Origin of the sequence: Palleronia pelagia (assembly GCF_900110115.1) — a bacterium.
Lineage (GTDB): Bacteria > Pseudomonadota > Alphaproteobacteria > Rhodobacterales > Rhodobacteraceae > Palleronia > Palleronia pelagia.
The window spans coordinates 109861-166028 of record NZ_FOCM01000005.1; the positions used below are offsets into that span (position 1 = coordinate 109861).

56 protein-coding genes and 2 tRNA genes (2 of these 58 only partly in view) are annotated in these 56168 nt (G+C 67.9%); 26 read left to right on the top strand and 32 right to left on the bottom strand.

The genetic code is table 11. From position 1 onward, the window contains the following. Positions 1–51, bottom strand: partial view of a trigger factor gene (gene tig, locus BMX96_RS12050; RefSeq protein WP_073125390.1) — the start only. It extends 1287 nt beyond the left edge of the window; the window shows 51 of its 1338 coding nt (coding positions 1–51); the start codon lies at positions 49–51; the stop codon falls past the left edge of the window. A 26-nt stretch (positions 52–77) separates the two neighbouring features. Next, a tRNA-Leu gene (locus tag BMX96_RS12055) sits at positions 78–162 on the bottom strand. 165 nt (positions 163–327) lie between these two features. On the opposite strand from BMX96_RS12055, the gene BMX96_RS12060 reads away from it, so the two are divergent. Continuing rightward, on the top strand, positions 328–822 hold the full coding sequence (locus tag BMX96_RS12060) for a Hint domain-containing protein (RefSeq protein WP_091845733.1): 495 nt from the start codon (positions 328–330) through the stop codon (positions 820–822). Between the two features lie 84 nt (positions 823–906). On the opposite strand, the gene BMX96_RS12065 is transcribed toward BMX96_RS12060, so the two are convergent. Then, entirely contained in the window at positions 907–2037 is a 1131-nt protein-coding gene (locus tag BMX96_RS12065) for an anhydro-N-acetylmuramic acid kinase (RefSeq protein WP_091845734.1), read from the bottom strand. Positions 2038–2101: 64 nt separating this feature from the next. Here BMX96_RS12065 and tyrS point away from each other — a divergent pair, with 64 nt between their 5' ends. The 5 genes from tyrS to lexA all read left to right on the top strand — a co-directional run bounded on the left by tyrS (position 2102) and on the right by lexA (position 6699). Further along, a complete protein-coding gene (gene tyrS, locus BMX96_RS12070) occupies positions 2102–3355 on the top strand; it encodes a tyrosine--tRNA ligase (protein ID WP_091845873.1) in 1254 nt (417 codons plus the stop codon). A gap of 93 nt (positions 3356–3448) precedes the next feature. Then, entirely contained in the window at positions 3449–4258 is an 810-nt protein-coding gene (trpC, locus tag BMX96_RS12075) for an indole-3-glycerol phosphate synthase TrpC (protein WP_091845735.1), read from the top strand. Further along, positions 4255–4734 (top strand): cyclic pyranopterin monophosphate synthase MoaC, encoded by a 480-nt coding sequence (gene moaC / locus BMX96_RS12080; RefSeq protein ID WP_091845736.1) that lies wholly within the window; start codon positions 4255–4257, stop codon positions 4732–4734. The genes trpC and moaC overlap by 4 nt, the downstream gene beginning before the upstream one ends. Next, positions 4731–5903, top strand: a complete 1173-nt coding sequence (locus tag BMX96_RS12085; protein ID WP_091845737.1) for a molybdopterin molybdotransferase MoeA — start codon at positions 4731–4733, stop codon at positions 5901–5903. Before moaC ends, BMX96_RS12085 begins: the two co-directional genes overlap by 4 nt. A gap of 85 nt (positions 5904–5988) precedes the next feature. Beyond that, on the top strand, positions 5989–6699 hold the full coding sequence (gene lexA / locus BMX96_RS12090) for a transcriptional repressor LexA (RefSeq protein WP_091845738.1): 711 nt from the start codon (positions 5989–5991) through the stop codon (positions 6697–6699). Positions 6700–6762: 63 nt separating this feature from the next. Here the strand turns inward: lexA and BMX96_RS12095 are convergent, their stop codons facing one another. Next, positions 6763–8871 carry a ComEC/Rec2 family competence protein gene (locus tag BMX96_RS12095; protein WP_330220642.1) on the bottom strand — a complete coding sequence of 703 codons (2109 nt, stop codon included), beginning with the start codon at positions 8869–8871 and terminating at the stop codon, positions 6763–6765. A 62-nt stretch (positions 8872–8933) separates the two neighbouring features. On the opposite strand from BMX96_RS12095, the gene gltX reads away from it, so the two are divergent. The 3 genes from gltX to BMX96_RS12110 all read left to right on the top strand — a co-directional run bounded on the left by gltX (position 8934) and on the right by BMX96_RS12110 (position 12686). Beyond that, positions 8934–10382, top strand: coding sequence for a glutamate--tRNA ligase (gltX, locus tag BMX96_RS12100; RefSeq protein ID WP_091845739.1), 1449 nt, complete (start codon positions 8934–8936; stop codon positions 10380–10382). A gap of 52 nt (positions 10383–10434) precedes the next feature. Then, positions 10435–11730 carry a citrate synthase gene (gene gltA, locus BMX96_RS12105; RefSeq protein WP_091845740.1) on the top strand — a complete coding sequence of 432 codons (1296 nt, stop codon included), beginning with the start codon at positions 10435–10437 and terminating at the stop codon, positions 11728–11730. Between the two features lie 104 nt (positions 11731–11834). Further along, positions 11835–12686 carry a hypothetical protein gene (locus tag BMX96_RS12110; RefSeq protein WP_139210082.1) on the top strand — a complete coding sequence of 284 codons (852 nt, stop codon included), beginning with the start codon at positions 11835–11837 and terminating at the stop codon, positions 12684–12686. A 74-nt stretch (positions 12687–12760) separates the two neighbouring features. Here the strand turns inward: BMX96_RS12110 and BMX96_RS12115 are convergent, their stop codons facing one another. Then, complete coding sequence (locus BMX96_RS12115) at positions 12761–13882, bottom strand: alkene reductase (protein ID WP_091845875.1); 1122 nt, start codon at positions 13880–13882, stop codon at positions 12761–12763. A gap of 136 nt (positions 13883–14018) precedes the next feature. Between BMX96_RS12115 and BMX96_RS12120 the strand changes: the two genes are divergently transcribed. Then, positions 14019–14795 carry a transglutaminase-like domain-containing protein gene (locus BMX96_RS12120; protein ID WP_091845742.1) on the top strand — a complete coding sequence of 259 codons (777 nt, stop codon included), beginning with the start codon at positions 14019–14021 and terminating at the stop codon, positions 14793–14795. Here BMX96_RS12120 and BMX96_RS12125 read toward each other — a convergent pair. The 12 genes from BMX96_RS12125 to BMX96_RS12180 form a co-directional block, all read right to left on the bottom strand. After that, entirely contained in the window at positions 14792–15568 is a 777-nt protein-coding gene (locus BMX96_RS12125; RefSeq protein ID WP_091845743.1) for an enoyl-CoA hydratase-related protein, read from the bottom strand. The genes BMX96_RS12120 and BMX96_RS12125 overlap by 4 nt on opposite strands. Before the next feature lie 70 nt (positions 15569–15638). Further along, positions 15639–16112 (bottom strand): cytochrome c-type biogenesis protein, encoded by a 474-nt coding sequence (locus BMX96_RS12130; RefSeq protein ID WP_091845744.1) that lies wholly within the window; start codon positions 16110–16112, stop codon positions 15639–15641. After that, the gene (locus BMX96_RS12135; RefSeq protein ID WP_091845745.1) at positions 16109–18085 is read right to left on the bottom strand and encodes a heme lyase CcmF/NrfE family subunit; all 1977 of its coding nucleotides are present in this window, start codon (positions 18083–18085) and stop codon (positions 16109–16111) included. Before BMX96_RS12135 ends, BMX96_RS12130 begins: the two co-directional genes overlap by 4 nt. 57 nt (positions 18086–18142) lie before the next feature. Continuing rightward, positions 18143–18565: a hypothetical protein gene (locus BMX96_RS12140; RefSeq protein WP_091845746.1), complete on the bottom strand. Its 423-nt coding sequence runs from the start codon at positions 18563–18565 to the stop codon at positions 18143–18145. 112 nt (positions 18566–18677) lie between these two features. Then, positions 18678–18854, bottom strand: a complete 177-nt coding sequence (locus BMX96_RS12145; protein ID WP_236737046.1) for a hypothetical protein — start codon at positions 18852–18854, stop codon at positions 18678–18680. Between the two features lie 4 nt (positions 18855–18858). Then, complete coding sequence (locus BMX96_RS12150; RefSeq protein ID WP_091845747.1) at positions 18859–19341, bottom strand: holin family protein; 483 nt, start codon at positions 19339–19341, stop codon at positions 18859–18861. Continuing rightward, on the bottom strand, positions 19332–19943 hold the full coding sequence (locus BMX96_RS12155; protein ID WP_091845748.1) for a holin-associated N-acetylmuramidase: 612 nt from the start codon (positions 19941–19943) through the stop codon (positions 19332–19334). The genes BMX96_RS12150 and BMX96_RS12155 overlap by 10 nt, the downstream gene beginning before the upstream one ends. 45 nt (positions 19944–19988) lie before the next feature. Beyond that, positions 19989–20453 (bottom strand): cytochrome c maturation protein CcmE, encoded by a 465-nt coding sequence (ccmE, locus tag BMX96_RS12160; RefSeq protein ID WP_091845749.1) that lies wholly within the window; start codon positions 20451–20453, stop codon positions 19989–19991. A 102-nt stretch (positions 20454–20555) separates the two neighbouring features. Then, positions 20556–21584 (bottom strand): N-acetyl-gamma-glutamyl-phosphate reductase, encoded by a 1029-nt coding sequence (gene argC, locus BMX96_RS12165; RefSeq protein ID WP_091845750.1) that lies wholly within the window; start codon positions 21582–21584, stop codon positions 20556–20558. A gap of 63 nt (positions 21585–21647) precedes the next feature. Beyond that, entirely contained in the window at positions 21648–22457 is an 810-nt protein-coding gene (locus tag BMX96_RS12170; protein ID WP_091845751.1) for a glutamate racemase, read from the bottom strand. Then, positions 22435–23355, bottom strand: coding sequence for a lysophospholipid acyltransferase family protein (locus tag BMX96_RS12175; protein WP_175481728.1), 921 nt, complete (start codon positions 23353–23355; stop codon positions 22435–22437). The genes BMX96_RS12170 and BMX96_RS12175 overlap by 23 nt, the downstream gene beginning before the upstream one ends. Positions 23356–23384: 29 nt before the next feature. Further along, complete coding sequence (locus tag BMX96_RS12180) at positions 23385–26801, bottom strand: indolepyruvate ferredoxin oxidoreductase family protein (protein WP_091845753.1); 3417 nt, start codon at positions 26799–26801, stop codon at positions 23385–23387. A 151-nt stretch (positions 26802–26952) separates the two neighbouring features. Between BMX96_RS12180 and BMX96_RS12185 the strand changes: the two genes are divergently transcribed. The 6 genes from BMX96_RS12185 (at position 26953) to grxD (ending at position 31909) form a co-directional block, all read left to right on the top strand. Then, entirely contained in the window at positions 26953–27861 is a 909-nt protein-coding gene (locus BMX96_RS12185; RefSeq protein WP_073126457.1) for a LysR family transcriptional regulator, read from the top strand. A gap of 253 nt (positions 27862–28114) precedes the next feature. After that, the gene (locus BMX96_RS12190; RefSeq protein ID WP_091845754.1) at positions 28115–28720 is read left to right on the top strand and encodes a hypothetical protein; all 606 of its coding nucleotides are present in this window, start codon (positions 28115–28117) and stop codon (positions 28718–28720) included. A 99-nt stretch (positions 28721–28819) separates the two neighbouring features. After that, a complete protein-coding gene (gene purL, locus BMX96_RS12195; protein WP_091845755.1) occupies positions 28820–30982 on the top strand; it encodes a phosphoribosylformylglycinamidine synthase subunit PurL in 2163 nt (720 codons plus the stop codon). A gap of 66 nt (positions 30983–31048) precedes the next feature. Then, positions 31049–31282 (top strand): BolA family protein, encoded by a 234-nt coding sequence (locus BMX96_RS12200; RefSeq protein ID WP_091845756.1) that lies wholly within the window; start codon positions 31049–31051, stop codon positions 31280–31282. Then, positions 31279–31548 carry a hypothetical protein gene (locus BMX96_RS12205; RefSeq protein WP_236737047.1) on the top strand — a complete coding sequence of 90 codons (270 nt, stop codon included), beginning with the start codon at positions 31279–31281 and terminating at the stop codon, positions 31546–31548. The genes BMX96_RS12200 and BMX96_RS12205 overlap by 4 nt, the downstream gene beginning before the upstream one ends. 1 nt (position 31549) lies before the next feature. After that, positions 31550–31909, top strand: coding sequence for a Grx4 family monothiol glutaredoxin (grxD, locus tag BMX96_RS12210; RefSeq protein WP_091845757.1), 360 nt, complete (start codon positions 31550–31552; stop codon positions 31907–31909). Between the two features lie 94 nt (positions 31910–32003). On the opposite strand, the gene BMX96_RS12215 is transcribed toward grxD, so the two are convergent. Together BMX96_RS12215 and BMX96_RS12220 are read right to left on the bottom strand one after the other, a co-directional pair. Further along, the gene (locus BMX96_RS12215; protein WP_091845758.1) at positions 32004–32405 is read right to left on the bottom strand and encodes a cell division protein ZapA; all 402 of its coding nucleotides are present in this window, start codon (positions 32403–32405) and stop codon (positions 32004–32006) included. Next, positions 32398–32919 (bottom strand): hypothetical protein, encoded by a 522-nt coding sequence (locus tag BMX96_RS12220; RefSeq protein WP_091845759.1) that lies wholly within the window; start codon positions 32917–32919, stop codon positions 32398–32400. Before BMX96_RS12220 ends, BMX96_RS12215 begins: the two co-directional genes overlap by 8 nt. A gap of 197 nt (positions 32920–33116) precedes the next feature. Between BMX96_RS12220 and tkt the strand changes: the two genes are divergently transcribed. Both tkt and BMX96_RS12230 read left to right on the top strand, forming a co-directional pair. Further along, positions 33117–35132, top strand: a complete 2016-nt coding sequence (gene tkt / locus BMX96_RS12225; protein ID WP_091845760.1) for a transketolase — start codon at positions 33117–33119, stop codon at positions 35130–35132. Positions 35133–35390: 258 nt separating this feature from the next. Continuing rightward, complete coding sequence (locus BMX96_RS12230; protein WP_091845761.1) at positions 35391–36032, top strand: DUF3047 domain-containing protein; 642 nt, start codon at positions 35391–35393, stop codon at positions 36030–36032. 111 nt (positions 36033–36143) lie between these two features. Here the strand turns inward: BMX96_RS12230 and pgi are convergent, their stop codons facing one another. From pgi to BMX96_RS12255, 5 genes are all read right to left on the bottom strand, one after another. Continuing rightward, positions 36144–37742, bottom strand: a complete 1599-nt coding sequence (gene pgi / locus BMX96_RS12235) for a glucose-6-phosphate isomerase (RefSeq protein WP_091845877.1) — start codon at positions 37740–37742, stop codon at positions 36144–36146. 14 nt (positions 37743–37756) lie between these two features. Further along, a complete protein-coding gene (gene pgl / locus BMX96_RS12240) occupies positions 37757–38422 on the bottom strand; it encodes a 6-phosphogluconolactonase (RefSeq protein WP_091845762.1) in 666 nt (221 codons plus the stop codon). A gap of 276 nt (positions 38423–38698) precedes the next feature. Continuing rightward, the gene (zwf, locus tag BMX96_RS12245) at positions 38699–40153 is read right to left on the bottom strand and encodes a glucose-6-phosphate dehydrogenase (protein WP_091845763.1); all 1455 of its coding nucleotides are present in this window, start codon (positions 40151–40153) and stop codon (positions 38699–38701) included. Between the two features lie 125 nt (positions 40154–40278). Continuing rightward, positions 40279–40863 carry an HNH endonuclease gene (locus BMX96_RS12250; RefSeq protein WP_073125290.1) on the bottom strand — a complete coding sequence of 195 codons (585 nt, stop codon included), beginning with the start codon at positions 40861–40863 and terminating at the stop codon, positions 40279–40281. Between the two features lie 177 nt (positions 40864–41040). Next, complete coding sequence (locus BMX96_RS12255; RefSeq protein ID WP_091845764.1) at positions 41041–41694, bottom strand: fumarylacetoacetate hydrolase family protein; 654 nt, start codon at positions 41692–41694, stop codon at positions 41041–41043. Between the two features lie 227 nt (positions 41695–41921). Here BMX96_RS12255 and rpmF point away from each other — a divergent pair, with 227 nt between their 5' ends. From rpmF to BMX96_RS12290, 7 genes are all read left to right on the top strand, one after another. After that, complete coding sequence (rpmF, locus tag BMX96_RS12260) at positions 41922–42128, top strand: 50S ribosomal protein L32 (RefSeq protein WP_073125284.1); 207 nt, start codon at positions 41922–41924, stop codon at positions 42126–42128. A gap of 88 nt (positions 42129–42216) precedes the next feature. Continuing rightward, positions 42217–43245, top strand: coding sequence for a phosphate acyltransferase PlsX (gene plsX / locus BMX96_RS12265; RefSeq protein WP_236737065.1), 1029 nt, complete (start codon positions 42217–42219; stop codon positions 43243–43245). Positions 43246–43247: 2 nt separating this feature from the next. After that, a complete protein-coding gene (locus BMX96_RS12270) occupies positions 43248–44216 on the top strand; it encodes a beta-ketoacyl-ACP synthase III (protein ID WP_091845878.1) in 969 nt (322 codons plus the stop codon). A gap of 91 nt (positions 44217–44307) precedes the next feature. Next, the gene (gene ihfA / locus BMX96_RS12275) at positions 44308–44610 is read left to right on the top strand and encodes an integration host factor subunit alpha (protein ID WP_073125277.1); all 303 of its coding nucleotides are present in this window, start codon (positions 44308–44310) and stop codon (positions 44608–44610) included. 4 nt (positions 44611–44614) lie between these two features. After that, positions 44615–45496 (top strand): MerR family transcriptional regulator, encoded by an 882-nt coding sequence (locus tag BMX96_RS19935; protein ID WP_236737048.1) that lies wholly within the window; start codon positions 44615–44617, stop codon positions 45494–45496. 66 nt (positions 45497–45562) lie between these two features. Continuing rightward, a tRNA-Pro gene (locus BMX96_RS12285) sits at positions 45563–45639 on the top strand. Between the two features lie 43 nt (positions 45640–45682). Next, positions 45683–46753 carry a 2'-deoxycytidine 5'-triphosphate deaminase gene (locus BMX96_RS12290; protein ID WP_091845766.1) on the top strand — a complete coding sequence of 357 codons (1071 nt, stop codon included), beginning with the start codon at positions 45683–45685 and terminating at the stop codon, positions 46751–46753. Positions 46754–46762: 9 nt separating this feature from the next. Here the strand turns inward: BMX96_RS12290 and BMX96_RS12295 are convergent, their stop codons facing one another. The 8 genes from BMX96_RS12295 to BMX96_RS12325 form a co-directional block, all read right to left on the bottom strand. After that, positions 46763–47440: a nitroreductase family protein gene (locus tag BMX96_RS12295; RefSeq protein ID WP_091845767.1), complete on the bottom strand. Its 678-nt coding sequence runs from the start codon at positions 47438–47440 to the stop codon at positions 46763–46765. Continuing rightward, positions 47437–47643, bottom strand: a complete 207-nt coding sequence (locus tag BMX96_RS12300; RefSeq protein ID WP_139210084.1) for a hypothetical protein — start codon at positions 47641–47643, stop codon at positions 47437–47439. The genes BMX96_RS12295 and BMX96_RS12300 overlap by 4 nt, the downstream gene beginning before the upstream one ends. Next, the gene (scpB, locus tag BMX96_RS12305) at positions 47640–48305 is read right to left on the bottom strand and encodes an SMC-Scp complex subunit ScpB (protein ID WP_091845769.1); all 666 of its coding nucleotides are present in this window, start codon (positions 48303–48305) and stop codon (positions 47640–47642) included. Before scpB ends, BMX96_RS12300 begins: the two co-directional genes overlap by 4 nt. After that, positions 48298–49080: a segregation and condensation protein A gene (locus BMX96_RS12310; protein WP_073125258.1), complete on the bottom strand. Its 783-nt coding sequence runs from the start codon at positions 49078–49080 to the stop codon at positions 48298–48300. The genes scpB and BMX96_RS12310 overlap by 8 nt, the downstream gene beginning before the upstream one ends. Next, complete coding sequence (locus tag BMX96_RS12315; RefSeq protein ID WP_236737049.1) at positions 49073–50068, bottom strand: glycoside hydrolase family 3 N-terminal domain-containing protein; 996 nt, start codon at positions 50066–50068, stop codon at positions 49073–49075. The genes BMX96_RS12310 and BMX96_RS12315 overlap by 8 nt, the downstream gene beginning before the upstream one ends. Beyond that, positions 50065–51105 (bottom strand): SPOR domain-containing protein, encoded by a 1041-nt coding sequence (locus BMX96_RS19940; RefSeq protein ID WP_236737050.1) that lies wholly within the window; start codon positions 51103–51105, stop codon positions 50065–50067. Before BMX96_RS19940 ends, BMX96_RS12315 begins: the two co-directional genes overlap by 4 nt. A 198-nt stretch (positions 51106–51303) precedes the next feature. Further along, positions 51304–53022, bottom strand: coding sequence for an arginine--tRNA ligase (gene argS, locus BMX96_RS12320; RefSeq protein WP_091845771.1), 1719 nt, complete (start codon positions 53020–53022; stop codon positions 51304–51306). 79 nt (positions 53023–53101) lie between these two features. Further along, on the bottom strand, positions 53102–54931 hold the full coding sequence (locus tag BMX96_RS12325) for a cation:proton antiporter (protein WP_091845772.1): 1830 nt from the start codon (positions 54929–54931) through the stop codon (positions 53102–53104). Positions 54932–55066: 135 nt separating this feature from the next. On the opposite strand from BMX96_RS12325, the gene BMX96_RS12330 reads away from it, so the two are divergent. Then, positions 55067–56168, top strand: partial view of an alpha-amylase family glycosyl hydrolase gene (locus BMX96_RS12330; protein WP_091845773.1) — the 5' portion only. The gene runs 464 nt beyond the window's last position; only the first 1102 of its 1566 coding nucleotides appear in the window; it begins with the start codon at positions 55067–55069; its stop codon lies beyond the right edge, outside the window.

Below are 56168 nucleotides of genomic sequence, written 5' to 3' on the forward strand. Positions count from 1 at the left end.
GATGTGGTAGCCGCGCTTGAGGCCCTCGTTCAACGTCTCGTTGACCTGCATTGTGCCTTTTTCCTCTTCCATGCTTCTGGTGCGGGTGAAGGGACTCGAACCCCCACGCCTTGCGGCGCTTGGACCTAAACCAAGTGCGTCTACCAGTTCCGCCACACCCGCAAAACAAGGGGGCAGCCGACACGGCGCCCCGCAAAATTCGCGTCTCTCTAGCAAAGGCGGTTTGCGGATGCGAGCGGAAAAAACGTACCGAAAAAGGGCCGCTCAACGAATTTTTGACACATTTGCGCGCAAGAGAGGGATCGAGGCAAGACAAAGGACAGTGACATGGCACACGAGATCCCAGGAAAAGCGGCCGGCAAACAGGCCCGGGCGGGATCCACGCAAGCCGGTCTGGCGGCAGGCACGCGCGTGATGACGTTGGACGGGATGATCCCCGTGGAATTCTTGACACCGGGCGACCGCGTCGTGACGCGCGATGGCGGCGTCAGCGTGCTGCGCGGCGTGAAGGTGACCGTGCACACGGATGTGCGCCCGGTGACGATCTCGGCGTCGGTGCTGGGCCATGACCGCCCCGAGCGTGACATGACCGTCGCCCCCGATCAGCCGCTGCTGATCCGCGGCTGGAAGTCCCGCGCTCTCTACGCCGCCGACAGCGCGCTGGTCCCCGCGGCCCGCATGGCCGACGGCCAGTACATCACCGTCGCCGACGCACCGCAGACCCTGCGCAGCTTCCAGCTGGTCTTCGATGCCGAGCACATCATCTACGCCGAAGGCGTCGAGCTGGCGATGACCACCACCGTGGCCGACATCGCCGCCTGATCGGCGACCACGCTCCCGCTTGATCCAACCCCGGCGCGCCGCCGGGGCTTTTGCCGTGATGAGCCCTACGGCGCGTCGACGCTCTCAGCCCCCGGCCCCCAGCGCCACGGCCAGGTCCGACGGCATGGACAAGGTCCCGCCTCCCACGGGCGCGGGCACCCCCGTGGTGCCCGGCGCCGAGGTGGGCCATCCGCGCACCACCCGCACGCCCAGATAGGCGAAGGCCTGCGCCTCGAGCATGTCGCCGTCCAGCCCCACCGCCTCGACCGGCGCGACGGGGCAGTCGCACCCCGCCTCCAGCATCCGCATGAGCGTCGCGTTGTGCCGGCCGCCGCCGGTGACCAGCAACCGCGCGGGCGGGCTGGGACAGTGTTCGAGCCCCAGGGCGACCGACGCCGCGGCCGCGGCCGTCAGGGTCGCCGCCGCATCGGCATCGTCCAACGCGGCGACCGCGTCGCCCAGCCAGGCGAAATCGTTCCGGTCCAGCGATTTCGGCGGCACCTTGCGGAACCACCCGTGCGCCGCCAGCCGGTCCAGCACGCCCGCATCGGCGGTGCCCTGCGCGGCCAGGGCGCCGTCCTCGTCCAGGTCGACACCGCGGCGCGCCTGCATCAGGTCGTTCAGCGGGGCGTTGGCCGGCCCGGTATCGAACGCCAGGCATGCGCCCGGGGCCGACGGGTTCTCGATCGACGGGTCGACCCAGCTCAGGTTGCCGACGCCGCCCAGGTTGACGAAGGCGAGCGGTGCCTCGGCCTTGGCCCATCGCGCGCAGGCGTGATGAAAGAACGGGGCCAGCGGCGCACCCTGCCCGCCCATCTCGACATCCGCGCTGCGGAAATCCCACACCACCGGGCAGTCCAGCACATGGGCCAGCAGCCGCCCGTCGCCGATCTGGCAGGTCCCACGCCCGCCGGGATCATGGGCCGTGGTCTGGCCGTGATAGGCCACCAGCTGCGCCCCGGTCACCTGCGACAGAAGCTCGGCGTGGGCGGTCTCGACGATGGCCGCGGCGTCGTCCAGCCCGTCCCACCGCCCCATGGCGGCGCGCAACACCGCGCGCTCTTCGGTGTCGTAGGGGCGGTAATCGCTGTCGCCGAACTGGAAAATCCGTGCGCCGTCGGTCAGCACCATGGCCGCGTCCACGCCGTCCAGCGAAGTGCCCGACATCGCCCCCAGCGCCCAGACCGGCCCCTGCTTCAACGCCGACTTCAACATGGGTTTTCCTTCCGCAAGAGCCCCGATATACGAAGCCGTGCCGCCAAGGATGGAGCGATTTTTCATGACCTACCAGCCGAAATCCGACTTTCTGCAGGTGATGATTGCCCGCGGCTTCCTGGCCGATTGCACCGATTACGAAGGCCTGGACGACGCCCTGACGGCCGGCATCGTGCCCGCCTATATCGGCTATGACGCGACCGCCAAGTCGCTGCATGTCGGCCACCTGCTGAACATCATGATGCTGCGCTGGTTGCAGAAGACCGGCCACAAGCCCCTGACGCTCATGGGCGGCGGCACGACGAAGGTGGGCGACCCCAGCTTCCGCGCGGACGAACGCCCGCTGCTGGGCCCCGACCAGATCGACGCCAATATCGAGGGCATGAAGGGCGTCTTCGCCAAGTACCTCCAGTACGGCGACGGTCCGTCGGACGCGCTGATGCTCAACAACGCCGAATGGCTCGACGATCTCAATTACCTGGAATTCCTGCGCGACATCGGCCGCCATTTCAGCGTGAACCGCATGCTCAGCTTCGAAAGCGTGAAATCGCGGCTCGACCGGGAACAAAGCCTGTCCTTCCTGGAATTCAACTACATGATCCTGCAGGCCTACGACTTCCTGGAACTCAACCGCCGCTACGGCTGCCTGCTGCAGATGGGCGGCAGCGACCAGTGGGGCAACATCGTGAACGGCATCGACCTGACCCGCCGGGTCAGCGACGCGCATATCTTCGGCCTGACCTCGCCGCTGCTGACCACGTCGGACGGCCGCAAGATGGGCAAAAGCCAGGGCGGCGCGGTCTGGCTCAACGCCGACATGCTCTCGCCCTACGAATTCTGGCAGTTCTGGCGCAACACCACCGACGCCGACGTGGGCCGCTTCGCCAAGCTCTATACCGAGCTGCCGGTCGAGGAATGCGACCGCCTGGGCGCGCTGCAGGGCTCCGAGATCAACGAGGCCAAGGTCATCCTGGCCAACGAGGTCACCGCGCTCTGCCACGGGCGCGAGGCCGCAGAGGCCGCCCACGCCACCGCCCGCGAGGTATTCGAGCGGGGCGGCGTCGGCGACGACCTGCCCACTCTCGCCCTGCCCCGCGCCGAGGCCGATGGCGGGATTTCGGTGGTGCAGCTGATCGTGCGGGCCGGGCTCGCCAAGTCCGGCAAGGACGCCAAGCGCCTGATCGCCGAGGGCGGCGCACGCATGGACGACGCGCCGCTCAGCGACGCGGGCCTCGTGCTCGACAGCGCCACGCTCGCCCGGCCCGTGAAACTCAGCGCCGGCAAGAAGCGCCACGCGCTCGTGACCATCGCGCCGTGACCGGCTTCATCTTTCCCCAAATACCTCCCAGGGGGGCGGCCGCAGGCCGCGGGGGGCAGGCAGCCCCCCTCCACCAGACCAGAAAGCGCTGAGATGCCCACCGTCCTCGACAAGATCAAAGCCTACAAGCTCGACGAGATCGCCGCCCGCAAGGCCGAGCGGGACCAGACCGCCATCGAGGACGAGGCCCGCTCCGCACCGCCCGTGCGCCCCTTCGCCCAAGCGCTCGGCGCGGCCACGCGCGAGGGCTACGGCCTCATCGCCGAGGTCAAGAAGGCCAGCCCCTCCAAGGGCCTGATCCGTCCCGATTTCGACCCGGCGGCCATCGCTGCCGCCTATGCCGAGGGCGGCGCGACCTGCCTGTCGGTCCTGACGGACGCCCCCAGCTTCCAGGGCCACGAGGACTTTCTGATCGAGGCGCGCAAGGCCTGCGAGCTGCCGGTGCTGCGCAAGGATTTCCTCTACGATCCGTGGCAGGTGGCCGAGGCCCGCGCCATGGGGGCCGACTGCATCCTGATCATCCTGGCCAGCGTCGATGACGGCCAGGCGGCCGAGCTCGAGGCGGCGGCGCAGGACTGGAACATGTCGGTCCTGATCGAGGTGCATGACCGCGCGGAGCTCGACCGCGCGCACAACTTGTCCTCGCCCCTCATCGGGATCAACAACCGCAACCTGCACACCTTCGAGACGACGCTCGACACCACGCGGGACCTGGCGCGGCGCGTGGACGCCGACCGGTTGATCGTATCCGAGTCCGGCCTCTTCACCGCGCAGGACCTGTCGGACATGGCCGAATACGGCGCCCGCGCCTTCCTGATCGGCGAGGCGCTCATGCGGCAGGACGACGTGGCGGCGGCGACGCGCGCGCTGCTCGCCGATCCGCTGACGGCGGGCACCCACTGATGGCGCTCACCCATTTCGACGGCGACGGCAACGCCCACATGGTCGACGTGTCCGACAAGCCCGCCACGGCACGCGAGGCCCGCGCGACCGGCTGGGTCAGGATGACCCCCGAAACGCTGGACATGATCACCGACGGCCGCGCCAAGAAAGGCGATGCGCTGGGCGTCGCGCGGCTGGCCGGCATCATGGGCGCCAAGCGGACGTCCGACCTTATCCCGCTCTGCCATCCGCTGCCGGTGACCAAGGTCGCGCTCGACCTGGCACCCGATCCGGAACTGCCGGGCATCCGCGTCACCGCCACGGTCAAGACGAGCGGCCAGACCGGGGTCGAAATGGAGGCGCTGACGGCCGTGTCGACCGCCTGCCTCACCATCTATGACATGGTGAAAGCGGTGCAGAAGGACATGGAGATCGGCGGCATCCACCTGACCTTCAAGGACGGCGGCAAGTCGGGGCGGTTCGAGGCCCAACCGTGATCAGCGTTTCCGAGGCGCTCGACCACGTCTTCTCCCTCGTCGCGCCTCTGCCGTCCGAGACCGTGGCCCTGCGCGATGCGCTCGGCCGCGTATTGGCAGCGCCGCTCACCGCACGCCTGACCCAGCCGCCGTTCCCCTCCGCCGCCATGGATGGCTACGCCATCGCGGCCAGGACCGCCGCGCCCGGCGCAACGTATCGCGTCATAGGCGAATCCGCCGCTGGACACGGCTTCTGGGAATTTGTCGGCGCGGGGGACGGCGTGCGCATCTTCACCGGCGCGCCACTGCCCGACGGAACCGACCGCGTCATCATCCAGGAAGACGTCACCCGTGACGGCGATCGCATCACGCTGGGCGACCGGCTGGACACCGGCGACCATGTCCGCGCCGCCGGCCAAGACTTCCGCCAAGGCGACGCGTTCCAGCCGCGCGGGCCCCTGCGCCCCATCGACCTGGCCTTGATCGCCGCCATGGGCCACGGCGAGGTCTCCGTGACCCGCCGCCCCGAGGTCGCGATCATCGCCACCGGGGACGAGCTCGTGGCCCCCGGCGAGACGCCGGGTCCGGACCAGATCGTGGCGTCGAACAACCTTGGCCTCGCCGCCATGATCGACCGCGCAGGCGGCCGGGCGCGGCTCCTTCCCATCGCGCGCGACACGACCGCCTCGCTCGACACCGCGTTCGATCTGGCGCGCGGCGCCGACATGGTGGTGACCATCGGCGGCGCCTCGGTGGGCGACCACGATCTCGTGGCGCAGGTGGCCGAGGGTCGTGGAATGGAGCAATCGTTCTACAAGGTCGCCATGCGGCCCGGCAAGCCGCTCATGGCCGGCCGGCTCGACGGCGCGCCGATGCTGGGTCTGCCGGGAAACCCGGTGTCGGCCCTGGTCTGCGGCCAGGTCTTCGTCCTGCCCGCGCTGCGGGTGCTCATGGGCCTGCCCGCGGCGCCCGCACCCCGGCAAACGGTCCCGCTGGGCACCGACCTGCCGGCGAACGGCCCGCGCGAACACTACATGCGCGCCTCCTTGCAGGACGGACGCGCCCACGTGGCCGACCGGCAGGACAGCGCCCTTCTTTCGGTGCTGGCCGGGGCCGACGCGCTGGTGATCCGTCCGCCGGACGATCCGCCACGCGGCGCGGGCGACACGGTCGAGGTCATCGCGCTCTGACCGTGCGCCCAAACGTTGACACAAAGCGGGAACAGCATTAGAACTTTGGGGGAACAGGAAATTCACCCCAAGGATGCGCCCCGCCATGCTAACCCGCAAGCAACTGGAATTGCTCGATTTCATCAACAAGCGGGTGCAGCGCGACGGGGTGCCGCCATCCTTCGATGAAATGAAGGACGCGCTGGACCTGCGGTCGAAATCCGGCATCCATCGCCTGATCACCGCGCTGGAAGAACGCGGCTTCATCCGCCGCCTCGCCCACCGCGCCCGCGCGATCGAGATCGTCAAGCTGCCCGAGGCCTTGGAACAGTCTGGCGCGAAGGCGGAAGACCCCGGTTTCCAGCCCCGCGTCATCGACGGCGACCGCCCCGACAGCCCGCCGCCCGCCCGCGCCCAATCGGTCAGCGCCGCGGCGACCGAGCTGCCCGTCATGGGCCAGATCGCCGCCGGTGTCCCGATCGAGGCGATTTCCCACGCGTCCCACAACGTCGCCGTGCCCGGCCACATGCTGTCGGGCCGCGGCCAGCACTACGCGCTCGAAGTGCGCGGCGACTCGATGATCGAAGCCGGGATCAACGACGGCGACGTGGTGGTGATCCGCGAAACCGCGACGGCCGACAACGGCGACATCGTGGTCGCGCTGATCGAGGATGAAGAGGCGACGCTCAAGCGCTTCCGTCGCAGCTCGGGCCGCGTCGCGCTCGAGGCCGCGAACCCGGCCTACGAGACGCGGTTTTTCACCGAGGACCGCGTGCGCGTGCAAGGCAAGCTGGTGGGCCTGATCCGCACTTATTGAGCCGTTTTCGCCTCGATCCAAGCGATTTGCCCATCACGCGCGACGACAAGCTGACCGGCGGCCTCATGGCGTGATCTGCGCCTGGAGAGAACCTTCGTGTGCCGGACGCCCCAGTTCAGGAAGATCCTCCAACCACGCTCCACCACGGTTCCAGGGCCGCCGTCCGGTCACGTGTCGGGCCGCGACCAGTTGCGCGCCGCCCGCGTCCAGCCAGATCGCAAGCGCGCCGGTGCGGCGTAACAGCTCCTCGTCGATCACCCGGCAGGGTCCAGCCAGGTCCGGCAAGGCGCGGCGCAGGACAACTACCTCGTCACGCGCGCAGGCGGCGCGGGCCCGCGGGGGCGCATTGCGCCCCATGATCTGGGTGACCGCGAAGCCACCGCGCCGGAACGTCACCGTGTCCGACGCGTCCCACAGGGCCGCGGCCTCCTGATCGGGAACCATGCCGTCATTCTCCAGCCAGTTCCGCGCGGCGAAGCCGTCGCCGCGCGGCTTGGACAGGATCCGCCCGTCCTCCTGCCAGGCCCCGATCAGCCCGCCCGTTGGCGCGATCAGGAAATCCGGACGCTCGGCGCCCGTCCAAAGGACCATGGCCGCGACAGCAGGGACAAGGCCCGCGAAGCGCGCGCGGCCCTGCCACAGCACCAAGAACAGCATCCCGAGGCTCAGCAAGGGCAGCACCGCGCCCGGCGGCGCGATCACCCGCGACACGGCATGCGGCCAGTCCGAGACCGTCTGCGCGACCCACAGGATCCAGCCGATCGCCGGCCCCATGACCTCCAGCCCGATCCACGACAGCCCGAACGGCGCCAGGACCCCTGCCAGCAGGGCCGCAGGCATCACCACCGCTCCCATGAGCGGCACGGTCAGCACGTTCGCGACAAGCCCGTAATGGGGCACCATGTTGAAATGGCTCGCGGCATAGGGCGCGGTGGCCAGCCCCGCCACGCCCGAGGACAGCACCACCGCCACGGCGGCCTTGATCCACCGCCCCCCGCCGGACGGACCGTGGTCCCGCCACGCGCGGAAAGCCGCGACTAGCGCCGTTGTGGCGGCGAAGGACATCTGGAAGCCGGGCCGCGTCAGCGCCTCGGGGCGGAGGACGAGGATGATGGTCGCCGCGACGGCCACCGCGCCCAAAGTGATCGCGCGCCGGTCGAGGCACACGGCCAGCAGCATCACCGCCGCCATGACGAAGGCGCGTTGCGTGGCGACGTTTCCGCCCGACAGCGCCAGGTAGAACGCGCCGACGACCAGCGCCCCGACGGCGGCGTATTTCTTGATCGGCCGGCGCAGGGCAAGGCCCGGCACGGCGGCGAGCAGCCCTCGGATCGCCGAGAAGGCGACGCCGGTCATCAGCCCCATGTGCAGCCCCGAGATCGCCAGCAGATGCGCCAGGTTGGCCTTGCGCAGGGCTTCCAGCGTGTCGGGCGGGATCGCGGCGCGGTCGCCCGTGGTGATGGTCGCGGCGAAGGCCCCCCGCGCCCCCGGCAAGATCGCGCGGACATGTTCGGCGATCGCGTGACGCAGGCGCCCGACGGGCCGGTCACGCGCCGTGTCGTCCCAGAGCAAGGCGGGCGTGCGCGCGTAGCCCACGGCGCCAAGCCGCTCGAACCAGGCCATGCGCTGGAAATCGAACCCGCCGGGTTCGACCGGGCCCTGAGGCGGGCCCAGGTGGGCGGTGACGAGCAGGACCTGCCCCGGCAGCGGATCGATCCAGCCCTGCTGCCCATGCAGCGAGACGCGCACCCGGCGCGGCGTGTCCGCGGGCGCCACGCGCTCCAGCACGACCCGGTCCAGCGTCAGGCGCGGCTTGTCGGAGGCCGAGCGATCGATCTCGACGATCCGCCCCTGCACCGGCCCGTAATAGCGCCAGTCGAGCACCGGCGCGGCGACCGTGGCGCTGCGCAAGCCCGCAAGGCAAAGGCCAGCCAGGACCAGCGAGACCGCGGCGACCCATGGAAATCGCCAGCCGCCGCGCCAGATGATCAACAGACACAACGCCAGCGCACTTGCAAGACAGGCCCATCCTGTCGCGCTCGGCTCGACCGGGAGGACGAAGTAGATCCCGACACCAATCCCAAGGAAAACGGGCACCCAGGGCGTGAGCGCGCCGCGCTGGCCGTCCAGCCGAAGCACCGCCCGCAGCCGATCTGTCGGGCCCGGCGCCACACTTGCCTCCAAATCTGCGATTGACTACACCGCCGCCAATGTCCCCCTAAAATGGTTTACCAATGGTTAACGCGTCACCGTCGACTGGTCCCGTGGTCACCCGCTTCGCCCCGTCGCCCACCGGATTCCTGCATATCGGCGGCGGGCGGACGGCGCTGTTCAACTGGCTTTTCGCCCGGGGCCGCGGGGGCAAGTTCCTGCTGCGCATCGAGGATACCGACCGCGCAAGGTCGTCGGCCGAGGCGACCGAGGCGATCTATGCCGGGCTGCGCTGGCTGGGGCTCGACTGGGATGGCGAGCCGGTCAGCCAGGCGTCGCGCGCCGACCGCCACGCCGAGGTGGCGCAGGCGATGCTGGACAAGGGCAGCGCCTACAAGTGCTTCTCGACGCAGGAAGAGATCGAGGCATCCCGCGAGCAGGCCCGCGCCGAGGGGCGCAGCACCCTGTTCCGGTCGCCCTGGCGCGATGCCGATCCCGCGACCCATCCCGACAAACCCTACGCCGTGCGCGTGAAAGCCCCGCTCGAGGGCGAAACGGTGATCGAGGACCGGGTGCAGGGCAATGTGACCATCCGCAACGACCAGCTTGATGACATGATTTGTTTACGTTCCGATGGCACGCCGACCTACATGCTGGCCGTCGTGGTCGACGATCACGACATGGGCGTCAGCCATGTCATCCGCGGGGACGATCACCTGAACAACACCGCCAGGCAGATGCTGGTCTACCGCGCCATGGGATGGGACCTGCCCACCTTCGCCCACATCCCGCTGATCCACGGCGAGGACGGCAAGAAGCTGTCGAAGCGCCACGGCGCCCTGGGGGTCGAGGAATACGCGGCCATGGGCTATCCCGCCGCGGCCATGCGCAATTACCTGGCGCGGCTGGGCTGGAGCCACGGCGACGACGAGGTCTTCACGACCGCGCAGGCGACCGAGTGGTTCGACCTTGGCGGCATCGGCAAGTCGCCCGCGCGGCTCGACTTCAAGAAGCTCGGCCACATCTCGGGGCAGCACATGGCGATGCTGGAGGACGACGAGATCCTGCAAGGCGTGCGCGATTACCTGGCGGCCGCCGGGGAGCCGCCGCTGGACGACGACGCCATGGCCGACCTGGCCCGCGCCCTGCCCCTGACCAAGGGCAGCGCCAAGACCTTCCCCGAACTGCTGGAAAAATCGGCGTTTTCCATGATCCACCGTCCCATCGTGCCCGAGCCGAAGGCCGCGAAGGCGCTGGACACGGTATCCCTTGGCATACTGGCCGAATTGACGCCGCACCTGCAAACTGCTAGCTGGGAACGCGACACGCTCGAGGCGGTCGCCACCCGGATCGCGGAAGCGCACGGCGTGGGTCTGGGCAAGGTAGCCGGGCCCCTGCGCGCCTCACTGGCCGGTCGGACGGCCACCCCCAGCGTCTTTGACATGATGGTCGTGCTGGGCCGCGACGAAACGCTGGCCCGCCTGGACGAGGCCATCCAAAACGGACCGCAAGGTCCGGAAAAGAACGGTTGAACGGCCGGCCCCGGTGGCCGGTCCGCTCAATACAACAAAGGGAGTTCTGGCATTGGCAGACGAACAGAAAACCGCGAAGCTGACCTTGGGCGACACGACGCTGGACCTGCCGGTGCTCAGCCCCACGGCGGGACCCGACGTGATCGATATCCGCAAGCTGTATGCGCAGGCGGGCGTGTTCACCTACGACCCCGGTTTCACCTCGACGGCCTCGTGCAGCAGCACCATCACCTTCATCGACGGTGACAAGGGCGAATTGCTGCACCGCGGCTATCCCATCGACCAGTTGGCCGGAAAATCCCATTTCCTCGAGGTCTGCTACCTCCTGCTTTACGGCGAACTGCCCTCGGCCCCGCAGCTCGAGGATTTCGAGCATCGCGTGACGCAGCACACCATGCTGCACGAGCAGATGATGAACTTCTTCCGAGGCTTCCGCCGCGACGCGCATCCCATGGCGATCATGGTGGGCGTGGTCGGCGCCATGTCGGCCTTCTACCACGACAGCACCGATATCGGCGATCCGTGGCAGCGCGAGGTTGCGTCGATCCGGTTGATCGCCAAGATGCCCACCATCGCGGCCTGGGCCTACAAGTACTCCATCGGCCAGCCCTTCGTGTATCCGCGCAACGACCTGGACTATGCGTCGAACTTCCTGCGCATGTGCTTCAGCGTGCCGGCCGAAGATTACGTGGTGAACCCGATCCTCAGCCGCGCGATGGACCGGATCTTCACGCTGCACGCCGACCACGAGCAGAACGCCTCGACCTCGACGGTCCGCCTGGCGTCGAGCTCGGGCGCGAACCCCTTCGCCTGCATCGCCGCCGGCATCGCCTGTCTCTGGGGCCCGGCCCACGGCGGCGCCAACCAGGCCTGCCTGGAAATGCTGCGCGAGATCGGCACCCCCGACCAGATCCCGGAATACATCGCGCGGGCCAAGGACAAGAACGATCCGTTCCGCCTGATGGGCTTCGGCCACCGCGTCTACAAGAACTTCGACCCGCGTGCGCGTGTGATGAAGGAATCGGCGGACGAGGTGCTGGACCTGCTGGGCATCGAGGACAATCCGACGCTTCAGGTCGCCAAGGAGCTTGAGAGGGTCGCGCTGGAAGACCCGTATTTCGCCGACAAGAAGCTCTACCCGAACGTGGACTTCTACTCGGGGATCATCCTCGACGCGATGGGCTTTCCCACCGCGATGTTCACTCCGATCTTCGCCTTGGCGCGGACCGTGGGCTGGATCTCCCAGTGGAAAGAGCAGATCAGCGATCCGCAGCTCAAGATCGGCCGCCCGCGGCAGCTGTATCTGGGCGAAACGGCGCGCGACTACACCAACGTCGAAAACCGCTGAGCCCGCGCCTTTGGGCGCCTGATCGGGGCATTGTCGCCGAACCGGCGACCTTGCCGCGAAATCGCTGCTTATGATCCGATGGGCGCCTTCGCGGCGCCCATTTCATGACTGTTTTTGTCGTCAGCGTGCCCGCAGTCCAACAATCTGCGGAGCCAGCAATGACCGATACCTCCAGAAGCATGACGTTCACTATCGAGGGTGAAGTCCCCGTCCAGATAACGATCCACGAGGACGGAACTGGCGGACTGGTATTTACCCTTTTGGTCGACGAAAGCGGCGGCACGATTGGAGACCTGAACGGTCTTTTCTTCGATTTCGGTGATCCGGCTCTGGTCGATGGGCTTCTGGCCGATGGCGCAGAGGTGACCAATACCGATTTTGAATACGATGGCGTCGACAATCTGGGCGGCGGCGTGAACATCAAGGGCGATCTGGTCAACGACACAGATCTGTTCGACGCGGGCGTTCGCCTTGGCACCTCAGGCATGGCGAAGGATGACCTTCAGACTGCCACCTTTACCCTGACTCACGAGACCGAAGATCTGACACTGGAAGATGTGGCGTTGATGGACTTTGCCGTGCGCCTGACCTCGACGGGCGAAATCGACGGAAGCCGCGACGGTTCGCTGAAGCTGGGCGGCACCTCGCCCGAGGCGCCGGCGGATGACAGCGGCGTCGGTGACGGCGGCGGGGACTACGGCGGCGACGATACGCTGCCCGACGATCCCGATACCTTCCCCGACTTCCCCGATGACGGCGGCGATCTCGGCGCCGGTGACGAGTTCCTCTATGACGATGGCGGCGTTCTCGATGCTGGCGATCCGCTGCTCGATGGCCCCGGCGACGACGGATTGCTCCAACCGCCCAGCGACGATCCGCTTCTGTCCGATCCAGCGCTGTCGGACCCGCCGCTCGATGATGGCGGGACGTATTTCGAGGATATCTCGATCCTCTGAACCAGAAAACCGGCCCCAATCGGGGCCGGTTTCCATTTGCGGTATCGCGCCATAAGGCCGCGCGATGAGACCGGTCAGGCGGCCTTGTCCTGCGCGTCGATATCGGTGCCGTCTGGCAGGAACGGATAGTCGATATAGCCCCGCTCGTCCCCGCCGTAGAAGGTATCGGGATCCTGCGCGTTCAGCTCGGCGCCCACGCGGAACCGTTCGGGCAGGTCGGGATTGGCGATGAAGTCGCGCCCGAAGGTCACGGCGTCGCAATGGCCCGACGCGATTTGCGCGACGGCACTGTCCTTGTCGTAGCCGCCATTCGCGATATAGAACCCGTCCCACAGCGTGCGCAGGCGCTTCAGCGCTTCGAACGTCTCGTCGGCGACATCGGCCCCCGGAAACTGCTCGACCACGTGGATATAGGCCAGGCGCTTGTCGTTCACCATCTTGTAGACGGGGGTGAAATGCGCCTCGGGGTCGCTGTCGGACAGGTCGTTGGTCTTGCCGAAGGGCGACAGGCGGATACCGATACGGTCGCGCGGCCAGACGGTGGCCACCGCGTCGATGACTTCCGACACGAAGCGCATCCGCTTCTCGGGGCTGCCGCCGTAATCGTCGTCGCGATCGTTGATCCCGTCTTTCAGGAACTGGTCCAGCAGGTACCCGTTCGCGGCGTGGATCTCGACGCCGTCGAATCCGGCCTCTTTCGCCCGCTCGGCTCCGTCGCGGAACTGCTCGACCGTCTCGCGGATCTGCTCGATGGTCATGGCCTGCGGCTCGGAGCAATCCTCGAACCCATTCTCGGTGAAGGTCTGCTGCTGGGCGCGGACAGCCGACGGGGCCAGTGGCTTGGCGTTGTCCGGCAGAAGCGAGCTGTGGCTGATCCGGCCCACGTGCCAAAGCTGCAGGAAGATGCGTCCGCCCTGGGCGTGCACGGCGTCGGTGATCTTGCGCCACTCGCGCACGTGGGCGTCGGTGTGGATACCGGGCGTGTCCTTGTACCCCTTGCCCATGGCCGAGACCTGCGTCGCCTCGGCCAGGATCAACCCGGCGCTGGCACGCTGCTTGTAATAGGTCTGGGCCCACGCATTCGGGGTGCCGTCGGCCTGGCTGCGGTTGCGGGTCAGCGGCGCCATCAGCACCCGGTTGGGCAGCTCGATCGCACCCATGGTGGCGGGATCGAACAAGGTTCGTGTTTCGGCCATGGTCATCGGTCCTTTCGATGATTAGAAAAGCTTCACGCAAGGAACGTCGGCTACCGCGTGCCGTTCCCAACAGACCGACCGCACTGACCGCGCAAGCGATCTGCGAAAATCCACATATATCTTCGAAAGGGCCACGATGCGCCTGAACGTCAACGCCCATCTGGACTATGGCATAGACACGCCCGCCGACCTGCTGGTCCAGATCGAGGCGGCGAACCTGCCCGGCCAGTCGGTCATCGATCCGGTCTTCGATCCGGGCGAGACGGGCCACCTCCACCGCATCGCCGCCGAGGACGATATCGGCACGCGTGTCTGGCTGCATTGCCGCCAGCGGCTGCGCTGCCAATACACCGCCACGGTCGAGATCGACCGCGCCATTCCCGACCTGCCGTCGCTGCAACAGGACCCCGTCCACACCCTCCCGCACGAGGCCGTGCGCTATCTCATGTCGTCGCGGTTCTGCCCTTCAGACGAGTTCCAGAGCTACGCCGCCGACACGTTCGGCCACCTGCAGGGCGGCGCGGCCATCGCGGCCATGTCCGCCTGGATCCAGGAAAAGTTCATCTACACGCCCGGGGCGTCATCGGCGTCGACCACCGCGGTTGACACGTTCGTGCAGCGCCGCGGCATCTGCCGCGACTACGCCCACGTGCTGGTCGCGCTGGCCCGAGCGGCGGCCATCCCCGCCCGAATGGTCAGCTGTTACGGGCTGAACGTGACGCCCCCCGATTTCCACGCCACGGTCGAGGTCTGGCTGGACGGCGGCTGGCACCTGGTGGACCCGACGGGCATGTGCCGCCCCGACGAGATCGCCATCATCGGAGTGGGCCGCGATGCCGCCGACATCGCGTTCCTCACCAGCTACGGCTGGGTCAACCTGATCTCGCAGGGCGTGTCCGTGACGACGGCCTAGCGGCCCTCGTAATCCGGTGCGCGCTTTTCCAGGAAGGCCATCACGCCCTCCTGGAAATCGCGGGTCACGCCGCATTCACCCTGCAGCGATGCCTCGAGGTCCAGTTGCTCGGCCAGGCCGTTGTCGTATGTGGCGCGCAGGGCCTTCTTCACGTTGCGATAGGCCACGGTCGGCCCGCTGGCCAGGTGCGCGGCACGGCCCCACCAGTGGTCGCGGAACCCTTCGTCCGGGATCGCTTCCCAGATCATGCCCCAGTCGGCCGCCTGCCGCGCGCCGATCGGCTCGGCGAACAGGGCCGCGCCCATGGCCTTGGCGAACCCCATCTGGCGCGGCAGCCAATAGGTGCCGCCCGCGTCCGGGATCAGCCCGATCCGGGTGAAGGCCTGCAGGAAAACCGCCGAGTCCGCGGCGATGACCACGTCCGCCGCCAGCGCGAGGTTCGCCCCCGCGCCCGCCGCAGGACCGTTCACCGCGCTGATCGTTGGCAGCGGGCAGTCGTAGATGGCCTTGAGCATCGGCTCGTACTCGTCTCGCAGCACGCGCTCCAGGTCGGCCTGGTTCAGGTTCACCCGGTCGCCCAGGTCCTGACCCGAGCAGAAGGCCCGACCCTGTCCCGTCATGACGATCGCCCGCGCATCTTCGCCCGGGTTGCGGAAGGCGTGCAAAAGCTCGGCCCGCATCTGGGTGTTCAGCGCGTTCATCTTGTCGGGACGGTTCAGCGTGATGACGGCGACGCCGTCGCGCAGGGACAGGCGGATGGTCTGGTAGTTCATGGCGGCTCCCCTCGGGCGTGTCGCGTCCTTGATGGCACGGCGCGTCAAAGGGGGGAAGTGTGACGCCCGGTCAGAGCCTGCGGTTGTCCCCCATGAGCGCGTCCAGCCGCGCCTGTTCCTCGGGGCTCAGCGCCTCGGGGGGCGCGGCATCCTCGGGGCGGCGCCGGCGCAGGTAGCTCACGGCGATCAGTCCGCCGCCCAGCACCATCACCGGCCCGGCGAGCCACAGCACGAGGTTCGCGCCCCGGAAGGTCGGCTTCAGCAGGACGTACTCGCCGTAGCGGGTCACGAGGTAGTCGATGACCTCTTCATCGCTGTCGCCGGCCACCAGCCGTTCGCGCACGGCGATGCGCAGGTCCCGGGCCAGATCGGCGTTGGATTCGTCGATATTCTCGTTGCGGCAGACGAGACAGCGCAGCCCCTTGGACAGCTCGCGCGCCCGCGCCTCAAGCGCGGGAGTCTCCAGCACCTCGTCGGGCTGCACGGCCAACGCGGGCAGAGGTGGCAGCAATGCCAGCCAGACCAGAACGACCAGACGCTTCATTCCGCGGGAAGCCCGGCAGCGGGCGTCCGGGCGGCCCCCGCAGCGACACGGTGGCGCCGGTCCGACAGGCTCAGGCAGCCGCCCAGGGCCATGATGATGCAGCCCGCCCAGATCCAGTTGGCGAAGGGCTTGATATACGTGCGCACGGCCCAGCCGCCGCCCTCCTGCGGATCGCCGATCACGACGTAGATGTCACGAAGGATGCCGTTATCGATGGCGGCCTCGGTCGTCGGCATCTGCGCCACGGGATAGAACCGCTTCTCGGGTTGCAACGTCGCGATGGTGCGATCCCCGCGCGAGACCTCGATGGACGCCATCGTGGTCTGGTAATTCGGGCCGCGCCCGCCCCGGACCTCGTCCAGCGCGATGGTGTAACCGGCAACGTCGAAGGTGTCGCCCACGTCGGCCACGCGGATATCCTCGACCTGCCACGCGGTCAGCGCGCAGATCCCGAACAGCGTCACGCCAAAGCCCGCATGGGCCACCGACTTGCCCCAGTCGGCGCGCGGCAGTCCCTTCAGACGGCGCAGCTTGGCCGACAGGTCGCGGCCCTTGCCCGCGCGCTGCCACAGGTCGGCGACGACCCCGAGACCGACCCAGGCGGCCAGCACGGCACCGATCGGGGCCAGCATCGAGCCGCCGGTCTGTAGCACCCACACCAGGGCACCCAGCGCCACCGACAGGGCCAGAGCGCCCCAGAGCGGGACCATCACCCGGTCCATCCGGGCCCGTTTCCAAGGCATGAGCGAGCCCAGCGGCAGCAACATCGCCAACGCCACCATGAAGGGCGTGAAGGCCGCGTCGAAGAACGGCGCGCCGACGCTCAGCTTGCGGTCGAAGGCCATCTCGGCCACCAGCGGCCAGACAGTGCCCACGAAGACCACGAAGGCGGAGACCGCCAGCAGGACATTGTTGGCAACCAGCGCCGCCTCGCGGCTGGCCAGCGCGAAGACGCCCTTCGCCTCGAGCACCGCCGCCCGCGCGGCGTAAAGCGTCAGGGCGCCCCCCATGAACAGCCCGGTGATCATCAGCAGGTAGACGCCCCGCTCGGGGTCGTTGGCGAAGGCATGCACGCTGGTCAGCACGCCCGAGCGGACGATGAACGCCCCGATCAGCGAGAAGCCGAAGGCGAGGATCGCCAGGAGGATGGTCCAGCTTTTCAGCGCCTCGCGCTTTTCGACCACGATGGCCGAGTGAAGCAGCGCCGCCGAGATGAGCCACGGCATGAAGCTGGCGTTCTCGACCGGGTCCCAGAACCAGAAGCCGCCCCAGCCCAGCTCGTAATAGGCCCACCACGAGCCCAGGGCGATGCCCACGGTCAGGAACAGCCACGCGGCCAGCGTCCAGGGCCGCACCCAGCGGCCCCACGCGGCATCGACGCGCCCCTCGATCAGGGCGGCCACGGCAAAGCTGAACGCCATGCTCAGCCCCACGTACCCGAGGTAAAGGAACGGCGGGTGGAACGCCAAGCCGGGGTCCTGGAGCAGCGGGTTCAGGTCCTGCCCGTTCATGGGCGGCGTCGCCAGCCGCGAGAACGGGTTCGAAGTGAACACCAGGAAGCTCAGGAACGCCACGCTGATCGCGCCCTGCACCCCGATGACGCGGGCCCGCAGGCTGGGCCGCAGGTTGCCGCCGAACACCGCCGCCATGGCCGCGTAAAGCGCGAGGATCACGCACCACAGCAGCATGGACCCCTCGTGGTTCCCCCAAACGCCGGTGATCTTGTAGATCAGCGGCTTGTCGGTATGGGAATTGGCCGTCACCAGCCGCAGCGAGAAGTCCGAGGTCACGAACCCGTAGGTCAGGGCCGCGAAGGCGAACGCGAGACACAGGAACTGCCCGTTGGCGGCGGGTCCCCCGGCGGCCATGGCACCGGGCCAGTTACGCGAGGCGCCCACAAGCGGAACGACCGTCTGAACACACGCCAGCACGAGGGCCAGAATCAGGGCGAAGTGACCGAGTTCGATAATCATGGCCGGATCATACAGATGGCCGGGGCCAAGGCCAATGCGGCAGCCACGCCGCAGGGATCAGATCACCGTGTGGACCAGCCCCACCAGCGCGACAGAGATGAGCGGGATTGCGACGGCCAGCCCCTGCGGCAGGTTCAGCGACCGCCCGATGACCAGGAAATGAAGGACCGCGCCCGAGATGTGCAGCGCGACGCCGAGGGCGAGGCCGGGATGATCGGGAATCGGCCCCGCGGCCCCCCACTGCGCCGCGCTCCACCACCAGAGCAGGATGCCCGCGGTTCCGGACCAGCTCAGCACCATGCCCAAGGCCAGGGGCGTCGCGTTCGAGCGCCACAGCCACGCGAAGGTGACGGCGATCAGCGCGGCCATCAGCGCCATGGCGCCGCCGACCAGCAGGTATGCGGCGCCATCACCAAGGGCCGCCCTGCCGGCGAACAGCAAGACCAGCACGGCCAGGACGAGACAAGCGGCGGATTTCATGGTCTCGTCACCTCGCGCAGCGCCCTGTCCAGCCGCTCGGCAGCGGCGCGGTTCCGCTCCAGATCGCGGGTCAGCCGCCAGCCCCGCAGCAGCGCGCGCAGCCACCGACGCATCACAGGCCGCCCTTCGCGCCCAGGACTGTCCCCCGCACGAGGGCCGTCATCTCGACCAGCACCGCGGTGTTCTTGTTCAGCACCTGTCGCGTGGCGGCGTCCTTCTGCCCGTCGCGGTAGAGCAGGTAGAACACCAGCACGACCCACGGGCCGTCCTCGGCGATGAGCTTCATCATCAGCTCAACCGGCACGGGAGGCTCGCCAATCGTCCAGCGCGGCGTTCCCCTCGGGCGCGGGCGTTCGAGCGGCCGCTGCACGCAGCAGGGACCGCCGGAATTGCTGCCCCTTCACCTGGTGGCGCGCGCCGAAATAGAATGACACGATCGCCCCCAGCAGCCACCAGAGCGGTTCGGGCACGGAAGCCAGCCCCGTCATCCGGGCCGAGAACCAGACCGGGTCGATCATGGCGGCCACGAACAGCCCCAGCGTGCCCAGCGCCATGGCGGGGCGCGGCACGCGGTTCACGCCGTCCATGAACCGGTCGAAACCGCCAGACGCCTCGCGGTCGAACGCGGCCGAGAACTGGTCCAGTACGGCGCGGCGATGGTCGGCGTCGCGGGTGGCGCGGCCCTCGGCGTTCTCGCGAAAGACCTCGATCGTGTCGCGCAACGCGTCGTTGCCCGCACCGAACAGCAGGCCCACGGCGCGGTCGATCATGCCCATGACGCCACCCGTGCGCGGTGCTCCGCGTCGCTGAGGTGATAGCGGGGCGAGACGAAGTGCTCGGCCCGCGTGATCCAGCCGCCCTTGCCGCCGTCGCGCCGTCGCGCGAACTTGCGCAGCGACGGCCGCGCGTCCCCCAATCCATAATAGTAATTCCGCCGCGCGATCCCGTAGGCGTCGCGCAGGTGGTGGGGCGCCTGCGCATGCGCCAGCGCGGCGGCCGCCGCCGTGCGCGGGCCGATGATGCCGTCCACCGCCACCGGGTGCCCCATGTCGCCCAGCAGCCGTTGCAAGATCTTCACCGCGTTGGCGCCTGCGTTGACCTGCATGTCGAACACGGTCGCCTGCAGGCTTTCGGGCAGTCGGTCGAGACCCGGTTTCGCGAAATAGTCCCGCAGGAAGATCTGGCGCGCCCGGTCCCGGCTCACGGCACGGACATCATCGGTGTCCACGTCGCCGTCGCCGTCCAGGTCAAGCCCCAGCCGACGGAGCGTGCCGATCGTCACGCCATGCTTGGTGGCGCCGCCGGGATCGTCCGGGTCGTTCACGAAGCCGCCTTCGCGGGCCACGATCTCGTCTGCGATGTCATGTATGCTGCGCATGGGCTGTCCTCGATCAGGTCGGGACAGACCATCGCGCGGCCCGGGTTAATTCGTGGCGACGCCTGCGTTCGGATCCTGGTAGACGCCCTGCTCCTTCAGCGCATCGACCACTTCCTTGGGCATGTAGGACTCGTCGTGCTTGGCCAGAATCTCGGTCGCCTGGAAGGTGCCGTCGACGAAGCGGCCCGTGCCGACCATACCCTCGCCCTCGCCGAAAAGATCCGGCAGCACGCCGGTATAGGCCACAGGGATCGTCGCGGCGCCGTCGGTCACCGCGAAGGTGATGGTCTCGCCCTGCCCGCGCAGCAAGCTTCCGTCGGCCACGAGGCCGCCGATGCGGAACACCTCGTTCGGGGCCGGGGGCGCCTCGGCCACCTGGCTGGGCGAGCGGAAGAAGTTGATCCCGTCGCGCATGGCGTAGCCGATCAGCGCCGTGGACACCACGAGCGCCACCATACCGATGGCGATCACCTGGATGCGGCGCTTCTTTTTCAGCGTGGTCAGGGCCATGGGCGCTCCTTCACCGGATTGGCCTAAGATATAGCACTCGAAGGGCGCCCGTGGAAGGGTCCGGCGCAGGGTCGCGACATCATGGTCCGTGCGCCGTGCCCGTCAGGGAAAGACCGCCGGCGCGGTCAGGCCCTCGGTCTCGGGCAGACCCAGCATCAGGTTGGCGTTCTGGAGCGCCTGCCCAGAAGACCCCTTCGCCAGATTGTCGAGCGCGCAGAAAACGATGGCCCTGCCCGCGCGGCGATCGGGGACCACCGAGATATGGGCATAATTCGAACCGCGAACGTGCCGCGTGGACGGAAGCTCACCCATGGGCAGGACGACCAGGAACGGCTCGTCCGCATAGGAGTCGGTGAAGGCGGCGTGCAGCGCCGCGGCGTCGCCCTTCACGTAGACGGTGGCGAGGATACCGCGGTTCATGGGGATCAGGTGCGGCGTGAACTGCACCTGCACCGGGCGGCCGGCGATGGCGCTGAACTCCTGGTCGAACTCGCCCAGGTGACGGTGCGTGCCGCCGGCGCCGTAGGCATGGGTGCCCTCGCTCAACTCGGCGTGCAGCAGGTTCTCCTTGGGCGACCGCCCCGCCCCGCTGACACCGGCCTTCAGGTCGATCACGATGTCGTCGAGATCGATCAGCCCCCGTTCGATCAGGGGCCGAAGCGCGTATTGGCCCGTGGCGGCGTTGCAGCCCGTGCCCGCCACCAGCCGCGCGTCACGGATGGCGTCGCGGTAGAACTCGGTCAGGCCATAGATGGCGGTCTCCTGCAGGTCTGTCGCGTCGTGCGGCTTGCCGTACCATTTCTGGTACTCGGCCGGGTCGCGCAGCCGGAAATCGGCGCTGAGATCCACGACCTTCACGTTTGCCGGCAGGGTCCGGATCACCGCCTGTGACGTGGCGTGTGGCAGCGCGCAGAAGACCAGGTCGATGGTGTCGAAATCGATCTGATCGATCGTGACCAGATCGGGCAGGTCCAGATGGCGCAGGTGCGGGAACACGGCGCCCATGGGCTGGCCCGCCTTGCGGTCGGCGCTGAGCGCGGCGATCTCCAGCCCCGGATGGGTGGCGATCAGCCTGACGAGTTCGGCGCCGGTATAGCCCGAGGCGCCCAGGATGGCGATCTTGTGGCTCATGTGGTGGTCTCCAGGTCTTCGGGACTGCGCTCGGCGGTCCCCGTCGGATCATCGCGGATGATCTCAGGCCGCTTCGAAGGTGATCTGTCGCTTCAGGAACTGGGTGGCGCGGCTCGACACCCGGCGCGGATCGCCCGTGGTCAGGAACCGGGCCGCCCCGGTGCCCGCCATGCCGGGGTGACGCTCCAGGTAGTCGGCCAGACTTTCGGCCACCAGGCTGGCCTGGCTGAAGACCGACACGTCTGGGCCCAGCGCATCCTGAAAGGTTTCTTCCATCAGCGGGTAGTGGGTACAGCCGAGAATCGCCGCCTGCGGGCGGGGCATCTTGCGTTTCAGCGCGTCCACGTGGCTGCGCACCAGCGCCTCGGCCAGGATCATGTCGCCGTCCTCGATGGCATCCACGACGCCGCCGCAGGCCTGCGCCTCGACATCCACGCCGATGGCGCGGAAGGCCAGTTCGCGCTGGAAGGCGCGGCTGCTGACGGTGGCGGGCGTGGCGAACAGGGCCACGTGCTGCACCGCCACCTCGCGCGGGGGCGAGTTGTCGCCCCACTGCCGTTCGGTCAGCGCCTCGATCAGCGGGACGAAGACGCCCAGCACGCGCTTGTTCTTGGGCAGCCATGTCTCCTGCATCCGGCGCAGCGCGGCCGCCGACGCGGTGTTGCAGGCCAGGATCACCAGGTTGCAGCCCTCGTCGAACAGCCGCTGGGTCGCCGCGGTGGTCAGCTCGAAAATGTCGTCCGAGTCGCGCACGCCATAGGGCGCGTGGGCGCTGTCGGCGAAGTAGACGAAGGGCACCTCGGGCAGGCGTTTCTGCACGACGTCCAGGACGGTCAGCCCGCCGATGCCGCTATCGAAGATCCCTACCGCCATGGGGCTTTGCCTTGTATCGTGTCTCGAACTCGTAGCCGTATCCGCGACTGCGCAGCGGCCGTGGCGACAGGGCATAGGTGCTGTCCCGGAGAAAGTCCATCATCGCCCGCGGGTCGCCCGCCCGCGCGTCCAGCTCGTGGCGCGGGATGGGCCGGCCGACGCTGATCCGGCAAGGCGCATCCACCCGCGACCGGAACTCCTTGATCAGCAGCGCCAGCCGCAGCGTCGGGTGAACGTGGCTTGCCAGCTGGAACAGCCGCGAATTGGTCCCGTCGAAATAGATCGGCACCACGGTCGCCTGCGACTTGGCGATCAGCTTGGCCGTGAAGCTGCGCCATTGCGGATCCATGGGTGCGCCCAGCGGCCGCGCCGAGGTGGCCACCGTGCCGCCCGGAAACACGCCGATGGCCCCACCCTCGGCCAGATAGCGCAGCGCCTCTTTCCGCGTGGCGATGTTGACGGCCTGGGCATCCTTGGTCTCGTCGAAGGACACGGGCAGGATCACCCGATCCAGCGCCTCGGCCCGGCGGAACACGCGGTTGGCAAGGATGCGGAAATCCCCACGAATGCCCGCAAGAATGTGGCCCATCATCAGCCCGTCGAGAATGCCGAAGGGATGGTTCGCCACGACGATCAGCGGCCCCACGCGGGGAATGTCCTCGAGCGCGCCCTGGACGACCTCCAGCGACAGGCCATAGCGGTCCACCATGACCTGCCAGAAGTCCCGGCCCGCGGCGACATCGTCACCGTATCCCTTGGCCCGGCGAATCAGCGACAGCCGTCCGGTCGCGTTCTCGATGGTCCGCACCAGCGCCCGCGCGCCGCGTGATCGGACGGAACTGGCATAGGAGATGTCGCGCGTTGCCTCGCGCCGGTCGGTCCTGCTGTGCTGCGACACGCCTGGATGTCCTGCTCTGCCCGCGACCTTTATTGCGCCGCATGCTGCACGGGGGCCGCACCCTTGGCAATGGCCTCCAGCAGCGTTTCACGGGTCGCCTCGGCGCGGGTGGCGTTCGCCTCCTTCACCGGCCCGAAGCCGCGGATTTCGAGCGGCAGTCGCGCCAGGGCGATCACCGCGTCGCGGGCCGTGTCGATCTTGGGAAGCACCCGGTCCAGGTCCGCCTCGTACTGCTTGATCAGCCGCCGTTCCATCCGCCGCTCGGCGGTATAGCCGAACGGATCCAGCGGCGTGCCCCGCAGGACCTTGCCACGCGCGAGCATCGGGTAGACCCGCTCGATCCAGTCCCCGAAGGCGCGCTTGCCGGGGCGTCCATCGTGGCCCTTCTTCGCCACCAGCGGCGCGGCAAGGTGATATGTCGGCTGGGCCTTGTCCCCGAACTGCGCGCGCACTTTGGCGCGCGTTCTCGAAAGCAGGCGCGCGACCTCGTATTCGTCCTTGTAGGCGAGAAGCTTGTGATAGCCTTCGGCCACGGCCTCTTTCAGGTCGCGGTCGGTGATCCCCTCCAGCCGCTTCAGGTATCGCCGCGCCAGCCGCTCGCCCTGGTAGGCGCGGAGGTGGTCGGCGCGGAAGGCGATCCGCTCGTCCAGCGATTTGGGCTTTTCCACGATGTTGGGCCGCAGCACCCGCGCGACGCCGTCGGGGTTCAGGGCGGCCCACCGGCCCAGCGCGAAGGCCCGCAGGTTGTCGTCGACCGCGGCACCGTTCAGGCGGATGGCCCCTTCGATGGCGTCCAGCGCGATGGGAAGGCGCCCGCGCTGCCAGGCCGCGCCGAATACCATCATGTTGGAATAGATGCTGTCGCCCATGAGCGCCGCGGCCAGCGCCGTGGCGTCGAACATCTGGACGTCGTCGCCCAGCCGCCGCGTCAGCGCGAGGCCCAGGTCCTCGCCCGGGATGCGGAAGCCCGGGTCGCGGGTGAAATCGCCGGTGATGATCTCGTGGCTGTTGACGACACCGCCCGTCCGGCCGGTGCGCATGAGGCCCAGCGTCTTGGCCCCCGCGCTCACCACCAGGTCGCCACCGATCAGCGCGTCCGCCTCGCCCGCCGCCACGCGGATGGCGCTAATGTCGCCGGGCGTATTGCCAAGGCGGCAGTGGATATGCACCGCGCCACCCTTCTGGGCGAGGCCGGCCATCTCCATCATCCCCGCGCCCTTGCCGTCCAGATGCGCGGCCATGGCCAGCACCGCGCCGATGGTGACGACGCCGGTGCCCCCCACGCCGGTGATGACCACGTTCCACGTCCCGTCGATGGCGGGCAGATCGGGGGCAGGCAGATCGCCGATCTCGACCTCGGCCGTCGCCTCGCGCCGGATCTCGGCGCCCGAGACGCTGACGAAGGACGGGCAGAACCCCTGCAGGCAGCTGTAATCCTTGTTGCAGGAGGACTGGTCGATGGCGCGCTTGCGGCCCAACTCGGTCTCGACCGGAACGATCGAGACGCAGTTCGACTGAACGCCGCAATCGCCGCAGCCTTCGCACACATCGGTGTCGATGAAGATGCGGGTGTCGGGATCGGGGAACAGGCCCTTCTTGCGGCGGCGTCGCTTTTCGGCCGCGCAGGTCTGCACGTAGACGATGGCGCTGACGCCCTTGGTCGTGCGCATCCGCTCCATGACCTCGGGCATGGCGTCGCGTTCGTGCCAGCCGATGGTCTTCGGGAACGCATCGCGCGCGGGTTCTTCCTTGGGGTCGAAGACCACGTCGATGGTATTCACGCCAGCGGCCTGCAACTCGCGCACGATCCTGTCGGGGCCTAGGCCCCCGTCGTTGCCCTGCCCGCCCGTCATGGCCACGGCGTCGTTGTAGAGGATCTTGTAGGTAATGTTCGTGCCGGCCGCGACGGCGGCGCGGATCGCCATGATACCCGAGTGGTTGTAGGTGCCGTCGCCGAGGTTCTGGAATACGTGATCGGTGGTCGAGAACGGCGCCTCGCCGATCCAGTTGGCGCCCTCGCCCCCCATATGGGTGAAGCCACTGGTGTCGCGGTCCATCCATTGGACCATGAAATGGCAGCCGATCCCGGCATAGGCGCGGCTGCCCTCGGGCACCTTGGTGGAGGTGTTGTGCGGACAGCCCGAGCAGAAATACGGCAGCCGCGAGGCGAGCTCTTCCGCGTTGTCGGCGCGACGGCTGTCGTTGAGCATCTGCATCCGGCCGCGCAGCTCGTCGCTGTCGCGCCCTTCCTCGATCAGGACGTCGCCCAGGATCGTGGCGATCTGCACCGGCTCCAGCGCGTATTCGACCGGGAACAGCTCGATCTTCTGGCCATGCTCCCAGCTGTCGCCCTTGTGCCAGCCATAGACCCGGCGGCCGCGGCGGTCGTCGAACAGCGCTTCCTTGATCTGGACCTCGATCAGCTTGCGCTTTTCCTCGACCACCACGATCAGGTCCAGCCCCTCGGCCCAGTCGTGGAACCCCGCCATGTCCAGCGGCCATGTCTGACCGACCTTGTAGGTGGTGATGCCCAGCGAATCGGCCCGCCCGGCGTCGATGCCCAGCAGGCCCAGCGCATGGGTCAGGTCCAGCCAGTTCTTGCCGGCAGCGACCAGCCCGATCTTGGCGCCCGGCTTTCCCCAGACGCGGTGGTTCATGCGGTTGGCGTGGGAAAACGCCTCGGCCAGCCGCCGCTTCCAGTGGATCACGCGGTGTTCCTGCGCGATCCAGTGGTCGCCCAGCCGGATGTTCACCCCGTCCTCGGGCAACTCCAGGTCCGGGGTGACGAACCGCATCCGGTCCGGCCGCCCGTCGATCACCGATGTGACCTCGACCGTGTCCTTCATCAGCTTAAGCCCCGCCCAGACGCCCGCGTAGCGCGACAGCGCGAAACCGTAGAGACCGAAGTCCAGTATCTCCTGCACGCCCGCCGGCGAGAGCACCGGCATATAAGCGTCGACCATGGCGAAGTCGGACTGGTGGCAGGTCGTCGAGGATTCGCCCGTGTGATCGTCGCCCATGGCCATGATCGCGCCGCCATGGGGCGAGGTGCCGGCGAAATTGGCGTGGCGCATCACGTCTCCCGACCGGTCCACGCCCGGACCCTTGCCGTACCACAGTCCGAAAACGCCGTCGTACTTGCCCTCTCCGCGCAGTTCGGCCTGCTGCGCGCCCCACAGCGCGGTGGCGGCCAGGTCCTCGTTCAAACCAGGCTGGAAGACGATGTCGTTCTCGCCCAGAAGCTTGCCCGCCCGCGACATCTGCATGTCCACGGCCCCGAGGGGCGAGCCGCGATAGCCGGTGACGTAACCGGCCGTATTCAGACCCGCCGCCCGGTCGCGGGCCTTCTGGGTCAGCATCAGCCGCACCAGCGCCTGCGTGCCGTTCAGAAGCACATCGCGCTTGGTCAGATCGTATCGATCCTGCAAAGTCACATCGTGACGCATGAGCGGCCCTCCCTGCCTCATTTTAAGCTTAGGTCAAGAAATCTGACCCAACAATTCACATTTCGTGGTTCAATGAGATTGATAAACGGGCGCTTCGGCACCTAGTTGAGGCGCAGATGAAGAAAATCGTTCTGATAGGATCCCCACCATGATGGACTGGGACAAATTGCGCGTCTTCCACGCCGTCGCCGATGCGGGCAGCCTGACCCATGCGGGCGACGTGCTGCATCTCAGCCAATCCGCCGTGTCGCGCCAGATCCGGTCGCTGGAGGAGGCATTGGACACCACCCTGTTCCACCGTCACGCCCGGGGCCTGATCCTGACCGAACAGGGCGAGCTTCTGCACGACGCCACCTCGTCCATGAACCGCCGCCTGGAAACGGCCGCCGCACGCATCCGCGACAGCCGCGAGGAGGTCTTTGGCGAACTGCGGGTCACCACGACCACAGGCTTCGGCACCCTTTGGCTGGTGCCGCGCCTGCCCAAGCTCTACGCGCAGTATCCCGAGCTGAAGATCGACCTGATGCTCGAGGAACGCGTGCTGGACCTGCCCATGCGCGAGGCCGATCTGGCCATCCGCATGAAAGAGCCCAGCCAGGCCGACCTGATCCGCAAGCGGCTGAACACCGTGCGGATGCGGCTCTATGCCATGCCCGACTACCTTGAACGGGTGGGCACGCCCGAGACGCTGGACGACCTGCCGGACCACCGCCTGATCTCGATGCACAACACCGCCACGCAGGTCGCCGCGGGCGAGGTTCTGGTCCAGAGCCTCATGTCCATCGGCATCCCATCGACGCTGACGGTGAACAACTACTTCGGCGTGTTGCAGGGCGTGCTGGCCGGACTGGGGATCGGCGTGCTGCCCGATTACGTCATTGCCGATTTTCCCGCCATCAAGCGGGTGCTTCCCGATGTCGAGTCGGCCGAGATCCCGGTTTATCTTGCGTATCCGGAAGAATTGCGTAATTCCAAGAGGATCGTCGCCTTCCGCGACTTCGTGCTCGAGGAACTCGCGCTCAGCGCCAAGGTGCTGGAAAGCATGGGCGCGCAGCTATGACCTGACGTCATAGCGGCAATGCAATCTCGCCTTTCAATATGTTCTTGCCGGGTGCCTTCACCCGGCCTAGATGCCCTTTTGAAAGCAGCGACGATATGCTCTCGCTTCTTTTACCTCCCTGTTGGACTGGCCGGGCTTTTCAGCCCGGCCTTTTTTTTGTGCGGGTCAACCCTGTCGGCCGCTCTCGCTTGACTTGCGCGGACCGCGAAGCATGCCATCATGGGACGATTGATCCCCGGTAGATGCGACCCCAGTGCAAGTAACGCGTTTCATCCGAAAGCTGCGCAGTGACGCCATCCTCTGGGACGCCATTCTCGACCCCGATGAAACGCCGTTGTGGTCTAGCCGCCCGGATTACGGTCGAAGACTGCACCAAGCGATCGGGGAGGAACGGGTTTTGCACGGATCGATCGCGGTCGGCATCGCGGTGATCTGGGCCGTGCCGTACCTGCTTCCCGAGGGTGGCACTGTCGGACCGACGGCTGCCATCTGGATCTGCGCGGTATCAACCCTGCTGCTAATTTTGTTTGCGCTTGCTGTCGCGGTAGGGCGTACCGACCATCTGGGCCGGGCCCATTACGCCGTGACAGACTGTCGGGCGATCGTGTGTCACGACGTAAAAACCTTGGCGCTGACACGACGCGCCCGTCTGACCTGCTGCGCATTGTCCCACACTTTCACCTACCCGATCTCCGACACGCGGCCCCATGCGTCGGTGCGAGTCGGGTCGGAATTTGCGAGACATCCGACATTGTATGCGGGCGTAGAGCCAATCCTGTTCGAGCAGGTCGCAGGTGCTGAGCACGTCCGCCGCATTCTTTTCGCTGCCTCCGAGGCTTCAGCACACAGAGAAGGCTGATCGCGGGGAAGGCGCGCCCCGGGTCACATCCTGCCGCGCCTCCCGCTTTTCACGGCGACACAGATGACATAAACACCCGCCAACCGCCGCGGAGACCCCATGCCCGAGCCTGCCATCACCCCCGATCTCGTTGCCGCCCATGGGCTGAAGCCCGATGAATACGACCGAATCCTCGACATCATCGGGCGCGAGCCGACCTTCACCGAGCTCGGCATCTTCTCGGCCATGTGGAACGAGCACTGCTCCTACAAGTCGTCCAAGAAATGGCTCCGCACCTTGCCGACGACCGGTGAGCAGGTGATCTGCGGACCGGGCGAGAATGCGGGCGTCGTGGATATCGGCGATGGCCAGGCCGTGGTCTTCAAGATGGAAAGCCACAACCACCCCTCGTATATCGAACCCTACCAGGGCGCGGCGACGGGCGTTGGTGGCATCCTGCGCGACGTCTTCACCATGGGCGCGCGGCCCATCGCGGCGATGAACGCGCTCAGCTTCGGGATGCCCGACCATCCCAAGACCCGCCAGCTGGTCCACGGCGTCGTGGAAGGAATCGGCGGCTACGGCAACTGCTTCGGCGTGCCCACCGTGGGCGGCGAGGTTCGGTTCGACCCCTCCTACAACGGCAACTGCCTGGTGAACGCGTTCGCCGCCGGCCTGGCCGATGCCGACAAGATCTTCTACTCGGCCGCCAGCGGCGTGGGCATGCCGGTGGTCTACCTGGGCGCGCGCACGGGCCGTGACGGCGTGGGCGGCGCCACCATGGCGTCGGCCGAGTTCGACGACACCATCGAGGACAAGCGCCCCACGGTGCAGGTGGGCGATCCCTTCACCGAGAAGTCGCTGATGGAGGCCTGCCTCGAGCTCATGCAGACCGGCGCCGTGATTTCGATCCAGGACATGGGGGCCGCGGGCCTGACCTGCTCGGCCGTGGAAATGGGCGACAAGGGCAAGCTGGGCATCAAGCTCAACCTTGATGCCGTGCCGGTGCGCGAGGCGAACATGACCGCCTACGAGATGATGCTGTCGGAAAGCCAGGAGCGGATGCTCATGGTCCTGCGCCCAGAGAAGGAAGCCGAGGCCAAGGCCGTCTTCGACAAGTGGGACCTGGATTTCGCCATCGTGGGCGAGACCATCGCCGAGGACCGGTTCCTGGTCATGCACGGGGGCGAGGTGAAGGCCGACCTGCCGCTGGCGACCCTGTCGGGCAGCGCCCCGGAATACGACCGCCCGTGGGAGGAAACGCCCCCCTCAACGCCGCTGACCGACGCGCCCAAGATCGACCCGATCGAAGGGCTGCGCGCGCTGATCTCGCACCCCAACTATGCCGCCAAGCACTGGGTCTACGAGCAGTACGACACCCAGGTGATGGCCGACACCGTGCGCGGCCCGGGCCTGGGCGCGGGCGTGGTGCGGGTGCACGGCACCGACAAGCTGCTGGCCTTCACCTCGGACGTGACGCCGCGCTACGTGGTGGCCGACCCGGTCGAGGGCGGCAAGCAGGCGGTGGCCGAGGCCTATCGCAACCTCGTCTCGGTGGGCGCGCGGCCGCTGGCCACCACCGACAACATGAATTTCGGCAACCCCGAGAAGCCCCGCATCATGGGCCAGTTCGTGGGCGCCATCAAAGGCATCGGCAAGGCCTGCGCCGCGTTGGACATGCCCATCGTGTCGGGCAACGTGTCGCTTTACAACGAAACCGACGGCAAGGGCATCCTGCCCACGCCCACCATCGGCGCCGTGGGGCTGATCGACCACGAGGATGACCTGATCGGCGGCGTGGCGCAGGCGGGCAACCTCCTGCTTTCGCTGGGCAAGACCGAAGGCCACCTGGGCCGCTCGGCGCTGCTGGCGACCGCCTTCGGCCGGCACGATGGCCCGCCGCCGCCGGTGGACCTGAAGACCGAGCGCAAGAACGGCGATTTCATCCTGCAGAACGGCGACTGCATCACCGCCTGCCAGGACGTCTCGGACGGCGGCATCGCCCTGGCCGCCTTCGAGATGGCCGAGGCCGCCGGCATCGGCGTGACCATCGACAAGAAACGCCGCACTGCCGGGCTGTTCGGCGAAGACCAGGGCCGCTACCTGCTGGCGTGCAGCTTCGACCAGGCCGAGGCGCTGATGACGCGGGCCTACAAGATGCAGGTCTGGCTGACGGTGATCGGCAAGTTCGGCGGCGACCAGGTCACACTGGGCCGCGCGTCGGCGCCGCTGGCCGAGCTCGCCGCGATCTATCGCAGCGCCTTCGCCGACACCTTCGCCTGAGCCTTGCTTGCGACCACGGCCCGCCCCACTTACGTGATAGAAGAACAACCGACCAAGGACGCCGCCATGCCCATCGACGCCCACCAGATCGAAACCATGATCCGCGAGGCCTTTCCCGACGCCAAGGTGACCGTCCAGGGCGACGACGGGGCCCATTTCGCGGCCGAGGTGATCGACCCGTCCTTCGCCGGCATGAACCGCGTGCAGCAGCAGCGTGCCGTCTACGCGGCGCTGAAGGGCAAGATGGACGGCCCCGCGGGCGAGCTGCACGCGCTGGCCCTGACAACGCGGGCGCCGTGAGCGCGGGACCCTATACCCTTTCCGCCGTGCTGGGCCTCCTGATCCTGGCGATCCTCGCGGTGCGCGCGTTCATCGTCATGCGCGCCGAGCGCGACGACCGGCGCGGATCGGACCCCGGCACCGGCCACCACGTCCTGAAATCCGAGTATTTCTCGGGCATGGGCGGCGGCCAGTCCCGAGAATACAAGGTGCCGCGCGATCCGCAGGAATACGCCCGGCTGTTCGTCCCGAAAACCAAAGACACCCAAGACCCAAAGGACACCTGACATGACTGCCGAAACCCAGATCAAGGAAACCGTCACCAACAACGACGTGGTGCTGTTCATGAAGGGCACCAAGTCCATGCCGCAATGCGGGTTTTCCAGCCGCGTCGCGGGCGTTCTGAACTTCATGGGCGTCGATTTCGCCGACATCAACGTGCTGGCTGACGAGGAACTGCGCCAGGGCATCAAGGACTATTCCGACTGGCCGACCATTCCCCAGCTCTACGTGAAGGGCGAATTCGTGGGCGGCTGTGATATCGTGACCGAGATGACCCTGTCGGGCGAGCTGGACGAACTGTTCCAGAAGGAAGGCGTCAATTTCGACAAGGCAGCCGCCGACAAGATCCGCGAAGCCAACACCTGATCGGCTTCGCCCGGGGTCCATACCCCGCGAACCCAAAAGCCCCCGCCGGCCATCACGCCGCGGGGGCTTTTTCGTTTTTCCGTGTCGCGCAGGCTCAGTCCTCGGGTGCCGCCTTGGTCTCGACCGCGTCCGCCAGGGCTTCCGAGCGGGCGGCCAGCTCGGCCATGGTTTCCAGCACTGAAGTCGGGATCACCGGGACCTCGACCTTTTCGGCCGCGGGAGGCGGCGCGCTTTTCAGTGCGGCCAGTTCGGCGCGGAGCGCCTCAATCTCGGTATCGCGGGCGCGCATCTGCTCGTCCAATCCGGCGGTCTTGTCGGCCAGCATGAGTCCGGCCATCAGCAACATCCGCGATTCGGGCAGGCGTCCCACTTGCGCGCCGAGCGTGCGCGCCTCGGTATCCAGCATCTCGGCCGCCGCGTGCAGGAATCCCTCTTCGCCGGGCTGGCAGGCGACCTCGTAGTCGCGGCCGCCGATCGTGACTTTTTCCTCAGGCATTGTGTGCGGCATCCTCTGTCGCGGTGGTTTCGGACAGGGCGGGTTCGAGCAGGCGCACGATGGCGTCAAGCTCGGCACGGTCGCTGGCGCGCACCTGCCGCAGGGCGTCGAGCTCGGTCTGCAGCGCCGTATTGACGACCGCGTCGTCCCCCATGCCCTTTTCGTTCGCCTCGCGCAGGGCCGCGTTGCTGTCGCGCAGGGCGTCGTTCACGGCCTTCAGCTGCGCGCGATCCTCCTCGGTCTTGCGAAGGAGGGCCCGCAGCTCCTCGATCTCGGTCCTGAGCTTTTCCTCCTGCGCCTCCGAGCGGTCGCGATTGGCCTGGATACGCTCCTGCAGCTGGGCGTTCAGCGCGCGCTCGGATTCGAGCTCGCCCTGCGCCGCAAGCAGCTCTGGGCTCGGGCCCTCGTCGGCGGGCTCGGGATCGGGACGCGCGGCGTCCAGCTTGTCCAAGCCCGCGCCGATCCGACCCAAGGCAGCCGTGATCCGCCGCTGAAGCTCGGTTACGTCCTGCATGGCACGCGGTCCTTTCTGCTCGTCCGCCGGTGTCGGCGCTATTTTGCGATTCGGGCGCTTGGGTTCAAGTAAATCGCATAAGTCGCCGGGAATCAGCCCCAAAAGCCGCCCATGCCCCCCTGCCCACGCTTGATCTTGCCCCCGGTGCTGGTATCGATGCGCCGACTGCACGCCCAGACGCCGATAGGAGGACACCCATGGATCTCGACACGCTGCGCGACGCTCACCCCGATCACTGGAACCGGGCCGCTGCCCTGCGCTTCCTGGCGATGGACGCGGTCGCCGCCGCGAATTCGGGCCACACCGGGATGCCCATGGGCATGGCCGACGTGGCCACGGTGCTGTTCTCGAAGCACATGAAGTTCGATGCGAAGGCGCCCGACTGGGCCGATCGCGACCGCTTCATCCTGTCGGCGGGCCACGGTTCGATGCTGCTTTACGGGCTGCTCTACCTGACCGGCTACGAGGACATGACCCTCGATGAGCTGAAGAATTTCCGCCAGTGGGGCTCGAAAACCGCGGGGCACCCGGAATACGGCCACGCGAAGGGGATCGAGACGACGACCGGCCCGCTGGGCCAGGGCATCGCGACCTCGGTCGGCTTCGCCATCGCCGAGGAAAGCCTGCGCGCCAAGTTCGGCAAGAAGATCGTCGACCACCACACCTATGTCATCGCCGGGGACGGCTGCCTGATGGAGGGCGTCAGCCAGGAAGCCATCGCGCTGGCCGGGCACCTGAAGCTTTCGAACCTGATCGTCTTCTGGGACAACAACGACATCACCATCGACGGCAAGGTCAGCCTGGCCGACAGCGTCGACCAGGTGAAGCGGTTCGATGCCGCCGGCTGGCACACCCAGTTCATCGACGGCCACGACCCCAACGCCATCCACGCCGCGATCCAGGCCGCCAAGAAGGCCGGCAAGCCGTCGATGATCGCCTGCAAGACCCATATCGCGCTGGGCTCGTCCGCGCAGGACACGGCCAAGGGCCACGGCGCGCTGACCGACGAGAAGCTGATCGCCGACACGCGCGAGGCCTATGGCTGGAGCCATGCGCCCTTCGACATTCCCGCCGACATCAAGTCGTGGTGGGAAGAGGTCGGCCGCCGCGGCGCCGCCGAGCGCGAGGCCTGGAACGACCGCGTCGAAAGCCTGGGCGCCGGCAAGCGCGCCACGTTCGACCGGATGATGTCGGGCGAGATGCCGAAGAAGCTCGCCGGTACCATCCGCGCGCTGAAGAAGCAGGTCAGCGAGACCGCCCCGAAGGTCGCCACCCGCAAGTCCAGCGAGATGGTGCTCGAGGTCATCAACCCCGTGGTGGGCGAGACGCTGGGCGGATCGGCCGACCTGACCGGCTCGAACAACACCCTGACCGCCGACCTGGGCATCTTCACCGCCGAGGACCGCAAGGGCCGCTACATCCACTACGGCATCCGCGAACATGGCATGGCCGCGGCCATGAACGGCATCGCGCTGCACGGGGGCTTGCGCCCCTATGGCGGCACCTTCTTCGTCTTCACCGACTACGCCCGCCCCGCCGTGCGCCTGTCGGCGCTCATGGGCAACCCGGTGATCTACGTGATGACCCACGACAGCATCGGGCTGGGCGAGGACGGCCCGACCCACCAGCCGGTCGAGCACCTGGCCATGTGCCGCGCCACGCCGAACACGCTGGTCTTCCGCCCCGCCGACACCGTCGAGACCGCCGAGGCGTGGGAACTGGCGCTGACCACCACCGACAAGCCGTCGATCCTGGCACTCACCCGCCAAGGCCTGCCGACGGTGCGCACCGACCACAAGACCCGCAACCTGGTGGCCCAGGGGGCCTATGTCCTGGCCGAGGCCGAGGGCAAGCGCCAGGCGGTGCTGCTGGCGTCCGGCTCGGAAGTGTCCGTGGCCATGGCCGCGCGCGAGGCGCTCCAGGCCGAGGGCATCGGCACCCGCGTGGTGTCCGTCCCCTGCATGGAGCTGTTCTGGCAGCAGGACGACGCCTATCGCCGCAAGGTGCTGCCCGCATCCGCTGTGCGCGTCGCGGTCGAGGCCGGCGTACGTCAGGGCTGGGACGGCATGCTGCTGGGCGAGCGCGGGCGCGAGGCCAAGGCCGGCTTCGTCGGGATGGACAGCTTCGGCGCTTCCGCCCCGGCGGGCGAGTTGTTCGAGAAGTTCGGCATCACCGCCGATGCCGTGGCCGAGAAGGTGAAATCGCTGCTTTGAGGGCGGCAGCGCCCCCGGCCAGGCGTCAGGGGCCCATTCTGCGCAAAAAGAAAAGGCCCCGGTCACCGCGCCGGGGCCTTTTTCGTCTGCCGCGGCCAGTCGGCAATCGGGCCGCCCACGGACAAGATTGCTGGCTAGCGCGATCAGGGTCGGCGCCGACAAGTGTTCGCTCACTCCTCACGCTTGCGTCAGAACCGCACCAAACGGGTGGTCCGCGCCGTGCATCGCCTAGATGCTGACCAAAGCTGGAGGAGCCTTATGCGACACATCCTGACCCTCGCGACGCTCGGCGCCGCGTTCGCCCTGCCCCTGGCCGCGGCCGAGATCCCGTTCGACGACCAATGGCGCGAGCAGACCTTCCCCTTCCAGCCCGCCAACGAATACGCGCTGAACGGCGACACGCTGGGGGTGAGTTCGGAGGGGACGGTGTCATTGGTCTATCGCCGCACGCCGGAGGTGCCCGATGCGACCGGCGCCAGCTGGTCCTGGACCGTGACCGAAGGCGTGCCGGCCACCGACCTTGCGCAGAAGGGTGGCGATGATCGCAACCTGGCGCTCTATTTCGTGTTCGCCGACGACGCCACGGCCGAGGCCTTGCAGGGCGCCAGCCTGCGTCGCCTGCTGGGCGCCGAGGCGGCGCGGATCCTCGTCTACGTGCGCGGCGGCGACGTCGCGCCGGGCACGATGCAGGACAGCCCCTACCTGGGCGAACGGGGCAAGACCATCGTGCTGGCGGAAACCGGCACCGGCAGCCAGTCGGAACGCGTGGATTTCGACGCCGACCTGCAAGAGGCGTTCGGCACCCGCCCTCCGCGCCTGCTTGGCGTGGCCGTCAGCGCCGACAGCGACGACACCGACAGCGTGATCGACGCCACGATATCGGGGCTGTCGCTGGAGTGAGACCGGCATGGGGGCTCTGCCCCCGTCCGCTGCGCGGACTCCCCCGAGGTATTTCGGGAAAGATGAAGCAGGGGCGCGACGGCTGATCGGCCGCGCCCCCCGGGATGGTCGTCAGGCGCCGTGGCGCTGAAGCCAGCCGACCAGCGACGCGGTGGAGGCGTCCTTGTCGTCGGCCGATGTCTCGCCCGCCACGACGGGTTCGAGCGCCTTGGCGAGTTCCTTGCCGAGCTCCACGCCCCACTGGTCGAAGGAATTGATGCCGAGCAATACGCCTTCGACGAAGACCCGGTGCTCGTAAAGCGCGACGATGGCGCCCAGGACCTCGGGGGTGAGCTTGGGATAGACCAGCATGGTCGAGGGCCGGTTGCCGGGGAACACTCGGTGGCGCGCCTGCCGTTCGAGCTCGTCGCCCGAGAACTTGTCCTTGATGAGCGCCTTGGCCTCGTCCAGCGAGCGGCCCTTCATCAGCGCCTCGGCCTGGGCCAGGCAGTTGGCGATCAGCAGGCGGTGCTGGTGCGGCAGCTCGTGCTCGAACCCTTCGGCGCCCACCATGAACTCGCAGGGGATGATGCGCGTGCCCTGGTGGATCAGCTGGTAGAAGGCGTGCTGGCCGTTGGTGCCCGGCTCGCCCCAGACCACGGGGCCCGAGTCGACCGGCAAGTCTGCACCGTCCATGGAGACGCGCTTGCCGTTGCTCTCCATCTCGAGCTGCTGAAGGTAGGCCGGCAGCCGGTTCAGGCGCTGCTCGTAGGGCAGAACCGCGCGCGTGGCGTGGCCGCAGCCCTGGTTGTGCCAGAGGCCCGTCAGCGCCAGCATCACCGGCATGTTCTCCAGCGGGTTGGCGGATTTGAAGTGGATATCCATGGACTCGGCCCCGCGCAGGAAGGCGCGGAAGGCTTCGGGGCCAATTGCGATCAGCAGCGACAGGCCGATGGGCCCCCACATGGAGTAGCGTCCGCCGACCCAGTCCGCGAAGCCGAACACCCGGGTCTCGGAAATGCCGAAGGCCGCCGTCTTGTCCTGGGCCGTGCTGAGGGCCGCGAATTGCGCGGCCGGGTCGCGCACCCGTTCGGCCATCCAGGCCTTGGCGGTGGCGGCATTGGTCATGGTTTCGATCGTGGTGAAGGTCTTGGACGCCACGATGATCAACGTCGTCTCGGGGTTCAGCGGGCCGAGAATGTCGGCGATATGGGCGCCGTCCACGTTGCTGACGAAGTGGCAGCGCGGCCCGTCGTGATAGGGCGCCAGCGCCAGCGTCGCCATTGCCGGGCCCAGGTCCGAGCCGCCGATGCCGATATTCACCACGTCGGTGATCGCCCCGCCCTGCCCGCGGAAATTGCCCTCGCGCACGGCGCGGGCGAAGCCTTCCATGCGGGCGAGCGTGCCCAGCACCCGTGGCATGACGTCCTGCTCGTCGATCATGACGGCGCCGCCAGACAGGTTGCGCAGCGCGGTGTGCAGCACGGCGCGCCCCTCGGTCTCGTTGATGGCGCGGCCCTCGAACATGGCACGCCGCTTCTCCGAAAGGCCCGCCGCGTCGCACATGGCCAGGAGGTGGTCGCGGTCCGCATCGGTCATGGCCGTCTTGGAATAGTCGAAGCGCATGCCGCAGGCCTCGACCGCGTAGCCGTCGGCGCGCTCGGCGCTCATCAGTTCGGGAATCGATCGCCCGGCGGCCGCCTGGCCCTTCTGGGCCAGCGTGCTCCACATGTCCTTCATGTCTTTCAGTCCTCAGCCCAGTGAACGGTTGCGTCGCGCAGGATGGTGGCGATGGGTGCCTCGCGCGGGGACAGGCGCGCGGCCTTGTCCAGCGCGCGGCGTTTCTCGGGCCCCGTGATCAGCACGTGGGTCGACAGCGCCCCACGCAGCACCGGCCCGGTCAGCGTGATCCGCGGCTCGAGCCCCTCGGGCGCGTCGACCTCCATCACCGGCGGCGCATCGGGCGCCAGCGCGGCGTCGAGCTGCGGCGCGCCGGGGAACAGCGACGCGCAATGCATGTCGGCGCCCATCCCCAGCACCAGGATCGACAGCGGAAGCTCGGGCGCGATGCGCCGCGCGAGGTCATCCATGCTGGTGCCTTCGTCCGGCACGAGGCGCACGAACGTCGCGCGCGCGGCCTTGTCGGTCAGGAGGCGCGAGCGCAGCAGCCGCTCGTTCGAGCGTTCGTGATCGGGCGGCACGCGGCGTTCGTCGGTCAGCAGCACGTGCACCCGGTCCCAGTGCAGATCGGCGCCGGCCAGCGTGTCGAAGGCCGGGCCGGGCGTGCTGCCCCCCGGAACGGCGAGCGAGACGTGGTCATGGGCGGCGAGGCAATTGCTGATCTCGCTGGCGAGCTTGTCGGCCAGCGTCATCATCATCATCTCGGCGTCTTGATACTCGATCAGATCCATGGGGCATCCTTTCGGCTGCAAAGCTAGCAGGCTGGGTCGGGCGATCCAATGGGGCGCGCGGGGATCGCCCGGCGGGTCCCCGCTGTTTCGCGTCGGGTGCCGTCTTGTCGAGGGCACGAGCGGCGATCGCCGGCCGCGCCGGGCCGGGGGGCTCCGCCCGTTCGCCCCGCGATCGCTCCACCGGAGCGATCGCCGGCTGCGCCGGGCCGGGGGGCTCCGCCCGTTCGCCCCTCGATCGCTCCACCGGAGCGATCGCCGGCTGCGCCGGACCGGGCCTCACTCCTTGATGTCGCGCCAGCGGCGGTTCTCGCGGTGCATGAGCATCGCCGCCTCTTCCGGGCCGGCGGTGCCGGGCTCGTAGTCGTGCGGGCGGTCGTCGCGGTCCTGCCACCCGTTGATGATCGGATCGGTCCAGGCCCAGGCGGCCTCGACCTCGTCGCCGCGCATGAACAGGGTCTGGTTGCCGCGCACCACGTCCATGATCAGCCGCTCATAGGCCTCGGGGACCGCCTCGCCATCGCTGCCGAGCGCGTCCGCGAAGGTCATGTCCAGCGGCACGTCGATCAGGCGCATGCCGCCCGGTCCCGGCTCCTTAATGGTGACGCCCAGCTTCATGCCGTCATTGGGCTGGAGCCGGATGGTCAGGATGTTGCGGTGCCGCCCGGCCTGCGCCCCGAAGATGGAATGCGGCGCGTCCTTGAACACCACCGCGATCTCGGACTGGCGCGCGCGCAGGCGCTTGCCGGTGCGGATGTAGAAGGGTGTGCCGGCCCATCGCCAGTTCGACACGTGCAGCTTCATGGCGATGAACGACTCGGTCCGGCTTTCGTCGTTCTCCACGTCTTCGAGATAGGAATTCGCCTTGCCCTTGGACTCGTACTGGCCACGCACGATGTCGGCGGGATCGACCGGGTCCAGCGCGCGGATGACCTTGAGCTTCTCGTCGCGCACGGCGTCGGGATCGAAACGCGACGGCGGCTCCATGGCGATGAGGCACAGAAGCTGCATCAGGTGGTTCTGCACCATGTCCCGCATGGCGCCCGACTTGTCGTAATAGCTGCCGCGTCCGCCGACGCCCACCGTCTCGGCCACGGTAATCTGGATGTGATCCACATATTGCGCGTTCCACAGCGGCTCGAACAGGACATTTGCGAAGCGGACGACCATCAGGTTCTGGACGGTTTCCTTCCCCAGATAATGGTCGATGCGGTAGATCTGCGTCTCGTCGAAATGCTCGGCCAGCGTGGCGTTCAGCGCCTTCGCCGACTCCAGGTCGCGACCGAAGGGCTTCTCGACCACGATCCGCGAATCCCGCCCGGCGATCTTGTGGTGATGGAGCCGTTCCGCGAGGTCGCCGAACAGCACGGGCGCCACCGAAAAATAGAAGGCCCGCACGACACCGTCGCGCATGAGCTGGTTGAGCTCCTTCCAACCATCCTCGCCCTTCGCGTCAATCGAGACGTAATGCAGCCGAGACAGGAAGGCGGCGATCTGCTCTTCGCTCTGGTCCGCCTTGGCCAGAAACTCCTTCAACGCGTCGCGCACTTCCTGGCGGTAGCCCTCGTCGTCGAGGTCGGAACGCGCGGCACCGACGATGCGCGCCTCGGCCGGCATCTGGCCCGCCACGAAGCGGCGGTAGAGCCCCGGCAGGATCTTGCGTCGCGCCAGGTCGCCGGTGCCGCCGAAGATCACCAGATCGAAATCGTCCACGGGAATGACGCGCGAGACCATGGCATGTCCTTTCACTGATCCTTGGGCCGGAGAATGCGTCTTGCGCGGTCCGGGTCAAGGCGAAGTTTGGGCGCTAACAGCCTTGCCGCCCGAAAGGTGGCGACGGCGTCACGAACCGCCGGGCCTTACGGCTCCAGCTCGGCATCCCAGTACAGGAAGTCGCGCCACGTCTCGTGCAGGTGGTTGGGCGGGAACCTGCGGCCCATGTTCTTCAGCTCTTCCGCGCCGGGCTGGCGCGGCGGCTTGCGCAGGGTCAGGTGCGTGTCCGACAGGCTGCGCGATCCCTTCGACAGGTTGCATGGCGCGCAGGCGGCCACAACGTTTTCCCAGCTGGTGCGCCCGCCCCGGGCCCGCGGCACCACGTGATCGAAGGTCAGGTCGCTGACGCTGCCGCAATACTGGCAGCGGAATTCGTCCCTCAGAAACAAATTGAAGCGCGTGAAGGCCACGCGCTTCTGGGGTTTGACGTAATCCTTGAGGACGACCACCGACGGGATCCGTATCTCGGTGGTGGGGGACCTGACATAGGCGTCGTATTCCGCCACGATCGAGACCCTGTCGAGATAGGCCGCCTTGATCGCATCCTGCCACGGCCACAGACTGAGCGGGTAGTAGGACAGCGGCCGGTAATCCGCGTTCAGCACAAGGGCCGGGTGATGCCTGAGTGAATTCGGCTCTCTTACGAACTCGTTCCTGAAATCACCATCCATGGTTCGCCTGTCCCTGCCCGTTCTGCGCCAGCCGCGTCGGGGGCTTTCGGGAAAACCCCCGAGACACCTTCGACTATATCTGGCGGTTTCCACCTGACAAGCCCCACATTCGGTATGCGGCGCCTGGCCGCAAGATGGGCACAGGGATGTAACGAGAGGGTGACGCGATGGGCCGTTTCAGACCACGGTTGCCCGCAATTCCGGCAGGCCGGTGATCGACGCGTCGATCCGGTCGCCGCGTTCCACCGCGCCGACGCCCGAGGGCGTGCCGGTCATGATGAGGTCGCCCGCCCGAAGGGTGTAGAGCCCGCCCAGGTCCGCCAGCAATTCCTCCACGCTCCAGACCATGTCGGCGATGCGGCCCTGCTGGCGCAGCGTGCCGTTGACCGACAGCATGATCTCGGCCCCGGTGATGTCAGGCACCTCGTCCGCCGCGCGCAGGGGCGCCAGCACCGCCGAGGCCTCGAAGTCCTTGGCCACGTCCCAGGGGCGCCGCTTGTCCTTGGCGCGCGCCTGCAGGTCGCGCCGGGTCATGTCCAGCCCCACGCCGTAGGCGACGGGTTTTGCACCCTGCCCCAGCGCCACGACCAGCTCGACCTCGTGGTGCAGGTCGGCGGTGCGCGGCGGATAGGGCAGATCGCCGCCCGCCGCGATGACCGCGTGGGCGGACTTGGTGAAGTAGAACGGCGCCTCGCGGTCGACCTCGTTGCCCATCTCGGCCGCGTGGGCGGCATAGTTCCGGCCGACGCAGAAAACGCGGTGGATCGGATAGGCGCCCTGCCCCGCGATCTCGACGCTGGGCTGGGGGGCGGGATCGAACAGGAAGGGCATGGTCATATCCTTGGATTCGGGGCGCGGGTCCCGCCGAGGTAACCGTCCCGGCAGCCCCTTGCCAAGGTGCCGTCGGCCCCGCAGGAAAAGGGTCCGAAAATCTTCGAACGCGCCCCGACGCAGGGCTTGATCCTTTTCGGCGAAGGGCGTATTGCGCGGCTTCAATCGAAATTCGGGCCGCGAAGGCCTGCCTCGGGGCATTCGCCCCTCAAAGCGAAGGTCACATCATGGCTGTCCCACAGAATAAAGTCACCAAATCGCGCCGCAACATGCGCCGGGCCCACGACGGTCTGACCGCCGACAACCCGGCCGAGTGCCCGAACTGCGGTGAGATGAAGCGCCCGCACCACGTCTGCGGTGCCTGCGGCCACTATGCCGAGCGTGAAGTCGTCGCCCAGGCCGACGAGATCGATCTCGACGACGACGCAGCCTAAGCTGCGACCGGCCTTGCCGACCGACACCCACCATTCCAAGGAACCCGAGCGCGCCCATCCGGGGCGCGTGACCGTTTCCGTGGATGCCATGGGCAGCGACAAGGGGCCGGCCACGGTCGTCGAAGGCATCGCCAAGTCGATCCGGAAGAACCCCGACCTGGCCATCCTGCTGCACGGGCGGGCCGACGAATTGCGTCCGCTGATCTCGAAGCACGGGATCGAGGATGCCGTCACGCTTCACGATGCCGAAGACATCGTGACCATGGATCAGAAGCCCAGCCACGTGATGCGTCACGGCAAGGGCACGTCCATGTGGTCGTGCATCGACTCGGTCCGCGCGGGCGACGCGCAGGTCGCCGTCAGCTGCGGCAATACCGGCGCGCTGATGGCGGTCAGCATGGTGCGCCTGCGCAAGCTCGAGGGCGTGAATCGCCCCGCCATCGCCTGCCTCTGGCCGTCGCGCAATCCGTCGGGCTTCAACGTCATGCTGGACGTGGGCGCCGACATCCGCGCGGACGAGGACGACCTGCTGCAATTCGCGCTCATGGGGGCGTCCTATGCCCGCAACGGCATGGGGCTGGCGCGTCCGCGCATCGGCCTGCTGAACGTGGGCACCGAGGAGCACAAGGGCCGGGCCGAATTGAAGGTCGCGCATGACCTGATCGCGCACAACGCCCCCAAGGCCGATTTCGAGTTCGTCGGCTTCGTCGAGGGTGGGGACATCCCGTCCGACCGGGTGGACGTGATCGTGACCGACGGCTTCACCGGCAACGTCGCCCTGAAGACCGGCGAAGGCACGGCGCAGTTGATCCGAGACCTCATGCGCGAAGCCTTCAATCACTCCATCCTGTCGAAATTCGCCGCCGTCCTGGCGCTCGGCTCGCTGAAACGGCTGCAAAAGCGGATTGACCCTCGCCGCGCAAATGGCGGCGTCTTCCTCGGCCTGAATGGCACCGTCATCAAGAGCCACGGTTCGGCCGACGCCACGGGCGTATCGGCGGCGGTCAAGCTCGCCTACGAGCTGGGACTGTCGAACTTTAACGAGCGCCTCGCCGCCCGCGTTGCGTCTGCCGAGGGCTTCGACGGCGCCGGGGACGGCGAAAGGACGGCATCGTGAGCGTGCTGCGCGCCCAGGTGCGCGGGGTGGGCCACTACCTGCCCGACCGCGTGGTCGAGAACGCCGAGTTCGAGAAGAAGCTCGACACGACGGACGAATGGATCCGGACCCGCTCGGGGATCGAGCGGCGCCACTTCGCCGCCGAAGGCGAGACCACGTCGCAGATGGCCACGGCCGCCGCCCGGGCCGCGCTGGACGATGCCGGCATGTCGGCCAGCGACATCGACGCGGTGATCGTCGCCACCTCGACCCCGGACCTGACCTTCCCGTCCGCCGCGACCATGGTGCAGGCGCAACTGGGCATGACCGGCGGCTTCGCCTTCGACGTGCAGGCAGTGTGCGCAGGGTTCGTCTACGCGCTGACCACGGCAAACGCATTGATCGTGGCCGGGCAGGCCCGGCGCGTCATGGTGATCGGGGCCGAGACCTTCAGCCGCATCATGGACTGGACCGACCGGGGGACCTGCGTGCTCTTCGGTGACGGCGCGGGCGCCCTCCTGCTGGAGGCCGGCGAAGCCGACGGCGCGTCCACCGATCGCGGCATCCTGGCGTGCGACCTGCATTCCGACGGCCAGTATCGCGACATTCTGTATGTCGATGGCGGCGTCAGCACCGACACGGTCGGCAAGCTGCGGATGGAGGGCAAGGAAGTCTTCCGGCACGCCATCGAGAAGCTTGCCGCAACCGCCCATGCCGCGCTGGACAAGGCCGGTCTGGGCGCGGACGACGTGAACTGGATCGTCCCGCACCAGGCCAACCTGCGGATCATCAAGGGCACCGCGCAGCGCATGGGCGTGGGCATGGACCGGGTCGTGGTCACCGTGCCCGACCACGGAAACACCTCGGCCGCGTCGATCCCGCTGGCCCTGTCCGTGGGTCGTGAGCGCGGCCAGATCAAGGACGGCGACCTGGTCGTGACCGAGGCGATCGGCGGCGGGCTGGCCTGGGGCAGCGTCGTTCTGCGCTGGTAGCCGCTATCCCCACGCCTTTTCCGGCGCTCGCATTGACTTTGAAACGACGCGCCGCCATGGTTCCCGCAGCCAGCTCCGGGGGGATTTGGATATGTCGGACAAGACCTTAACACGCATGGACCTTAGCGAGGCCGTCTTTCAGGAGGTCGGCCTGTCGCGCAACGAATCCGCGCAGCTGGTCGAATCCGTGCTGGGTCACATGTCGGATGCCCTTGCCGCGGGCGAACAGGTGAAGATCTCGTCCTTCGGCACCTTCTCGGTGCGTGCGAAATCGGCGCGGATCGGTCGCAATCCGAAGACCGGCGAAGAGGTGCCGATTCATCCTCGCCGCGTGCTGACCTTCCGCCCCTCGCACTTGATGAAGGACCGCGTGGCGGCCGGCAACAAGGGCTGACCCCATGGCCAAGTCGCCGGACGCGTTCCGCACCATCAGCGAAGTGGCCGAATGGCTGGACGTCCCAACCCATGTCCTGCGTTTTTGGGAATCGCGCTTCACCCAGGTGAAACCGGTCAAGCGCGCGGGCGGACGGCGTTATTATCGCCCCGCCGACATGGAGCTGCTGGGCGGTATCAAGCAGCTGCTGCACGAAGACGGGTTGACCATCCGTGGGGTCCAGAAACTCCTGCGCGAGGAAGGCGTGCGCCACGTGGCCGCCCTGTCGCCGCCGCTGGAAACCGATCCGGCCCTACACGACAGCGGGTCCAGCAACGTCGTGCCGCTGCAGCGCGCCGGTAGCCCCGCGCAGGATCCAGATGCCGCGCTGGGCCGCTGGCCCTTCGTTGACGACGAAGCACCGGGAACACCGGAAGGCGACGCACAGGAGAGCGAACCGGCTGCCGATACGTCGGCCGCGGCGCAGGGCGACATGTTCGCGGCTGGCGTCAACGAAAACCCACCCGCACCGCAAGACGACGCCGCGGCGGGCGATACGCGTGAGGCCGACGCGCCCGAAAGCGAGACGGTCGATAGCGCCGACGCCGCGCCGGACGAGCCGTCCGACGCGGCCGCGTCCGACGATTCTGCGTCCGACCAGTCCCCGGCAGAGGATACCGCCGTCGAAGAGACGGCAGGCTCATCAGCACCCGAGGCGCCCGATCGCACGCCCCTGCCCCAGCCTGACGAACTGGACGAACAGGCGATCTCGGTCGAGGTCACGGCAGCTCTGAGCGGGCTCGCCCGGCTCACCGTCGCGCAGAAAAGGCGCCACGCGGATGCGCTGTCCCACGCGCTCGACCGGGCGCAAAGCCTCAAGCGCGCGATGGACCGCGCGGATGCCTGAAGCTTTTCGGATTTCCTGCATTCGGCCCTTGCCTCTGCCGTGTGCTGGGGTAAAAGGCCGCTCAGTCGGGCTATGGCGCAGCCTGGTAGCGCGTCCGTCTGGGGGACGGAAGGTCGCAGGTTCGAGTCCTGCTAGCCCGACCAATCATACCCCACCTGAGCTTCGGCACCCGATGCCGACATCCGTTTGACCGGCGTTCTGCCCAGTCAGGCGATCCGCCGGATGGTGGCCGATGGCGCCATCGCGGCCGAGGTCCCGGTGACCGATGCGCAGGTGCAGCCCGCGTCGCTGGACCTGCGGCTGGGCCACGTGGCTTACCGCGTCCGTGCGTCGTTCCTGGCCGGGCACGGCGCCAGCGTGGCGCAGCGGCTCGACGAATTCTCCATGCACCGGATCGACCTGACCGATGGCGCTGTGCTGGAAAAGGGCTGCGTCTACGTTGTACCACTGATGGAGCGTTTGCGCCTGCCCGACGGCCTGCGCGCGGTCGCCAACGCCAAGTCCTCGACCGGGCGGCTCGACCTTCTCACACGGATGATCACCGATGGCGGGGCCGAGTTCGACCGTGTGGCCGAAGGCTATGACGGACCGCTCTACGCCGAGATCTGTCCCCGGTCGTTCTCGGTGCTGGTGCGGCCGGGCATGGCGCTGAACCAGATCCGCTTCCGCGCCGGAGAGGCGGTGCTGAACGACGACGCACTGACCGCGTTGCACGACCGCGAGGGGCTGGTGGACGGAACGCCCCATATCGACGACGGGCTTGGCTTCTCGGTCGACCTGCGGCCCGCGGACGGCACGCTGGTGGGCTACCGCGCCAAGCCCCATAGCGGCGTCGTCGACCTGGGCCGCGTGGGCCATTACCCGGCCGCCGAGTTCTGGGAGGAAATCCACGCCGACGCGGGCCGGATCATCCTCGACCCCGGCGCCTTCTACATCCTCGTCAGCCGCGAGGCTGTGACCATCCCGCCCGATCACGCCGCCGAGATGGCGCCCTACCTGGCCATGGTGGGCGAATTCCGGGTGCATTACGCGGGCTTCTTCGATCCGGGCTTCGGCCACGCCGAGGCGGGCGGCGCGGGGGCGCGCGGCGTGCTGGAAGTTCGCTGCCACGAGGCGCCGTTCGTTCTGGAACACGGGCAGATCGTCGGGCGATTGATCTACGAGCGCATGTCGGAGACGCCCGAGACGCTTTACGGTCGCGAGATCAAGTCGAACTACCAGGGACAGGGCCTGAAGCTCGCCAAGCATTTCGTCTGAGACGCCGGCTCAGCGGATGGTCAGGATCTCGTCCAGCGGCTTCTTCTTTCCCGCGTGGGCCGGGACGCGCGCATCTTCGGCGGCGTAGCCCACGGCAAGGATCATCACCGGCTTCTCGGCCTCGGGGCGGCCGCAGATCTCGCGCAGAAACCCCATGGGCGCGGGGGTGTGGGTCAGGCAATCCAGCCCGGCCTGGTGCAGCGTCGCGATCAGGAAGCCGCAGGCGATCCCCACGCTTTCGGGCACGTAGTAGTGCTTGACCCGGCCGCCCTGCCCGTCCTCGCCCCAACGCTGGGCGAAGATCACGATCAACCACGGCGCGTCGGTCAGGTGCGGCTTGTCGGCATCGGTGCCGATGGGGGCCAGCGCGTCCAGCCAGGCCTGCCCCGCCTGCCCGTCGTAGAAGGCGCGCTCTTCCTCCTCGGCGGCGGCGCGGATGGCGGCCTTGGTCCCGGCGTCGCGGATCGCCACGAAATGCCAGGGCTGCTGGTTGGCCCCCGACGGCGCCCGGCCCGCGGCGGCGACGGCGGCGCGGATTGCGGCCTCGGGCACGTCGCGGGAGGAAAAGTCGCGCACGGTGCGCCGCGTGGAGAGGGACGCGAACGCCGCCTCGGCCGCCTGTGCAGGGTCTTCGGGCCGGTCGCGCACCGGCAGCGGCTCGGCCTCGTAGGTGGTGGCGCCGTTCACCGGAAGCGGCCGATCTTGCGCATCATCTTCAACGCCTGCTTGGACCGGTTCGCGTTCTTGCGCGCGGCCTGGTGGCGCCGGCGTTCCTCGGGGGTCATGTCCTTCTTGGCCTTGCCGGCCCCGTAGGCACGATCGATCCCCTTGCTCACGCCGATATGCAGGACCTTGCGCAGGAAGAAGCGCAGCATCGCATTCGCATTCATTGGTCGGTCTCCCCCTCGTCGGTCTCGCCTTCGCCGTCGAACATGTCGGACTGGTCGTCGTCGGTTTCAACCTCGTCGCCACCTGTGCCCGGCACGGGGCGGTTCTCCAGCAGCCCGGCGGCGCGCAGGTCCTTCAGCCCCGGCAGGTCGCGCGCGGATTCCAGCCCGAAGTGATCGAGGAATCCTTGGGTGACCACGAAGGTCACGGGGCGGCCCGGCGTGGCGCGGCGGCGGCCGAAGCGAATCCATTCAAGCTCGAGCAGCTGGTCGATGGTGCCGCGGCTGACGCTGACGCCGCGGATCTCCTCGATCTCGGCGCGGGTGCAGGGCTGGTGGTAGGCGACGATGGCCAGGGTCTCGATCGCCGCGCGGCTGAGCTTGCGGGTTTCGACCACCTCGCGCTGCATGAGATAGCCCAGGTCGGACGCGGTCCGCATGGCCCAGGCCTCGCCCACCTTCATCACGGTGACGCCGCGCCCCTCGTACCGATTGCGCAGCAGGTCCAGCGCCGCGGCCGCGTCGCAGCCATGGGGCATGCGCGCGTTCAGCTCGGCCACCGTCACCGGCTCGGCCGACGCGAACAGGATCGCTTCGACCATGCGCTCCTGGTCGGCCAGCGGCGGCGCATCGAAAAGCGGCGGGTTGAGGTTGGGCTCAGCCATCGTGGCGGCGGCGGATCTGGATGGGGGCGAAGGTATCGCCCTGCCGGATCTCGATCTTGCCGGCCTTGGCCAGTTCGAGCGAGGCGGCGAAGTTCGAGGCCGTGGCCGAGCGGCGGCGCACCGGGTCGCTGCCCCAGCCGTCGGGCATGTAGCTGGACAGGTCGGTCCAGCTGCCCGCGAAATTGATCAGGTTGCGCATCCGGTCCAGCGCTTCCTCCATGGTCATGACCGATTGGCGGTCCATCACGAACGGGCGGAACTCATCCCGCGTGCGGATGCGCGCGTATCCCTGCATCAGGTCCAGCAGCGTGGCCGAGTAGCGCACGCGGCGCACCCGTTCATAGCTTTCGGGAATGCCGCGGGCGAAGAAATCGCGGCCCAGCTGGTCGCGCGCCATCAGCTTGGCACCCGCCTCGCGCATCGCCTCGAGCCGTTCAAGCTGGAACGCCAGGTGCGCGGCCAGGTCCTCGCCCGAGGGGCCGTCATCCTCGGGATCGGGCGGCAGCAGCAGCCGCGATTTGAGAAAGGCGAGCCACGCGGCCATCACCAGGTAATCCGCCGCAAGCTCGATCCGCAGTTCGCGCGCGCGCTCGACGAAGGCCAGGTATTGCTTGGCCAGCGCCAGGACCGAGATCTGCCGCAGGTCGACCTTCTGGGTGCGCGACAGGGTCAGCAGCAGGTCCAGCGGCCCCTCGAACCCGTCCACGTCCACGATCAGCGCCTCGGCCGCCAGCCGGTCGCTCACGTGGGATTGCAGGTGTTCGATTTCAGCCATCGGCCCGTCCGCGCAGAAGGCCGTCAAGTTCGGCCTCGAGCGCGTGGATGTCAACCGGGTCGGGCGCGTGGCGGCGCGCCAGCGCGGCATCCGCGCGGGCCAACGCGGCGCCCTCCAGCGGGCTGCAATGCGAGGCGCAATCGCGCATCTCGGCCATGTCGCCGTTGCAGTGCAGCGCCATATCCACGCCCGCCGCAATGGACGCGGCGGTGCGGTCGCCGATACTGCCCGACAGCGCCTCCATCGACAAATCGTCGGTCATCAGGAGGCCGTCGAAGCCGATGCGCTCGCGGATCAGCGCGATCATCGCGGGGTCCTGCGTCGCGGGCCGGTCCGACAGCGCGCGGAACACGATATGGGCGGTCATGCCCATGGGCAGATCGGCCAGCGCGGCGAAGGGCGCGAAGTCCTGGTCCAGGGCATCGGCATCGGCCGTGACCACCGGCAGGTCCTTGTGGCTGTCGGCCAGCGCGCGTCCGTGGCCCGGCATGTGTTTCATCACCGGCAGCACGCCGCCTGCCGTCAGCCCATCGGCCACCGCGCGGGCGTTGCGGGCGACGGTATCGGCGTCGGTGCCAAGGCAGCGGTTGCGCAGGAACGGGTGCGTGTCGGGCCGCGCCACGTCGGCGGTGGGCGCGCAGTTCACGTCGATCCCCACCGCCCGCAGCTCGTCCGCCATCAGGCGCGAGCGGATCCACAGGGCGCGTTCGGGGTCGCTGGCCCGGGTGGCGTGGTCCAGCGGCGGCAGCCAGTCGCGCCAGTGCGGCGGGCCCAGGCGCTGCACCCGGCCGCCTTCCTGGTCCACGAGGATCGGGGCGTCGCGGCCCAGGCAGGCCCGCAGGTCTTCCGTCAGGGCGCGCAGCTGATCGGGCGTCTCGACGTTGCGGGCGAAGAGGATGAATCCCCACGGGTCGGCATCGGTGAAGAAGCGCCGCTCGTCCTCGGCCAGCCGCGTCCCCGCGCAGCCGAGGATGCAGGCGAGGCTCACCTCAGCTCGACCGGGATGCAGTCGGCAGAGCCCGCGACCAGCGCGGTGCAGAAACGGCGGGTGTCGGCCAGGTCGTCGAACCCCTCGGCGCGCAGGCGATAGAAGATCTTGCCGCCCGACTCGGCGCGCTGGACCACGCGGCGCTTGCCCTCGAAGTAATCCGGGAAGCGGCCGGCGATCTCGACCCATTGCTCGCGCGCGATCTCGGGGTCGCCGAAGGCGCCCAGCTGCACCAGCCGCGTGCCGATGGCCAGGTCATCGACCGAGATTTCGCCGCCAGGCTGACCCGCGACAGGGTCGGCCGCGACGGTCGAGACATTGCTGGGCGCAACGGAGGTCGACAGGTCGGCGGGCCGCTGAGGCGGACGGGGCGAACTGAAATCATCCAGAGCTGCGCCGTCGGCCAGCGCGATCTCGGTGCCTTCGTCAGACCCGTCTTCTTCGAATCCGGCCAGGTCCTCGTCCGGTGCGGGTATTCCCAGCGCTTCGGCCACGGCGCGATCGGTCGCCAAGGCATCCTGCGACCCGTCCTCGGCAATGTCGTCTTGCGCGCCGTCGTCCTCGGGCAGGAACTCGCCGGGCCAAGCATCCTCGACCATCTCGGTCGCGGCAGCCAGGTCGGCGGTCTCGCCCTCGTCTGCTTGCGTATCGGCCTCGGCCATACGGCTCAAAACCGCGACCGGGCGGTCCTCTTCCTCGTCCAGGGCCATGGGCGGCGGGGCGAGCGTCACTTCCTCGGCGGGGCCGCCTGCCTCGCCCACGGCGGCGATCTCGTTCACCGACAGGCCCTGGTGCGGCGTCCGCATCCCGCCCGGATCCTCGGGCGCCACGCGGAATGCGCCTTCCATGGCCTGCACCACCGGAACCCCGGTGACATCACGCATGAGCAGCTTGTATCCCCAGACCGACAATCCGGCGATCAGGGCCAGTGACACCACCGCGCCGGAGATATTCGCCCATTTGCCAAAACTGTGCCCGGCGCCCATTACAGCGGACTCGGACACGCCGTAATCTTCTAGATAGTCGATTTCTGCCATGCCTGCCTCTTGCGGCGCGGGGGTGGCCCCAAACCGCCTGTCTCTGCCTCAACGAAGGGAACGCGGCGGTCTCGTTAATCGGACCGCTCTGACCGTCACCTCAGCCGTATGGATACCAATCCCACCACAGCCTGCCCAGCCGAAACCGCGAGCGACCGCCGAATTTTGCCGGCTGTCGCCGACGGGGCACGCCTGGGATCAGCGCAGTTCTTCCAGCGGAGTCACGCCGAGGATGCCAAGGCCCGCAGTCAAGACAGTGGCAACCGCCCGCGGCAGCGCCAGCTTGCCGGCCGTGACGTGCGGGTGATCTTCCTGGATGATGCGCAGCGACGGGTCGTCATTGCCCTTGTTCCACAGGCTGTGGAAGCTCGACGCCAGGTCGTAGAGGTAAAACGCGATGCGGTGCGGCTCGTGGTTCTTTGCCGCGATCTCGACCAGGCGCGGCCACTCGGCCAGCTTGCGGGCCACGTCGAATTCGGCCGGGTCGCTCAGCTGCGGCGGCCCCATGGCGATTTCCAGCGCATCGGCCTTACGCTCGACCGACCGGATGCGGGCATGGGCGTATTGCACGTAGAAGACCGGGTTGTCCTTGGACTGCTCGACCGCCTTGGCGAAGTCGAAATCCAGCGGCGCGTCGTTCTTGCGCGTGAGCATCGTGAAGCGGGTGACGTCCGGCCCGACCTCGTCCACCACGTCGCGCAGGGTGATAAAATTGCCCGCGCGCTTGGACATGGTGAAGGGCTCGCCGTTCTTCCACAGCTTCACCAGCTGGCACAGCTTGATGTCCAGGGGCACCTGCCCATCCGACAACGCGCTGACCGCCGCCTTCATCCGCTTGACGTAGCCGCCGTGGTCGGCGCCGAACACGTCGATCAGCGCGTCGAAGCCGCGATCGATCTTGTCGTAGTGATAGGCTATATCGGGCGCGAAATAGGTCCAGCTGCCGTCCGACTTCTTCACCGGGCGATCCACGTCGTCGCCGTGGTCGGTCGAACGGAACAGCGTCTGCTCGCGCGCCTCCCAGTCGTCCGGCAGCTTGCCCTTGGGCGGCTCGAGCGTGCCCACATAGATCAGGCCCTTGCCGTCCAGCGTGTCGAGCGCCGCCTCGATCCGGCCCGTGCCGTAAAGCGACTTCTCGGAATAGAACTTGTCCATCTCGACACCCAGCGCGGCCAGGTCCGCGCGGATCAGGTCCATCATGGCGTCGGTGGCGAAATCGCGGATCTGTTCCAGCCAGACGTCTTCGCCCTTGTCGACATAGGCGTCGCCGACCTTTTCCTTCAGCGCCTCGCCCACGGCGACAAGGTAGTCGCCCGGGTAGGTGCCGTCGGCAAAGGCGACCTCCTGCCCATGGGCCTCGAGGTAGCGGAGATAGACGGACCGGGCGAGCACATCGACCTGCGCGCCGCCGTCGTTGATGTAGTATTCGCGCGTCACGTCCCAGCCGGTGTAGTCCAGCAGGTTCGCCAGCGCGTCGCCGAAGACCGCGCCGCGCGTGTGGCCCACGTGAAGCGGGCCGGTAGGGTTGGCCGAGACGTATTCAACGTTGACCCGCTGCCCCGCCCCCATGTCGGAGCGGCCGAAATCGCGATCCTCGATCACCGTGGCGATCACGTCGGCCCAGACGCTGTCGGCCAGTCGCAGGTTCAGGAAGCCCGGGCCGGCGACCTCGGCCCCGGCCACGTGGTCGAGCGCGGCCAGCCGCGGGGACAGAGCCGCCGCGATGTCGCGCGGCTTCATGCCGGCGGGCTTGGCCAGCACCATGGCGGCGTTCGTCGCCATGTCTCCATGGGCGGGATCGCGCGGCGGCTCGACCGTGACGTTGGCGGTGTCGAGGCCCCCGGGCAGCTCGCCCGCGGCCTGCATGTCGGCCAGCGCGGCCAGGATGTCGTCACGCATCCGCGCAAACAGGTTCATGGTCTTGTCCTTCGGCTGATCTGCGGGGTCATACCACCCCGCCGCCGCAGGTCAATCGCAACGCGGACCGCCGCGCCGCTCAGGCCGCGTCCTGGCCGCGCTCGGCCTCCTCGGGGGGCAACATGGAAACCAGCCGGACGCCCGGCGCCGTGCTGACCTCGTCGTCCTCGCTGACGAAATGGATCTCGCCGCCTTCGTCGATCCAGGCGAGCAGGCGCGCCTCTGGCCGTTTCGCGCGCCAGTCCTCCATCGTGTATTCCTCGGTCAGGCCGGTCACGCGGAAGGTCCAGTCGTTCCACATCAGGCGATTGAGCTCGTTATACGTGGCCTCACCCGCGAATTTCCGGCCGCCGAGGGTGGCGGGCAGGCTGTGGCGTGCCGTCCCGGCCTTTTCGCGGGCGATCTGGTACACGTTCTCGCGCCCGAAATGGGGGCCGAGATCAGTGGCGACCAGCGTGTTGTAGGCGTCGTTGTCGGTGGCCGCGACCACCAGCTTGTAGCCATTCAGCTCGATCCGCATCTCGGCGCCCTCGGACAGGATATCGCCGAAGAAGGTCTCGAGCCCCGCCTCGCGCGCGCGGCGCAGATGGCCGCGGTTGGGGTCCGTGACCAGCACGGGAATGTCGGCCTTCTTCAGGGCCTGCGCCAGCCCGGTGGTCCAGTAGGACCCGCCCACCAGGATGACGCCCGGCGTTTCGGACGCGACAAGACCCAGGAACCGCGCGAAGGGCTTCAGCGTGAAGCCATGCACCACCACGGAAGCGGCCACCAGGATGAAGGCCAGCGGACCGATCAACGCGCCATCCTCGACGCCGAGTTCGACCAGGCGCTCACCGAAAAGGCCCGCGACAGCAATCAGCACAACGCCCCGCGGTCCGGTAAAGGCCACCAGCACCTGTTCCTTCCAGGGCAGCTTGGTCCATGCGAGTGCAGCAAAAACGGTCACGGGCCGCGCGATGGACAGGACCAGCACCACGAAGATGCCCGCGCGCCATGTCAGCTGCGACAGCGCCGCGAAATCCAGCGACGCGGCCAGCAGGATGAAGACGCCGGACACAAGCAATATGGTCGCGTGTTCCTTGAAGCGGCGCATCTCCTCGAAAGACGGAAGGTCCGCGTTGGCGATCACGATCCCCATGAGCGTCACGGCCAGCAGTCCCGACTCGTGCAGGACAAGATTCGACGCGGCGAAAACGGCCAGGATCGCCACGAACAGCGCAGGCACCTTCATGAATTCAGGCACTTTGGCGCGTTTGAAGGCCCACACAATGCCGTACCCGCCAGCGGCCCCCAGGACGCAGGCCACCACCAGGCCCAGGATCAGCGACCACGCCGCCTCGCCCACCTGTTCGGCCGTGCGCAGGACCAGCACCACCTCGAACGCCAGCACGGCGGCCAGTGCGCCGATGGGGTCGTTCAGGATCGCCTCCCATTGCAACAACGCAGCAGGACGGCGCGCCAGCCGCGCACTGCGCAGAAGCGGTGCGATGACGGTGGGGCCGGTGACGATCATGATGCCGCCGAAGACGGCCGCGCTTTCCCAACTGGTGCCCGCGCCGTATCGCAGCGCCAGCGTGCTCAGCAGCCAACCAAGCGGCGCGCCGATGAAAACCAGCCGCTTCACGCCCTCGGCCGCATCGCGCAGGGTGTGGAAGTTCAGGGTCAGCCCGCCTTCGAAGAGGATAATGGCCACCGCGATCGAGATCATTGGCGCGTAGAGCGGTCCGATATCCCTTGCCGGGTCGAAGATTCCAAGCACGGGCCCCGCGACAATGCCGGCGACCAGCATCAGCACGATGGCCGGCATCCGCAGCTTCCAGGCGAGCCACTGGCTGCCCACACCCAGGGCGCCCACCAGCGCAATTGCCGTGACGGGGTCCAATGCCCCTTCCGCTCCGCCGGTCGCCATGTCTCACTAGTCCCTTATACAGCCACGCCGCACGCGGCATCCGATGGGATGATAGCCCATGGCGCCCGTCGGGCTAGACCGCTTGTCTCCATCAATTCCGAGGCCTAGCTCCAATCCAAGCGTGAAGGAGCAGACATGACACAGGCGACAGACGCCCCCTGGTGGCAGGACGGCATCATCTACCAGATCTACCCGCGATCCTTCCAGGACAGCACCGGCAGCGGTGTGGGCGATCTGAGGGGCATCATCCAGCGACTGGATCACGTGAAGGACCTGGGCGTCGACGCGATCTGGATCTCGCCCATCTACCCGTCGCCCATGAAGGACGCGGGCTACGACATCAGCGATTACGACGGGGTCGAGCCAATCTTCGGCACGCTCGAGGATTTCGAGGCGCTGGCCAGGGCCACAGGCGACCGCGGGCTGAAGCTGCTGCTGGATTTCGTGCCATCGCACAGTTCGGACCAGCATCCGTGGTTCCAGGCCGCGCGGTCGTCGCGCGACGACCCCAAGCGCGACTGGTATGTCTGGCGCGACCCGGGCCCCGATGGCGGCCCGCCCAGCAACTGGATCGCCGAGTTCGGCGGATCGGCCTGGGAATGGGACGACGCGACCGGGCAGTATTACCTGCATATCTACATGACCGAGCAGCCGGCGCTGAACTGGCGCAACCCCGACCTGCGGGCCGAGATGTACGACATCATGCGCCGCTGGTTCGACCGTGGCGTCGACGGGTTCCGCGTGGACGCGGTCGAGCACCTGGCCCCCGACGACCAGTGCCGCGACAATCCCCCGAACCCCGACTGGCGGTTCGAGCAGGGTCCGGCGCGATCGCTGTTCCGCAAGTTTTCGTCGCACCAGCCCGCGGGCTTCGACGCGGTGCACGAGATGCGTGCGGTGGCCGACGAATATCCCGACCGGGCGCTGGTGGGCGAAGCCTACGGCACGCTGGACGAGGTCATGCTGTATTACGGCAAGGACCTGAAGGGCTTTCACCTGCCCTTCAACTTCTACCTGATCGAGGCCGACTGGGACCCGCTGGCCATCGCCGACTACATCGACACCTACGAGGCCGCCCTGCCGGAAGGCGGGTGGCCCAACTGGGTCATGGGCAACCACGACCGCGACCGCGTTGCCACGCGGTGGGGACCGGACGCCGCGCGCGCGGCGGCGATGCTGCTGCTGACCCTGCGTGGCACGCCCACGATCTACCAGGGCGAAGAGCTTGGCATGGTGA

What these genes read in the sequence shown, in the direction of transcription:
- BMX96_RS12220 (WP_091845759.1), bottom strand. Translation starts at nt 32,919, where the DNA reads ATGCAGGACGTAACCGAGCTTCAGCGGCGGATCACGGCTGCCTTGGGT.
- ccmE (WP_091845749.1), bottom strand. Translation starts at nt 20,453, where the DNA reads ATGGCCCTGACCACGCTGAAAAAGAAGCGCCGCATCCAGGTGATCGCC.
- pgl (WP_091845762.1), bottom strand. Translation starts at nt 38,422, where the DNA reads ATGGATCTGATCGAGTATCAAGACGCCGAGATGATGATGATGACGCTG.
- BMX96_RS12065 (WP_091845734.1), bottom strand. Translation starts at nt 2,037, where the DNA reads ATGTTGAAGTCGGCGTTGAAGCAGGGGCCGGTCTGGGCGCTGGGGGCG.
- BMX96_RS19935 (WP_236737048.1), top strand. Translation starts at nt 44,615, where the DNA reads ATGGCCAAGTCGCCGGACGCGTTCCGCACCATCAGCGAAGTGGCCGAA.
- tyrS (WP_091845873.1), top strand. Translation starts at nt 2,102, where the DNA reads ATGACCTACCAGCCGAAATCCGACTTTCTGCAGGTGATGATTGCCCGC.
- lexA (WP_091845738.1), top strand. Translation starts at nt 5,989, where the DNA reads ATGCTAACCCGCAAGCAACTGGAATTGCTCGATTTCATCAACAAGCGG.
- purL (WP_091845755.1), top strand. Translation starts at nt 28,820, where the DNA reads ATGCCCGAGCCTGCCATCACCCCCGATCTCGTTGCCGCCCATGGGCTG.
- BMX96_RS12120 (WP_091845742.1), top strand. Translation starts at nt 14,019, where the DNA reads ATGCGCCTGAACGTCAACGCCCATCTGGACTATGGCATAGACACGCCC.
- rpmF (WP_073125284.1), top strand. Translation starts at nt 41,922, where the DNA reads ATGGCTGTCCCACAGAATAAAGTCACCAAATCGCGCCGCAACATGCGC.
- plsX (WP_236737065.1), top strand. Translation starts at nt 42,217, where the DNA reads ATGGGCAGCGACAAGGGGCCGGCCACGGTCGTCGAAGGCATCGCCAAG.
- BMX96_RS12200 (WP_091845756.1), top strand. Translation starts at nt 31,049, where the DNA reads ATGCCCATCGACGCCCACCAGATCGAAACCATGATCCGCGAGGCCTTT.
- BMX96_RS12180 (WP_091845753.1), bottom strand. Translation starts at nt 26,801, where the DNA reads ATGCGTCACGATGTGACTTTGCAGGATCGATACGATCTGACCAAGCGC.
- BMX96_RS12250 (WP_073125290.1), bottom strand. Translation starts at nt 40,863, where the DNA reads ATGGATGGTGATTTCAGGAACGAGTTCGTAAGAGAGCCGAATTCACTC.
- BMX96_RS19940 (WP_236737050.1), bottom strand. Translation starts at nt 51,105, where the DNA reads ATGGCAGAAATCGACTATCTAGAAGATTACGGCGTGTCCGAGTCCGCT.
- BMX96_RS12145 (WP_236737046.1), bottom strand. Translation starts at nt 18,854, where the DNA reads ATGATGAAGCTCATCGCCGAGGACGGCCCGTGGGTCGTGCTGGTGTTC.
- trpC (WP_091845735.1), top strand. Translation starts at nt 3,449, where the DNA reads ATGCCCACCGTCCTCGACAAGATCAAAGCCTACAAGCTCGACGAGATC.
- BMX96_RS12115 (WP_091845875.1), bottom strand. Translation starts at nt 13,882, where the DNA reads ATGGCCGAAACACGAACCTTGTTCGATCCCGCCACCATGGGTGCGATC.
- grxD (WP_091845757.1), top strand. Translation starts at nt 31,550, where the DNA reads ATGACTGCCGAAACCCAGATCAAGGAAACCGTCACCAACAACGACGTG.
- scpB (WP_091845769.1), bottom strand. Translation starts at nt 48,305, where the DNA reads ATGGCTGAGCCCAACCTCAACCCGCCGCTTTTCGATGCGCCGCCGCTG.
- BMX96_RS12140 (WP_091845746.1), bottom strand. Translation starts at nt 18,565, where the DNA reads ATGAAATCCGCCGCTTGTCTCGTCCTGGCCGTGCTGGTCTTGCTGTTC.
- BMX96_RS12110 (WP_139210082.1), top strand. Translation starts at nt 11,835, where the DNA reads ATGACTGTTTTTGTCGTCAGCGTGCCCGCAGTCCAACAATCTGCGGAG.
- BMX96_RS12170 (WP_091845751.1), bottom strand. Translation starts at nt 22,457, where the DNA reads ATGGCGGTAGGGATCTTCGATAGCGGCATCGGCGGGCTGACCGTCCTG.
- zwf (WP_091845763.1), bottom strand. Translation starts at nt 40,153, where the DNA reads ATGGTCTCGCGCGTCATTCCCGTGGACGATTTCGATCTGGTGATCTTC.
- BMX96_RS12150 (WP_091845747.1), bottom strand. Translation starts at nt 19,341, where the DNA reads ATGGGCATGATCGACCGCGCCGTGGGCCTGCTGTTCGGTGCGGGCAAC.
- tkt (WP_091845760.1), top strand. Translation starts at nt 33,117, where the DNA reads ATGGATCTCGACACGCTGCGCGACGCTCACCCCGATCACTGGAACCGG.
- BMX96_RS12255 (WP_091845764.1), bottom strand. Translation starts at nt 41,694, where the DNA reads ATGCCCTTCCTGTTCGATCCCGCCCCCCAGCCCAGCGTCGAGATCGCG.
- BMX96_RS12230 (WP_091845761.1), top strand. Translation starts at nt 35,391, where the DNA reads ATGCGACACATCCTGACCCTCGCGACGCTCGGCGCCGCGTTCGCCCTG.
- BMX96_RS12135 (WP_091845745.1), bottom strand. Translation starts at nt 18,085, where the DNA reads ATGATTATCGAACTCGGTCACTTCGCCCTGATTCTGGCCCTCGTGCTG.
- BMX96_RS12130 (WP_091845744.1), bottom strand. Translation starts at nt 16,112, where the DNA reads ATGAAGCGTCTGGTCGTTCTGGTCTGGCTGGCATTGCTGCCACCTCTG.
- BMX96_RS12155 (WP_091845748.1), bottom strand. Translation starts at nt 19,943, where the DNA reads ATGCGCAGCATACATGACATCGCAGACGAGATCGTGGCCCGCGAAGGC.
- pgi (WP_091845877.1), bottom strand. Translation starts at nt 37,742, where the DNA reads ATGTGGAGCACGCTGGCCCAGAAGGGCCAGGCGGCCGCCGGGCGATCG.
- BMX96_RS12185 (WP_073126457.1), top strand. Translation starts at nt 26,953, where the DNA reads ATGGACTGGGACAAATTGCGCGTCTTCCACGCCGTCGCCGATGCGGGC.
- BMX96_RS12300 (WP_139210084.1), bottom strand. Translation starts at nt 47,643, where the DNA reads ATGAATGCGAATGCGATGCTGCGCTTCTTCCTGCGCAAGGTCCTGCAT.
- BMX96_RS12125 (WP_091845743.1), bottom strand. Translation starts at nt 15,568, where the DNA reads ATGAACTACCAGACCATCCGCCTGTCCCTGCGCGACGGCGTCGCCGTC.
- ihfA (WP_073125277.1), top strand. Translation starts at nt 44,308, where the DNA reads ATGTCGGACAAGACCTTAACACGCATGGACCTTAGCGAGGCCGTCTTT.
- argS (WP_091845771.1), bottom strand. Translation starts at nt 53,022, where the DNA reads ATGAACCTGTTTGCGCGGATGCGTGACGACATCCTGGCCGCGCTGGCC.
- BMX96_RS12325 (WP_091845772.1), bottom strand. Translation starts at nt 54,931, where the DNA reads ATGGCGACCGGCGGAGCGGAAGGGGCATTGGACCCCGTCACGGCAATT.
- argC (WP_091845750.1), bottom strand. Translation starts at nt 21,584, where the DNA reads ATGAGCCACAAGATCGCCATCCTGGGCGCCTCGGGCTATACCGGCGCC.
- BMX96_RS12215 (WP_091845758.1), bottom strand. Translation starts at nt 32,405, where the DNA reads ATGCCTGAGGAAAAAGTCACGATCGGCGGCCGCGACTACGAGGTCGCC.
- gltX (WP_091845739.1), top strand. Translation starts at nt 8,934, where the DNA reads ATGGTTAACGCGTCACCGTCGACTGGTCCCGTGGTCACCCGCTTCGCC.
- BMX96_RS12060 (WP_091845733.1), top strand. Translation starts at nt 328, where the DNA reads ATGGCACACGAGATCCCAGGAAAAGCGGCCGGCAAACAGGCCCGGGCG.
- BMX96_RS12310 (WP_073125258.1), bottom strand. Translation starts at nt 49,080, where the DNA reads ATGGCTGAAATCGAACACCTGCAATCCCACGTGAGCGACCGGCTGGCG.